This window comes from Alkalispirochaeta americana (genome assembly GCF_900156105.1).
Classification (GTDB): Bacteria; Spirochaetota; Spirochaetia; order DSM-27196; family Alkalispirochaetaceae; genus Alkalispirochaeta; species Alkalispirochaeta americana.
The window spans coordinates 57672-106424 of sequence record NZ_FTMS01000015.1 but is presented as its reverse complement, the minus strand read 5'-3'; the positions used below and the strand labels follow the sequence as shown (position 1 = coordinate 106424).

At 56.5% G+C, this 48753-nt stretch carries 43 protein-coding genes, 1 tRNA gene and 1 riboswitch (1 of these 45 cut by a window edge); of the genes, 27 read left to right on the top strand and 17 right to left on the bottom strand.

Annotation, left to right across the window (positions count from 1 at the left end):
* Positions 1 to 216: 216 nt before the first annotated feature.
* The 4 genes from BW950_RS11690 to BW950_RS11675 form a co-directional block, all read right to left on the bottom strand.
* Positions 217 to 1068 carry a carbohydrate ABC transporter permease gene (locus BW950_RS11690; protein ID WP_076489482.1) on the bottom strand — a complete coding sequence of 284 codons (852 nt, stop codon included), beginning with the start codon at positions 1066 to 1068 and terminating at the stop codon, positions 217 to 219.
* A gap of 9 nt (positions 1069 to 1077) precedes the next feature.
* Complete coding sequence (locus tag BW950_RS11685) at positions 1078 to 1965, bottom strand: carbohydrate ABC transporter permease (protein WP_076489481.1); 888 nt, start codon at positions 1963 to 1965, stop codon at positions 1078 to 1080.
* Between the two features lie 74 nt (positions 1966 to 2039).
* The gene (locus BW950_RS11680; RefSeq protein ID WP_076489480.1) at positions 2040 to 3347 is read right to left on the bottom strand and encodes an ABC transporter substrate-binding protein; all 1308 of its coding nucleotides are present in this window, start codon (positions 3345 to 3347) and stop codon (positions 2040 to 2042) included.
* A gap of 53 nt (positions 3348 to 3400) precedes the next feature.
* On the bottom strand, positions 3401 to 4591 hold the full coding sequence (locus BW950_RS11675) for an ROK family transcriptional regulator (protein ID WP_143559229.1): 1191 nt from the start codon (positions 4589 to 4591) through the stop codon (positions 3401 to 3403).
* A 122-nt stretch (positions 4592 to 4713) separates the two neighbouring features.
* Between BW950_RS11675 and BW950_RS11670 the strand changes: the two genes are divergently transcribed.
* From BW950_RS11670 to BW950_RS11655, 4 genes are all read left to right on the top strand, one after another.
* A complete protein-coding gene (locus BW950_RS11670; RefSeq protein ID WP_076489478.1) occupies positions 4714 to 7332 on the top strand; it encodes a beta-mannosidase in 2619 nt (872 codons plus the stop codon).
* A 46-nt stretch (positions 7333 to 7378) separates the two neighbouring features.
* Positions 7379 to 8728 carry a GH1 family beta-glucosidase gene (locus BW950_RS11665; RefSeq protein ID WP_076489477.1) on the top strand — a complete coding sequence of 450 codons (1350 nt, stop codon included), beginning with the start codon at positions 7379 to 7381 and terminating at the stop codon, positions 8726 to 8728.
* Positions 8728 to 10290, top strand: coding sequence for a beta-N-acetylhexosaminidase (locus tag BW950_RS11660; RefSeq protein WP_076489476.1), 1563 nt, complete (start codon positions 8728 to 8730; stop codon positions 10288 to 10290). The genes BW950_RS11665 and BW950_RS11660 overlap by 1 nt, the downstream gene beginning before the upstream one ends.
* 84 nt (positions 10291 to 10374) lie before the next feature.
* Complete coding sequence (locus tag BW950_RS11655) at positions 10375 to 11532, top strand: helix-turn-helix transcriptional regulator (protein ID WP_076489475.1); 1158 nt, start codon at positions 10375 to 10377, stop codon at positions 11530 to 11532.
* Between the two features lie 52 nt (positions 11533 to 11584).
* Here BW950_RS11655 and BW950_RS15150 read toward each other — a convergent pair whose 3' ends face one another.
* Positions 11585 to 12061: a hypothetical protein gene (locus tag BW950_RS15150; RefSeq protein WP_159438793.1), complete on the bottom strand. Its 477-nt coding sequence runs from the start codon at positions 12059 to 12061 to the stop codon at positions 11585 to 11587.
* A 55-nt stretch (positions 12062 to 12116) separates the two neighbouring features.
* Here BW950_RS15150 and BW950_RS11645 point away from each other — a divergent pair, with 55 nt between their 5' ends.
* Positions 12117 to 12671 carry a cyclic nucleotide-binding domain-containing protein gene (locus BW950_RS11645; protein ID WP_076489473.1) on the top strand — a complete coding sequence of 185 codons (555 nt, stop codon included), beginning with the start codon at positions 12117 to 12119 and terminating at the stop codon, positions 12669 to 12671.
* On the opposite strand, the gene BW950_RS11640 is transcribed toward BW950_RS11645, so the two are convergent.
* Together BW950_RS11640 and BW950_RS15145 are read right to left on the bottom strand one after the other, a co-directional pair.
* Positions 12628 to 13875, bottom strand: coding sequence for an MFS transporter (locus BW950_RS11640; protein ID WP_076489472.1), 1248 nt, complete (start codon positions 13873 to 13875; stop codon positions 12628 to 12630). The genes BW950_RS11645 and BW950_RS11640 overlap by 44 nt on opposite strands.
* Positions 13876 to 13957: 82 nt before the next feature.
* The gene (locus BW950_RS15145) at positions 13958 to 14512 is read right to left on the bottom strand and encodes a hypothetical protein (RefSeq protein ID WP_159438792.1); all 555 of its coding nucleotides are present in this window, start codon (positions 14510 to 14512) and stop codon (positions 13958 to 13960) included.
* A gap of 294 nt (positions 14513 to 14806) precedes the next feature.
* Between BW950_RS15145 and BW950_RS11630 the strand changes: the two genes are divergently transcribed.
* Together BW950_RS11630 and BW950_RS11625 are read left to right on the top strand one after the other, a co-directional pair.
* The gene (locus BW950_RS11630) at positions 14807 to 15895 is read left to right on the top strand and encodes an OmpA family protein (RefSeq protein ID WP_234969102.1); all 1089 of its coding nucleotides are present in this window, start codon (positions 14807 to 14809) and stop codon (positions 15893 to 15895) included.
* Entirely contained in the window at positions 15892 to 16542 is a 651-nt protein-coding gene (locus tag BW950_RS11625; protein ID WP_076489469.1) for a vWA domain-containing protein, read from the top strand. The genes BW950_RS11630 and BW950_RS11625 overlap by 4 nt, the downstream gene beginning before the upstream one ends.
* 31 nt (positions 16543 to 16573) lie before the next feature.
* Here the strand turns inward: BW950_RS11625 and BW950_RS15395 are convergent, their stop codons facing one another.
* Positions 16574 to 18484: a methyl-accepting chemotaxis protein gene (locus BW950_RS15395; protein ID WP_076489468.1), complete on the bottom strand. Its 1911-nt coding sequence runs from the start codon at positions 18482 to 18484 to the stop codon at positions 16574 to 16576.
* A 279-nt stretch (positions 18485 to 18763) separates the two neighbouring features.
* Here BW950_RS15395 and BW950_RS11615 point away from each other — a divergent pair, with 279 nt between their 5' ends.
* Both BW950_RS11615 and BW950_RS11610 read left to right on the top strand, forming a co-directional pair.
* Entirely contained in the window at positions 18764 to 19144 is a 381-nt protein-coding gene (locus tag BW950_RS11615; RefSeq protein ID WP_076489467.1) for a plastocyanin/azurin family copper-binding protein, read from the top strand.
* Between the two features lie 116 nt (positions 19145 to 19260).
* Positions 19261 to 19602: an ArsR/SmtB family transcription factor gene (locus tag BW950_RS11610; protein ID WP_076489466.1), complete on the top strand. Its 342-nt coding sequence runs from the start codon at positions 19261 to 19263 to the stop codon at positions 19600 to 19602.
* A 19-nt stretch (positions 19603 to 19621) separates the two neighbouring features.
* Here the strand turns inward: BW950_RS11610 and BW950_RS11605 are convergent, their stop codons facing one another.
* Positions 19622 to 20125 carry a GNAT family N-acetyltransferase gene (locus tag BW950_RS11605; RefSeq protein ID WP_076489465.1) on the bottom strand — a complete coding sequence of 168 codons (504 nt, stop codon included), beginning with the start codon at positions 20123 to 20125 and terminating at the stop codon, positions 19622 to 19624.
* A gap of 154 nt (positions 20126 to 20279) precedes the next feature.
* On the opposite strand from BW950_RS11605, the gene BW950_RS11600 reads away from it, so the two are divergent.
* The 3 genes from BW950_RS11600 to BW950_RS11590 are packed head-to-tail and all read left to right on the top strand — an operon-like array spanning position 20280 to position 23793.
* Positions 20280 to 21881 (top strand): sensor histidine kinase, encoded by a 1602-nt coding sequence (locus BW950_RS11600; protein WP_076489464.1) that lies wholly within the window; start codon positions 20280 to 20282, stop codon positions 21879 to 21881.
* A 19-nt stretch (positions 21882 to 21900) separates the two neighbouring features.
* Positions 21901 to 22347, top strand: a complete 447-nt coding sequence (locus BW950_RS11595) for a response regulator (protein ID WP_076489463.1) — start codon at positions 21901 to 21903, stop codon at positions 22345 to 22347.
* Between the two features lie 33 nt (positions 22348 to 22380).
* The gene (locus BW950_RS11590; protein WP_076489462.1) at positions 22381 to 23793 is read left to right on the top strand and encodes a PAS domain S-box protein; all 1413 of its coding nucleotides are present in this window, start codon (positions 22381 to 22383) and stop codon (positions 23791 to 23793) included.
* A gap of 49 nt (positions 23794 to 23842) precedes the next feature.
* Here the strand turns inward: BW950_RS11590 and BW950_RS11585 are convergent, their stop codons facing one another.
* Positions 23843 to 24247, bottom strand: coding sequence for a pyridoxamine 5'-phosphate oxidase family protein (locus BW950_RS11585; protein ID WP_076489461.1), 405 nt, complete (start codon positions 24245 to 24247; stop codon positions 23843 to 23845).
* 217 nt (positions 24248 to 24464) lie between these two features.
* On the opposite strand from BW950_RS11585, the gene BW950_RS11580 reads away from it, so the two are divergent.
* Both BW950_RS11580 and BW950_RS11575 read left to right on the top strand, forming a co-directional pair.
* Positions 24465 to 25805, top strand: coding sequence for a FlgO family outer membrane protein (locus BW950_RS11580; protein ID WP_143559227.1), 1341 nt, complete (start codon positions 24465 to 24467; stop codon positions 25803 to 25805).
* A gap of 78 nt (positions 25806 to 25883) precedes the next feature.
* The gene (locus tag BW950_RS11575; RefSeq protein ID WP_143559226.1) at positions 25884 to 26384 is read left to right on the top strand and encodes a hypothetical protein; all 501 of its coding nucleotides are present in this window, start codon (positions 25884 to 25886) and stop codon (positions 26382 to 26384) included.
* A 73-nt stretch (positions 26385 to 26457) separates the two neighbouring features.
* Here the strand turns inward: BW950_RS11575 and BW950_RS15390 are convergent, their stop codons facing one another.
* Together BW950_RS15390 and BW950_RS11570 are read right to left on the bottom strand one after the other, a co-directional pair.
* On the bottom strand, positions 26458 to 26595 hold the full coding sequence (locus BW950_RS15390) for a hypothetical protein (RefSeq protein WP_234969101.1): 138 nt from the start codon (positions 26593 to 26595) through the stop codon (positions 26458 to 26460).
* Positions 26596 to 26679: 84 nt separating this feature from the next.
* On the bottom strand, positions 26680 to 27657 hold the full coding sequence (locus BW950_RS11570) for a chromate transporter (protein ID WP_234969100.1): 978 nt from the start codon (positions 27655 to 27657) through the stop codon (positions 26680 to 26682).
* Positions 27658 to 27891: 234 nt separating this feature from the next.
* A riboswitch (Fluoride riboswitch) is annotated at positions 27892 to 27954 on the top strand.
* Between the two features lie 117 nt (positions 27955 to 28071).
* Here BW950_RS11570 and BW950_RS11565 point away from each other — a divergent pair.
* Positions 28072 to 29667, top strand: a complete 1596-nt coding sequence (locus BW950_RS11565; RefSeq protein WP_159438791.1) for a cation:proton antiporter — start codon at positions 28072 to 28074, stop codon at positions 29665 to 29667.
* A gap of 96 nt (positions 29668 to 29763) precedes the next feature.
* Here the strand turns inward: BW950_RS11565 and BW950_RS11560 are convergent.
* From BW950_RS11560 to BW950_RS11545, 4 genes are all read right to left on the bottom strand, one after another.
* Positions 29764 to 29837: transfer RNA gene (locus BW950_RS11560), tRNA-Pro, on the bottom strand.
* A 110-nt stretch (positions 29838 to 29947) separates the two neighbouring features.
* Positions 29948 to 30343, bottom strand: a complete 396-nt coding sequence (locus BW950_RS11555; protein ID WP_076489458.1) for a DUF1667 domain-containing protein — start codon at positions 30341 to 30343, stop codon at positions 29948 to 29950.
* A gap of 28 nt (positions 30344 to 30371) precedes the next feature.
* Entirely contained in the window at positions 30372 to 31658 is a 1287-nt protein-coding gene (locus tag BW950_RS11550; protein ID WP_076489457.1) for an NAD(P)/FAD-dependent oxidoreductase, read from the bottom strand.
* Entirely contained in the window at positions 31658 to 33133 is a 1476-nt protein-coding gene (locus tag BW950_RS11545; protein WP_094336543.1) for an NAD(P)/FAD-dependent oxidoreductase, read from the bottom strand. The genes BW950_RS11550 and BW950_RS11545 overlap by 1 nt, the downstream gene beginning before the upstream one ends.
* A gap of 514 nt (positions 33134 to 33647) precedes the next feature.
* On the opposite strand from BW950_RS11545, the gene glpK reads away from it, so the two are divergent.
* The 12 genes from glpK to BW950_RS11485 all read left to right on the top strand — a co-directional run bounded on the left by glpK (position 33648) and on the right by BW950_RS11485 (position 48398).
* Positions 33648 to 35147: a glycerol kinase GlpK gene (glpK, locus tag BW950_RS11540; RefSeq protein WP_076489455.1), complete on the top strand. Its 1500-nt coding sequence runs from the start codon at positions 33648 to 33650 to the stop codon at positions 35145 to 35147.
* Between the two features lie 204 nt (positions 35148 to 35351).
* A complete protein-coding gene (gene trhA, locus BW950_RS11535) occupies positions 35352 to 36029 on the top strand; it encodes a PAQR family membrane homeostasis protein TrhA (RefSeq protein ID WP_076489454.1) in 678 nt (225 codons plus the stop codon).
* A gap of 72 nt (positions 36030 to 36101) precedes the next feature.
* Positions 36102 to 37209 (top strand): peptide chain release factor 2 gene (gene prfB / locus BW950_RS11530; RefSeq protein WP_143559224.1). Its coding sequence is split into 2 segments (ribosomal slippage): positions 36102 to 36161 and positions 36163 to 37209, totalling 1107 coding nucleotides; the frame shifts between segments, so codons are not numbered across the junction.
* Entirely contained in the window at positions 37154 to 38755 is a 1602-nt protein-coding gene (locus tag BW950_RS11525; RefSeq protein WP_143559223.1) for a DUF8525 domain-containing protein, read from the top strand. The genes prfB and BW950_RS11525 overlap by 56 nt, the downstream gene beginning before the upstream one ends.
* 94 nt (positions 38756 to 38849) lie before the next feature.
* A complete protein-coding gene (gene ftsY, locus BW950_RS11520) occupies positions 38850 to 39725 on the top strand; it encodes a signal recognition particle-docking protein FtsY (RefSeq protein ID WP_076489451.1) in 876 nt (291 codons plus the stop codon).
* Entirely contained in the window at positions 39700 to 40662 is a 963-nt protein-coding gene (locus BW950_RS11515) for a hypothetical protein (protein WP_159438790.1), read from the top strand. Before ftsY ends, BW950_RS11515 begins: the two co-directional genes overlap by 26 nt.
* Positions 40663 to 40669: 7 nt before the next feature.
* Entirely contained in the window at positions 40670 to 41929 is a 1260-nt protein-coding gene (locus BW950_RS11510) for an ABC transporter permease (protein ID WP_159438789.1), read from the top strand.
* Between the two features lie 120 nt (positions 41930 to 42049).
* Entirely contained in the window at positions 42050 to 42760 is a 711-nt protein-coding gene (locus BW950_RS11505) for an ABC transporter ATP-binding protein (RefSeq protein WP_076489448.1), read from the top strand.
* Positions 42742 to 44073 carry an FtsX-like permease family protein gene (locus tag BW950_RS11500; RefSeq protein ID WP_076489447.1) on the top strand — a complete coding sequence of 444 codons (1332 nt, stop codon included), beginning with the start codon at positions 42742 to 42744 and terminating at the stop codon, positions 44071 to 44073. Before BW950_RS11505 ends, BW950_RS11500 begins: the two co-directional genes overlap by 19 nt.
* 126 nt (positions 44074 to 44199) lie before the next feature.
* Positions 44200 to 44709 (top strand): UvrB/UvrC motif-containing protein, encoded by a 510-nt coding sequence (locus BW950_RS11495; RefSeq protein WP_083943965.1) that lies wholly within the window; start codon positions 44200 to 44202, stop codon positions 44707 to 44709.
* Positions 44696 to 45760: a hypothetical protein gene (locus tag BW950_RS11490; RefSeq protein WP_159438788.1), complete on the top strand. Its 1065-nt coding sequence runs from the start codon at positions 44696 to 44698 to the stop codon at positions 45758 to 45760. The genes BW950_RS11495 and BW950_RS11490 overlap by 14 nt, the downstream gene beginning before the upstream one ends.
* Positions 45761 to 45764: 4 nt before the next feature.
* Positions 45765 to 48398, top strand: a complete 2634-nt coding sequence (locus BW950_RS11485; protein ID WP_234969099.1) for an ATP-dependent Clp protease ATP-binding subunit — start codon at positions 45765 to 45767, stop codon at positions 48396 to 48398.
* Here BW950_RS11485 and radC read toward each other — a convergent pair.
* A protein-coding gene (radC, locus tag BW950_RS11480; protein ID WP_234969098.1) for a RadC family protein crosses the window boundary here: on the bottom strand, positions 48395 to 48753 show its 3' portion. It continues 292 nt past the right edge of the window; the window shows 359 of its 651 coding nt (coding positions 293–651); its start codon lies beyond the right edge, outside the window; it ends in the stop codon at positions 48395 to 48397. The genes BW950_RS11485 and radC overlap by 4 nt on opposite strands.

Here is a 48753-nt window from a genome sequence, read left to right as displayed (position 1 = left end):
GGCGAGTGGTATTCCTGAACCCATCACAGGAAACCAGGCGCCTGATCCATCAAAGAGCGGCGTAATTCAGGTGACTTCTTTGTTGACAAACACCGCAGACAGGCCAATCACGCCAGACACGTCTGCCAGGCCAGACATGCCAGGCCAGACATGCCAGGCCGGCGCAACACACCGGAGAGACCTTCTCCCCGGTGTGTCACCCCCTCGAAGAGAGGCCTATTCCTTGACCGCTCCTGCTGCAAAACCTCTTTTCAGATGTTCGTGAAAGAAGATATAAAAAACGATCATAGGGATTGTTGCTATCACCAGAGCTGCAAAGAGCAACCCGTAGTCACGGGACATCCCCCCGGCAAAGGCGTTGACCCCCACGGGCAGACTTCGCAGGGATTGTCGGCTCGTGAGAACAAAGACAAAGACAAACTCGTTCCAGTTTGCCAAAAACGCAAAAATCGTCATGGTGGCCACCACTGGAGCAGAAATGGGGCGGATAACGTGCCAGAAAATCTGCAGATAGGACGCCCCGTCGATGCGGGCAGACTCTTCCACGGCCCCCGGAATGCCCCGGATATAGGAAGTCGCCAGATAGATCATAAAGGGCAGCCCAAATCCCACGTAGGGCAACAGCACTCCCAGTCGTGTATCGGCGATTCCCATGCGCGTTTCCATTACAAAGAGAGGAACCAGAACGGAGTGCGCCGTGACCAGTAATCCCATGATAAAGAAGGTATAGATAAGCGATGAGATCCGGTACTGAAATTTGGCAAGCCCGTATCCGGCTGAAAGAGCCAGGATCACTGTTATCGTTGTCGCGGTGACGGCGTAGAAGACGCTGTTTGCGATCAGTATTCCCAGTCGGCCTCGTTCCCAGGCCACGGTATAGTTTGCGGTGTGAATGCTTCGGGGGAGCGCAAAGATATTCCGTACAATTTCAGGGTGCGGTTTCAGGGAGCTGTAAAAAAGCCATACCAGGGGCGCCACCGTAAGGATCGTGAAGGCCACCATGAAAATGTAGGAGAAAACCCTCCAGGCGACCAGATCTTTCTGTCGTGTCAAGGATGTGCTGCTCATGGGTGCTCCTTATTCGTACTTCCGTTCGAATCTGCGAGAGATCGTCATGAGGACAGAAATCATTCCAAGACTCAGAAAGACGATCATTATTGATATGGCGCTGCCGTAGCCGTAGTTGTAATAACGGAAGGTATTAAAATACATGTAGATTGCTATTACCTCGGTGTAATGGGCCGGACCGCCACCCGTCATGGCAAAGACGAGGTCGAAACTCTTCAGGCTTCCGGCGATTGCAAAAACGGCGGTGGTAAAGACGATATTCGTCATTTGAGGCAGAATCACTCGGAATAATATCTGGTGTTCCTTGGCACCGTCCATTACGGAGGCCTCGATCACATCGGGAGATATCTTGTTCAAATTTGCCAGAAAAATGACCATATATATTCCTGTGTAATACCAAAGAATGACACCTAAAATGGGAACAATGGCAAAGTCCCGATTCTCAAAGATGGAAAAGACGTACCGCGGGTTATCTTGCACAATGCGGACTAACTGGGTAACCACACCGGCGGGGGAAAAAATCTGATTCCACAACTTTGCAACGACGATCGCCGAAACGGTGATCGGAAGAAAAATCATGGTCTCAAAAAACTGATGTCCCCCTACTATTTTGCGATAGACAATATAGGCGAGAATAAAACCAAAGGGGATTTGCCCGAAAACGGAGACCACCACGATCAGGAGGTTGTTCCTCAATCCTATGCGGAACACCGGGTCCACCATCATGCGGGTATAGTTCCCCAGGCCGATCCATTCGGGAGTTCCAAAACCGCTCCAGCGGGTGAAACTGAGAGAAAAACTGAAGATGATCGGGAAAAGGATCACCGTGGCGTAAATTAAGACCGCTGGTCCCACCAGAATAGCATAGCTCCAGCGTTTTTCTGTCTTGCTTGTCATCTAATAAGATCTCCCTGTGAAAATCCTGCCCGCCGGCTCGAAGCCTGCGGGCAGGAAAGTGTCAGCCTGTTGGATCAGCGCCGGCTCGAATCGTTAGCGGCTACCCAGTTCTCGTAGCGCCGGGCCGCCTCTTCGGGAGAAATTGCACCGAACATCATTTCCTGAAGGGCTGGTTGAAGAATTGACATTCCTTCAGCGTCCATAATGGAGTCAATCACATAGCCCCCGGGAGTAACGGCGAGAAAATCGGCCAGTTTTCGTGTCATCAGAGGGGCGTTGTCGTCGAGAATGCCCACGACAGCGGGAACCCATCCCTGCTCTGCCTTAATCCGGGATCCTTCGGGTCCGGCAAAGAAGTAGATCCAGGTCCAGGCAGCATCAGCCTTCTCACCGGAGAGATTGGCATTCATGCCGTGACCCGTTCCCGGGACGATCGATGTGGCTCCGGGCGCTCCCTGCTCGTTGGAGAGTCGGGGGAATACATTGTAGGACGTTGTTTTCTGCTGCTCTGGTGTGAGTTCCGTGGCCAGGTTTCTTGTGCGCCATCCTCCGTCAATGAAGTAGACAGCCCGGTCGTTCACAAAGTCGGTCATGGCCTGACCGTATTCCGCCTGGTTAAGGCCCGGTGAGAACATTTCCTCCTGGAACAGACGCTGTATAACTTCCAGAGCCCGTACAAACTGGGAATCTGTGAAGGCTGCTCCCCGGCCGGCCGCAGCACGTTCAAGCCACGCTCTTCCGCCGGTCCGCTCAACCAGAGTGCTCAGGAGGGTGCTCTGCATCTGCCAACCACCACCGTTATCCATGGCGATGGGAGTGTACCCCGCAGCACGAATCACCTCACCCTGGGCGATCAGCTCTTCCAGGGTCTCCGGAAAGGAAAGGCCCAGTTCCTCCAGAAGGCGGTCGTTGGTGTACATCACGTGAGTGGTGGTAATCTGCTCGGGCAGTTCCCAGATCTCTCCGTTCGGTCCCTGGGGAACCAGGGCCGCCGGAGCAAACTGGTCGCGTACCGGTTCGATCCAGGGACGCAAATCCTTGATCAGGCCGGATCCGGTGACGTGGCCGGTGCGTTTGTCGGGCCAGAGAAACATCACGTCCGGCAGTTGTCGGGCAACGGCCATAGCCTGAAGCTTGTTATGAAAGGCTTCGTCGAAGAGATAATCAAACTCGAGTCTGATCTCGGGGTGTTTTTCCTGAAAGGCCCGGACCACGGCATGGAAGTTCTCTGTCTCCGTGTTATCGGCCAGGTCAAGATAATGGAAAATCTCGAGTTTTACGGTTCCGTCGTCTTCCTTTTCCTGCCCTCCGCCGGCAAAGACCACTCCCGCCGAGACCGTTACAGCCAGGGCTGCAACCATCAATCGTCTGAAAAAAATCATCTGAAACCTCCCTAGGGGACCTTTCATGGTCCCGATTTTGCCCCGAGGGGCTTTTATCGTTCTCCGAGGCCAAGAATGGCCTCGGTAAACTTGCTTAGTACCTCTGCACGGCCGTGACGGTTGCGGATATCTCCCAAGGGAAAGATCTGGTCCGAAAAGATTCTGTCCAGGATCATACCGGCCGCTCCGTAGACCACGGCGTTCTCCCCAAAGGAGGAAAAAGAGATCTGACACTGCACCGGGGTGTCATAGGGCCAGTTTCGCTGGATCTCTTCATGAAGAATGGGGTCCAGCTCCTGCTGGTATTTCAGGACATCGCCGCCCACAAAGAGATTATCCAGATTCATCACATTGACGATCACCGCCACGTTTCGGGCCAACTCGCGGAAAAAACGTTCCCGCAGGGCCGGGTCCTCTGTTACCTGGGCCGCCTCCTGGTTTGTGAGGGAAAACTGGCCCGATCCCTGGTGATCCCAAAAAGCGCTGCGAAACTCTCCGGTGGTAAAATTTGCTCCGGGATAGAGGGTGCCGTTGATAACGACACCGATTCCGACACCGATCCCTCCGTAATCCAGTAGCGCTTGATCGTCGGACCTCATCTGAACAAAAACGTAGAGAAAGTCGTGCATGCCGGTGGTTCGATGAAAGGCAAGCTCTCCCCAGGCGCAGGCGTTGGCATCGTTCTCGGCTATCACCGGAATCTCGCAACGATCGGATATTTCGTGCTGGAAATCGTAGGATTCCAGATTCAGGGGGATGGAACCGGCAATTACATTCTTTATGGAGTTTACGAGGCCACCCATGGCGACACCCACGCCCATGATCTGAGGGCGGTACTCCCCGGTGTCGGCCAGAAGGCTTTCGATGATCTCCAGAAGATATTCCGAGAAAGACTCCTTCCTGCGACATCGTTCCACCGTCCAGTTCTTGAGCACCTGGCCGTGGAGATCGCACAGGGCAGCGCGAAAAAAACCGGGCTGGAGTTCCATTCCCAGAACTGCTCCGAAATTCGGGTTTATCTGCAACAGGACAGGTTTTCGTCCCCCCTGGCGGGAGGCCTCTCCCTGGGCTACCTCTACAAGGAGGCCCTGATCCAGAAGCTCGTTCACCACCAGAGAAACGGTGGATTTATCCAGCCCCAGAAGGGCTGCTGCCTGAATCCGGCTTATCCTGGGGGTTCTCCAGATTGCCCGCAGGATGTGAGCCCGGTTCATGATTCGATTTCGCTTGCTTGCTGATGCCACCTGTGCTACACTCCATTTGGTTGGTTTTAAAACCAACTTCAGTGTTCCATGGTACCAGGGTTATGTCAAGGAAAATTTGTGTGGCGAGAGAAATTGAGCACTCTTTGTGAAGGAGTAGAGATATGATCGATCTTTCCGGGCTTTGGCAACTGCGCGATCTTTCAGGAGAGCACCGGCTTTCCATGAATGTTCCCGGTGATGTTTATACCGCCCTTCTGGACGAAGGGATAATTTCTGACCCCTATTGGGCTCAAAACGAGCTGGATCTGCAATGGCCAGGCAGAGAAGACTGGGTGTTGGAGCGGGAATTCTCCCTGGAACGGTATGAGCCGGGGGAGAGATGGATTTTTTTCGCTGACTCCGTGGACACCGCCGCCGAGATGTATCTGAACGGGGAACTTCTCTGGAGCGGATCGAACATGTTTGTCCCCCTGCGGGTCGAGGCCGGGGATCTTCTCCGGCAAGGTGTAAACCGGATACGGCTGGTCCTGAAAAGTCCTGAAGAGGAGTCCCGTCGCCGGGCAGAGATTCTTCCCTATACAGTCCCCCATACGGCGTATCCCGTGCAATCGCCGCATCGGAATCTTCTTCGCAAAGTCCAGTGTCACAGCGGCTGGGACTGGGGGCCTTGTTTGATGACCTCGGGTGTCTATGGCTCGATCGGGATTTCCCGTGAACCCGAGTGGTCGCTCTGTGCTGCCTGGGGGATACCTCTCAAGGAATCGGGTGATCGCTGGCGACTAAAGGTTTTCATTGAGGGCGATTATCAGGATATTCCCGGAGAGGAGATGTTCGGGCGGATTCCTGCCGTAAAGGCTCGACTTCTGGATCAGGAAGGAGTGGTAGTGGCCGAGACCGATCAGGTCAGGAAGGCCTCTCAAAGAGAGGAGGGAAGGTGCGCCAGTTCGGCCTCTGGCCTTCATCCTCGCCGGACTCGTCTGGAGGTAGACCTGGTTGTGGACGATCCCCGACTTTGGTGGCCCTCGGGATACGGCGACCAGCCATTGTACCGGTTGCAGCTGGATACCGAGGGGGGCTATCGGGAACTGACCACGGCCTTTCGCACCATAGAAGTGGTAAACAAGCCGGATCAGTGGGGGGTAAGTTTTTTCTTTCGCGTGAACGGCCGGGATATCTGGGCAAAAGGGGCAAACTGGATTCCCCTGGATGCTCTTCCGGCCCGGCAGAGCTACAAACGATATCGCCAGCTCCTGGAGGATGCCCGGGCTGCTCACATGAACATGATTCGTCTTTGGGGTGGAGGACAGTACGAGCAGGATTGTTTTTATGATCTCTGCGACGAACTGGGAATCCTGGTATGGCAGGATTTCATGTTTTCCTGTTCTCTCTATCCGTCCGAAGAGTGGTTTCTTGAAGAGGTGCGCCAGGAGGTGTCGGCCCAGGTCAGGAGACTCGCCAGTCATCCCTCGATCGCCCTGTGGTGCGGAAATAACGAGAACGTGGGCGCCCTGGGATGGTTTCCTGAATCCCGTGAAAACCGGGAACGCTATGTGATCGATTATGACCGGCTCAATACGGGGGTGATCGCCAAAGTGGTCCGCAGTCTTGATGAGAGCCGTATCTTCTGGCCCAGTTCGCCCGCTGCCGGGGAGGGAAACTTCTCTGACAACTGGCACGATGACAGCTGCGGAGACATGCACTATTGGAGCGTCTGGCACGAAGGGGCTCCCTTCAGCGCCTACTACAAGGTGGTGCCACGGTTCTGCTCGGAGTTCGGCTTTCAGTCTTTTCCTTCTCTATCGGGAATCGCCCGGTTTGCCCCGCCCGATCAGTGGAACCCCACAGCGCCCGATCTGGAACATCACCAGAGAAGTCCCAGGGGAAATGCCGTTGTTTCCGAGACGATGACACGTTATTTTCGGGTTCCCTTCGATTTTCAGGATTTTATCTATCTGAGTCAGGTGCAACAGGCCTGGGCGATCAAAAACGCCGTCTCCTTCTGGCGAAGCCGTCGTCCCCAGTCCATGGGGGCGCTCTTCTGGCAGCTGAATGACCTGTGGCCCGTTGTCTCCTGGTCCAGTATTGAATACGACGGACGGTGGAAGATGCTCCATCATGAGGCGCGGCGGTTCTTTGCACCCTCCACCCTGATCTGCCAGGTTCATCAGGACGCGGCCGAGGTCTGGTGTGCCAACGATGATTCCATCCCTCTGGAAGGAAAAGTGCTGATGCGGTTTTTGGACTGGCAGGGCCATACCCTTCGGGAGGAGATGCGGACAGTCCAGGTACCCCCCGATTCTGTTGCCGAGGTTGCCCGATACGACGTGAAGGATATGGGGTTCGCTCCTCACCAGGGTTTCCTGGTTGCCCAGTGGGAAGGATCTCAACGGGTGGAGCGGGACTGGACCTTCCTGACGGAACCGAAACGGTGCGAGCTTCTCCCTCCGGTACTGGAGGTGCGGTCGCAGGTGGCTCCGCCATCGGGGGAAGGGTCCGGCTTCGTCTGGGAGCTTTCATGTGATGCCGCTCCAGCTTTCTGGGTCTTTCCTGATTTTGGAGATACACCCTGGCGGGCCGGAGATGCCGGATTTCTTCTTCTTCCCGGGGAAACTCGATCGTTCAGGGTAACCTTTCCCGAGGAAGAGTCATTTCGGAGGGCTTCGGGGGAGCACAATCTTGAGGACCCGACCCGGCTGGTCCGGGTTCGGCATCTGGCATCGGCCTGTCACGGTCGACCCGATTCGGCCCAGGTAAAAGCAGAGACATCTCAAGGCCGGTAGATCACAACCGGACTGGTTCTCATAAATAAGATGAAGGAAGGGTACAATGGCTAGACGACATTTTCCATCGGATTTTCTTTGGGGAGTTGCTGCGGCAAGCTATCAGGTTGAGGGTGCGGCCCGGGAGGATGGCCGGGGGCAAAGTATCTGGGATACCTTCTCCCGTACTCCCGGCGCAGTGCTTCACGGTCACACCGGAGATGTCTCGGTTGATCAATACCATCGCTACCACGAAGATGCCGGGCTTATGAAGGACCTGGGCGTCGGATCCTACCGGTTCTCTCTGGCCTGGCCCCGAATCCAACCGCTGGGCAGAGGAGATTTCAACTCCCGAGGGTTTGATTATTATAAAAGGCTGTGCGATGCCTTGCACCAGCGGGGGATCGCCGCTGCTGCAACGCTCTATCATTGGGATCTTCCCCAACCCCTGGAGGATGCCGGAGGGTGGCCGCATCGCGATACGGCGTATCGCTTCGCCGAATACGCGCAGGCCTGCTTTACCGAACTTGGCAGCCATGTCGATCTCTGGATTACCCTGAACGAACCCTGGTGCAGCGCTGTCCTGGGGTATCATGAGGGCGTTCACGCGCCAGGCCGAAAAGACCTCTCCGCAGCCTGGGCTGCTTCTCACCATCTGCTTCTGGGGCACGGTCTGGCTCTCCAGGCGTACCGGGAGCAGAGCAATCTTTCGGAGAATCCCATCGGTATAACCCTGAACATTGATACTCCCCGGCCTGCCACGCAGGATCCCCAGGATGTTCTTGCTGCTGATCGGGCCATGGACCTCAGGACCCGGATGTACTTTGATCCCCTCTTTGGGCGGGGGTATCCAGAACGGCATTTTGAGGCGTATCCCGGAGAGACGCCCCCGGAGGTGAAGGATGGCGATATGGATCTCATCGCCGGAAAGCTGGATTTTCTGGGATTGAACTACTATTTCGAACCTGTCATGGCTTTTGATCCCGAGCATCCCGAAGGATTCCGTATTGCTCCTGGCTATCACGAGACCACCGCGATGGGTTGGCCCATTACCCCTCGGGGATTATATCGGCAACTTGCGTGGGTTGCCCGGGAAACCCGGGGAGAGTGCCCGCTCTATATCACCGAAAACGGCTGCGCCATGGATGATTCTCTCAGTGATGATGGCCTTCGTTGCAAGGACCCCCGACGTGTTCAGTATTTGCGCGACCACTTCTCGGCGGCCCTGGACGCTCTGGAGGAAGGGGTCGATCTGCGGGGCTACTTTGTCTGGAGCCTGATCGACAATTTCGAGTGGGCCCTGGGCTACACCAAACGGTTTGGTATTATCTATGCCGATTACATCAACCAGCGGAGAGTCCCGAAGGATAGTTACTACTACCTTCGGGAAGTGATCAGCGGCTCGGAGGAACTGTGATGAACAGGCCGATATGGGATGATCTTCTCCCGGAGCCTCAGCGGGTTGATAGTGCGAGCCAGGGTGTGTCCGAGGGGTTTCTCCTTCCTCCGGTGTTGCGCCTCTGGTGCAGCGACGAGACGGGCCGGGCTACTGCTCTGGCGGCGATGGAATCGGTAGAGCGTCTGCGGACCAAATCCGATATTCCCTGGGATCTGTGTCAGGACCAGTCCCGGGCCCACGTGGTGGTCCTTTCGGGGACGGACTGTACCAGCGCACACTCCGGGGGATATCTCCTGAAAGTGGACGCCAGGGGGATCACAATTACCGGACAGGACAGGTCCGGAATCGCGGCGGGGCTTGCCACTCTCTTTCAGGCGCTCCTGCACTGCCGGTATCGATTTCGGGAAGGGGCGGAGTTCCGGCTTCCCCCGGTGGTGATCGAGGACTGGCCTGCACACGCCTGGCGTGGTTTCATGTTCGATCTGGCTCGCCACTTCTTCCCCATGGAGTCGCTCTATCGCTTTCTGGACCTTCTCTGGTTGCTCCGGTTCAGTCGGTTTCAGTTGCATCTCACCGACGATCAGGGTTGGCGTGTGCCCCTGGAGGGGTATCCCAAACTTCTCGAGCTCGGGGCCTGGCGTGATGATGGAACCAGCGATGAGAAGCGGTATGGAGGGTTTTATTCCCGACAGGAGCTTCGGGAACTGGACACAGCAGCCTCACTTCGGGGAATCACGGTGGTTCCCGAGATTGATCTGCCCGGCCATGCCTCGGCGGCGATTACGGCCTATCCCGAGCTGGGGTGTTCCGGTGTTGCTCCGGGGGTAGAGACGAGGTGGGGCATTTTTGAGTCTGTCCTCTGTCCTGCCAAAGCAGAAACGGGACGATTTATCGAGACTGTTTTTGGCGAGATGAGCGACCTCTTCCAGGGACCGTATGTGCATGTTGGAGGTGATGAGGTGATGACCAGGGCGTGGCACGACTGTCCTGGTTGCCGTGCCGAGGCATCCCGGCGGGGGATTGAGGTGGACGATCTCTACCAGGTGCTGGTTCGATCGATGACCGAGAGGGTTCTGGCCGCAGGCAAACGCCCCCTGGTCTGGGACGAGGCGTCTCGCCTGGATCTGCCCCGGGAGACTATCGTGGTGAACTGGCGGGAGCCGGAGTTTGCCCAGGCTGCCCTGGAACGGGGATACCAGATCGTCCTGGCGCCTCAGACAAGGCGAGTCTATCTTGACCACAGTCACCTGGATTCTCCCCTGGAAGCGGGGCGGCTTGGCACTGCCACGGTACAGGAAAGTGCCTCCTTTGAACCCTTCTCCTATCTGGGTGTGGCGAACTCCTGCTCCAGCCAGAAAATTCTGGGGGGACAAGCTCAGCTTTGGACCGAGGGTATCCCCTCGCATCGCCAGGCCGAGTATATGGCGGTGGTCAGGCTGGCGGCGACGAGTCAGGGGCTCTGGAGAGGTGTTCCCGGGACGACCCGCTGGGATGAAGATTTCCAGAAGCGTCTCGAAGCGGTGAGGCAGCTTCTCTTCTCCTGCGGCGTCAACGTCTACCCAGGCCCCTTCTCGGGGTAGCTCTGGCTGGGGCGCTGAGGCTGGGGTGGCCGGTCGGGACAAAGGCCCTTACGGGGGAGCCCTGATTCGCGTATACTGGGAGCGATGCCGCTTCTTGTCGTGGTTGCTCTCATGGGCGCTTTTCAGGGATTGTTACTGCTTCTTCTGGTGGGGGTCCGCTACCGAAGCAGAGAAAACCTCCCCTTCGGGATATTCCTTTTGGGGTTTTCCCTGCGCCTGGGGACCATTCCGGCCTGGACACCTGCAACTCTTCTGGAACACCCCTGGGTTTTTGCGATAGTTGGTCCCGTGCCACTTCTCTACGGGTTTCTTGTCTGGTGGTACGTGCGCGAGCTGATTCTTCCTGAGGGGGAGGGCGTGCCCGGACGCTGGTGGCTTCATGGGTTGCCCTGGTTTCTGGAGACCCTCCTCCTCACGGGATTCCTTGTTTCTCTGTCCCCTGGCGAGTACCAGGAGTTTGTTGCCAGGCTTTTTTCGCCCCAGGTGCCTCTTTGGATGCCCCTGCGGCATGCGGGAAAGATTCTTCTGGGGGGGGTCTACGGAATCCTTTCGGTGCGACTTGTCTTTTTTCAGACTGGCCGTGACAGAGCGTCCAGCGAGAAAATGTCTCCGGTCATGAGACGGAGAATCGTCTGGGCTCGTTGCGTCGTGGTGGCCCCGATCCTCTCGATGGGAGCCTTCCTGATCACGGCCTTTGTGTTTCCAGGAGAATCAAGTGCAGGACAAAATCTGGCTTCTCCCTTTATTATTCCCGCCGCAGTAATGATGGGTTCTGTCTATGGGTTTTCACTCTTTCTTTTGATCGCTCCCGATGTTCTTTCTTTGACTGGGGCCAAAGAAAGAACCGGACGGGCGCCACGTGACGGGGCCTGTCCCGACCAGGATGATGCGAGGGAGATCGGGGAAAAACTTCGGGAGGTGCTGGAGCAGGGGATATACCGGGATACGTCTCTTACTCTGGACAGGCTTGCCCGGTGCCTGAATGTGCAACCCAGGATTTTGTCTGCGGTCATTCATGAGAGGTACTCCGAAAACTACACGCAACTCATCCATCGGTATCGTCTGAACGAGTTTATTGCCCGAGTCCAGGAGGGTGGCCTCCAGGGGCGCACCATTCTCTCTCTGGCTATCGAATCGGGGTTTCCCTCAAAGAGTACTTTCAACCGGGTCTTCAAAGAGCGTTTTGGTACATCTCCCTCGGTTTATCTTTCGGAAAGTGAGCGTCACCGCACGGGACTGTAGAGACGGGAAAAACCGGGACGGTGTGGCCGTGTTTTCATACCAGTTCTGGTGGTTAGGGAGTTTCAGGGAGGCGCAGACGAAGTCCCGGGGGAAGTTTCTGGTTCCGGTAGGTGAAAAGCGTCTGAAGATTCACCATCTCTCCCCGGTAGCGGATAAAGGTATTCTCCCAATCCAGAGGTGAACCCAACAGATACAGCTGGTATCGCCGGGCATGCTCTCTGCCAGGAGGGGCCGGGTCTTCTCCAGCGTAACGCGCTTCCACTTCCAGGGGATCTTCAAGATAGATGATTTCCCGCTCTTTGCCGGGCAGGGCCAGAATCAGGAGTTGACTTCGACGAATCATCCAGATTGCCTGGACTGCATCGCGGCTGTTCAGGGTGAATGGGTCGGGGGCAGGATGGATCGCTATGCGACCCGAAGCGTGCGGGCCGGACAGGGGTATGATCAGGCCGAGCACTACCAGGGTTGTTGCAGCAAACCGGGAAAGAAGGGGGCTCCTCATTGGATTCAGTGATCGGTTTTTTTTCACAAAAATCAAGTTTTCTTGGAAACCTCCTTCTCTGTGGTTTATACTTGAGCCTGATATGAAAGAAATACGCGTAAAAAAAGATACTCTCTTGCCCCAGCTGAAAAAGGCTCGCCTCTTCCGGCACCTTCCCGATGAGGCAATAGAAAAATTGATAGAGTGCTCCCGCTTTGTGGAATACGATCCACAGGAGATTCTGATCCGTGAGCACGCCGTGGAGCAGGATGTCTATGTGATTCTCTCCGGTGCCTGTTCGGTTATGGTTCATCAGGAGGGAGGTGACGCCTACGTAGCTACCCTTGGGGCGGGGCAGGTCGTGGGGGAGGCTGCTATTTTCTCCAACATGCCCCGCATCGCCACTGTACTGGCTCAGGATACGGTGCGACTTATGTGCTTTGAACGCACGGCCTTTCTGAAGGTCCTCCAGGATGATCCCCGTTCCGGCATGAAGGTTCTCTTCATGATCGTTCATAATCTGATGATGAAACTTCGCGAGGTCAATCTGGAGCTGGCCTTTGAACGCCGCGACGACGGCGGGCAAGCCGAGGTGGACCAGCTGATCGAGTCGCTTATTCCTGCTGCCGGCGCGGTTGGATTGACGCCACAGCAATAGCTGCCATGGCCACCAGAAAGATCAGCAACAGAAAAGCCGGGCGATAGGTTCCCAGCAGATCAAAGATCCCTCCTGCCACGGTTGGTCCCAGGGATCCCGCCAGGGTTCCCGCAAAGACCGTGGTGCCATAGAGCTGACCGTGGGATCGCGTGCCGAAGAGCTCTGCAATCAGGGGAGAGACGCAGGTGAAGAGCCCTCCGTGGCCGAACCCGTAGATCAAGGCAAAAAGATAAAGCCTGGGAGCTGTGGAGGTAAACTGAAGAAACACGAAAGCTGTGGCCAGGACGGCGTAGCAATACAATAGCGCCCGTTTCCCACCCAGTCGGTCGATGATTGTTCCCATAACGAGGCGCCCGGCGATGCTGATAGCCCCGATAACAGAAAGTATTCCCGCTGCCAGGGTTCTCTCGATCCCCATGTCGATGGCGTACGGTACTATGTGAACAATAATTACGGGGGTGCAGAAGAACACCGCTGCTTGTGCAATACAGACTCTCCGGAACTGGGGGTTTTTCATGAGCGCCGGGATTCCTTCGATGGGAGCAGGCTCATGGAGGGTGCTGTGGGTGTTTTGGTTCTGGAGCAACCTATCCCCATGGGGAACACCGGAATCCTCAGGGGAGCGGTGCAGAAGGCGCGATGCACAGAACACCAGCGGACCCGTTACTGCGGCGATCCAAAGGTAGGCGGTGCGCCACCCGAAGGTTGTAATCAGGATTGCCACGGCGGCCGGGCCGATTACCTGGCCAACTCCGGTCCCGGTTTTCACGATGGCTGACATGATTCCCCGGCGCCGCTCGAACCACCGGGAGACGGTGGAAAGGGTGACCACATCATGGCTGCCAAAGGCCAGGCCAATGCAAATGGGGTAGACCACGAGTAATTGCCAGGGAGCCGTGACCCGTGACATGAGGACAAATCCCAGGGAAATTGCGACGCTGGCAAGCGCGAGGATGCGGCGAGGCCCGATCTTGTCGGTGAGCCCGCCGAAGATCATCGCGCATATTCCCATCATGAGAGAAGCCAGAGATGACCCGGCGGAGATAACTGCCCGGGACCAGCCCAGATCGCTTTGGAGCGCTTCCAGGAAGAGGCCGTAGGTAAAGATTGCCCCTACGATGGTTCCCTGAACGACAAAACTGGCGGCAACAATCCGGTAGCCCTGGTAAGGCCTGGTGCCCCGAGAGAGTATTTTAGTTGACATGCCGGGGCAGTATAACGAAAAGGATCGGCGATGCGTAGATGCCTCGCAGGGGGAAGAATTGCCTTCAGGTAATGTCGGTGTTCTAGCGACGCAGACCGACAAGGACAGGTATGGCGAACCCTCCCTGGGCGAATATCCACAGCCGTGGAGCAATAAAAACAGAGGAAGACCCGGGATCGTCATCGATACGCAGGGACAGCTCAAGTCCCAGCTCCAGGAATCTGTCAAGATACCATTCATCTTTCAGGCGATCATCTTCGGTATCGACGGGCTGTGCGATGTGGTGCAGAAGATTTCCCGCAGCAAGATGAGGGCGAAGGATGTGCTGAAATCGCGGGATCGGAACGGTTGCCTCCAAGCCTATCGATCCATGCAGACTGCTTATCCAGTTTCCCTCGGTTGCCTGCAACGACGAGTGTTGACGGTATCCCGTTTCTGCCCGCCATCCTGCCCAGGTCCGGCGGGAGAAGGGTCTGGTTATTCCCAGGACGCCGCCAAAGGCATAGGTGGAAATTTCTGCATAACCTTCCTGGTGAAACGAGAGGAGTCCCGCCAGATAGCGTGTATCCCCTTCGTTCGCCTGCAGGTTCAGGGCCGAGCAAAAGAGGATCATCCCGGTGAGTATCTTTCGTAGCACCTGATCTCCTGTAGGTTTTTTTATTACAGAATTATTATACCAAGAATCATGCAGAAAGATGTGAGAAATCCCAAAGAGGTGGAAATTTCATAGCTGTGAATTCTATAGTTGATTGTGCTTTTTTTGTCGCCTGTTGCCCTGTTTCTCCTGATTTTTCACTTCGCGCCCTGTTTTGTCGGAGGGGCTTGGGCTCAGAGTCTCTTTTTGGTCGATTCTCCTTCTCCCGTGATGGCCGGGAGAAAGACCGGCAGCCTTCTCCAAACCTCTTCAATCGAAACCGGTGAGATTCCTCTGGTGGCCAACAGAACCCAGTTTGCTTATGGGCTGGCAGACAGCCTGGAGTTTATGGCACGGGTTGTGGCTGTGAACTACCGGGATGATGACTTTTATCTGGGCACCATAGCTGCTCTGGAAGGACGGGTCACGGGTCAACGTCCAGAGAAGCCGGAAGTGATGGCTTATGGAGGATTCATTTATCACAGGGATGATCTGCGGTGGAAACCCTATCAGGGAAACGTGCCCAATGTGGCCAGTGTGATCTCTCCTTACGGTGATCCGGGGTGGGACCTCTACTGCGGTGTCAGCGGCCAGCAGAACCTCTCTGTGTTCCACCAGGAGCGGCTTGTTATGGGAACAATTTCCTACGCGCGCACCCTTGGGCGGGACCATTTTCCTGACACCGAGGGATACAAAAACCGGATCTTTCTGAACGTCGCGCCGGTGCTGTGGCATCGGTCCTTTGGGCAGGGGCGTGTTACCTGGGTTGTTCAGAATCGGGCAACTCTCTGGATGGAGCGTGGGTATATGGTCGAAGTTCTTCCCCAGGTGGTAATAGATGCTCCTGGCAATGGGGTGGCGTTTCACGCCGGACTGGGACTTCCTGCTGTGGGAGGCGGCGTCTACCGCTTTCTGGCGGGTTTTCGTGTGAAGGTCCCTCCCGTGAGAGTATCGCAGGAGCAGGCCTTTATCACCGTGACGGATCTTTTTTTTCCGCCAAATCAGGCGGTGTTGCTGGGGCCGGAAAACGAACGGTCCGGGGAAAACAGGAAGATCCTGCGCCGGCTCTACCGGGATCTTCGGCAGTACCCGGGTTACACCGTGCTGATAGAGGGGCACACCAGTTTTGTTCACTGGGATGATCCCCTCCGAGGTCCTCTGGAACAGCAACAGGTCTTGCTTCCCCTTTCCCAGGCACGGGCTGATGCGGTACGGGATGCTCTCGTGGATTTGGGAATTGATCGGGCCAGAATGCAGACGGTTGGAAAAGGGGCACAGGAACCTGTGGTGCCTTTCGGGGACTCCCGGGAGCAATGGAAGAACAGAAGGGTGGAACTCATTCTGTCTCCTCCTGACGGTTCTCACTCCGAAGGGAGGTCTCAATGAGGTGTCCTGTGGGAATGGTCCTGGTGACGGCTCTCCTCTCGGGAATGTTTTTTCCGGGGTGCGAGGTTGCCCGGTATCCTTTTTATGTTGAAACCCGACGGTTGAATGTGGCCTTTGTGATAGACCGCAGCGGAAGCATGGGACAAGGACCTGATAGCCGAATGGAGAATGCGAAGAGTGCGGCCGTTGAACTGGTAGGAGGTCTGGATTCTCAGGATATCCTCGCTGTGGTTACGTTTGATAATGACGCAACGGTGGTAGCCGAGGCCCGCAGGATTTCTTCCGGGCGTCGGGACGAGGTGATTGAAAGGATTAGCACAATAACGGCCGGCGGTGGAACAACCGTTTCTGCGGGGCTCGTGGCGGGATATTCCGAGTTGAGCCGAAATCGCTCTCCCGGATTCTGGAACATCCTCATTCTGCTCTGTGACGGTGATGTGGATTCGGCCATTTCGGAGCCGCTGGTTCGCGATGCCTACGCTCGGGGTGTGCGAACATCCACGATTGGCCTGGCTGTTAGTGATTCGCAGATGGGCGATCTTGATCGCCTGGCGGAGCTGGGCAGGGGCGTCTCCCTCTTTGTTGCTGGCAACGAAGAGGTATCGGAGGTGATCAGGGAAGCCATTGATGAACTGCTCTCGCCGTGAGGCGAGAGCAGAAGCAGGGGGCTGTCTGTCGTTATTTTGGAGGTTCCAGCATTGCGGCCGGGGGCTTCTTTGTGCCGGCGACCCGAAAGAAGGCCACCGTTTCGGTGATTCGCTGGGCCTGGAGGGCCAGTTCTTTTGCTGTTGTTGCTATTGCACTGGATTGCTCGGATATCTTTTCGCTGGTGGCGTTGAACTCCTCGGAAATCGCCGCATTGTTCTGGATCACCGAATCGAGCTGGTTGATCGCCTGACTGATCTGCTGCACCCCCGTATCCTGCTCGCGGGTGGCTGCGCTTATCTCCTGAATAAGCTCGGCCGTTTTCTGGATCTCCGGTACCATGGTGTCCAGGGTTGATCCCGCTTTCTGCGCTACGGCAACGCTATTTTTGGAAAGCTCCGATATCTCGCTGGCTGCGGCACGGCTGTGTTCGGCCAGCTTGCCCACCTCGCTGGCCACAACGGCGAATCCCTTGCCATGAACTCCCGCTCGTGCGGCTTCTATGCTCGCGTTGAGGGAGAGCAGGTTTGTCTGGCGCGCTATGTCCTCGATGATCGTTATCTTCTCGGTGATCTGTTGCATGGCCTCCACAGTCTGTCGAACTGCAGCGGCCCCTTCCTGGGTGGTCTGGGCTCCCTTCACGGCAATGCTCTCGGTGCTCATTGCATTATCGGCGTTCTGGCGGATGTTGGCGCTCATCTCCTCTACGCTGGCTGAAACCTCTTCGGCGCTGGCTGCCTGCTCGGTAGCCCCCGAAGAGAGCTGCTGACTGGATTTTGAGACCTCCTGGATTCCCAGAGAGACCTGTTCTGCGCCCTCGGCCTGTTCACTTGAGCTGGAGGCAACCAGCGCAGAGGATTCCTGGATATCGGAGACAACGCTGATCAGCTTTGTTATGGTCTGGTTCAGGGAGCGGGCAAGGATTCCGATCTCATCACCCCGCCGGGTGGCCCCTTCGTCCACGGTGATGTCCAGATTTCCCGAAGCCAGTTCTTCGGCGATCTGGTTCATTGCCAGAATGGGTTTTGTGAAGTTCACTGCCAGGAGGTAAACCGCACCGGCTCCTGCCAGGAGAACCACCAGGGCAACAAGGAAGAGGTTTCGTAAAAACTGGTAGAGCACACCGTAGATGTCTGACAGCGGCCCCTGGGATACAACGATCCATCCTGTTCCCTCCGACCGGTGAGCTGCGGCGTAGGTGCCGGTGCGACGATCGATATTAAAACTGAACGAGGCGTTTCGCAGTTCTCTCAGCATGGGCTGCCGTTGGGTCCGTTCGAAATAGTTTGCTGTGAGGATATCCTCTTCCTGATCGGCTGTGATATACAATCCTTCGCCATCCAGCAGGAAGGAGCGGCTGTTTTGGGTGATTCGAAGATTCCGGACGATTTCTTCCACGGTGGTGAGAAGCACGTCCAGGCCGATCACTCCCAGCATCTCTCCCCGGCCCTCTTCGATGCGGCCGGCCACGCTCACCACCAGACTGTCGGTGATCATGTCCAGGTACGGTTCGGTAAGGATCGGTTCAGACTGTTTCAGGGCGTTGACAAACCAGGCTCGTGTGTACTGGTCGTAATCATCGGGGGGAACCCAGCCTCCGCTCTCTATCCAGATTCCTCCCTGATAGAAGGGCTCTATATCGCAGAAATACATGGCCGAGAGGTCGGGGTTGTCATCGACGCCAGCAATGAGGGATGGCAGAAGCTCGTCAATCTCGTTTATGCGGTGGCGTGCTTCGTTTCGGACAGATTTAATTGTCTGGGCGTTCACGGCGTGCCAGGCGTCCACCCGGGCTGTGGCCGCATCCATCTTGGCCTGGGTTTCTACGGCGAGTTGCTGGTTGAGCTGGCGGGAGTAATTGATATAAACCGCCGTAGTGACGGCAACAATTACCAGGGTAAGCAAACCAACCATCATCAGGGCCAGCTTCATTTTGATGGACATCTTCAAGACGGACCTCCTTGCCCAGGGGGGCGGTGTTCCGGCGCGGGCCGGTGAGAACTTCCTGTAAAAAGTTTTGTGCTTTGCCGGAGCGTTGTCAAATGATTGAGGAAAACTTTATTTGTTGGGGGAAAGATCTGCGCCCTGGCGGGGCAGGGCGCAGAGGCGGAATAATCTGATGAGGATCGTCGGGAGTCTGCACAGATGGGGATGGTGACCGGCAGCCATCGGTCTGTAAATAAATTGTTGACGGAAAAGCTAATTAATAGATACCTTCAACCCATGAAAAGAGCAATATATACGGGAATCGTAGTGTCAGGGTTGCTGGTCCTCATGGGAAATCCCCTTTTTGCACGAACCCTGGATCTGACCGATCAGAGCGGGGTGAAAGAGATCGAGATATCCAGCCGGGGCATGGCCTATGATGTGGCGGAGATCCGGGTGAACCGGGGGGATCGGGTTCGGGTAACTTACCGGAACGGTGGCGGTCGCCACGACTGGAGGGTGGACGAGTTTGAAGGCGCTGCTACACGGATGCTGAGCGCAGGTCGTTCCGAGACGGTAGAGTTTGTTGCCGATCAGGCGGGAACCTTTGTGTTCTATTGCTCGGTTCCCGGCCATCGCCAGGCGGGAATGTACGGGCGTCTGGTTGTGAAAGACTAGAAAGACTCCGGGTTTTAGGGACCTGAAATCATGTGACCGGTGATACACGGGAAAACCGCAGGCATGCGTGCGCGCAATTGACCGCTTGTGCTTTATTGGCTATCTTTGCATGTATTATGGAAAGATCGGATCTTTTGCGTGCCGAGGTGCGGGCTGGTGTCCTCAAGGCAATGGCCCACCCAACCCGTATATACATTGTAGATCTGATTCACCGCACGGGACAGCATTGTGTTCAGGATCTTTCGCTTCAGGTAGGAGTTGATGCGTCTACAATTTCCCGACATCTTTCTCTTTTGAAGCATGCCGGGATCCTTACGGACAGGAAAGAAGGTACGACCGTCTATTACTCTCTGGGATGTGATTGTATCGGCGAGTTCATGACGGGTCTGGAAAAGGTGGTTCTGGCAAAGCAAGCCCGTGAAAACCGCCTTCTTGAATCTCTTCTGGATAGAGGCTAGTCCGCGTTTTTCTGTGTCGCTAGACGTCCCCGAAGGCCTCATGATAGTTGATCGTGCCCCGGTGGTCATGGAGGTAGTTGGGGATCAGCTCCTTGATCATGAACACCTCTTCAGGAACCGGATATTCCGACCTGATTCCAAACCGCACAGAGGGCAGGAAGCCAAATCGGGGATAGTATGCAGGGTGTCCCAGGACTGTTACCGCTCCAACGCCCCGATTCGCGCACTCCTCCAGTCCGCGTACTACCAGGGCCGACCCGACGCCCCCACGCTGATGCCCCGGCATAACTGCCATAGGCGCAAGGCCCATCAGCTTGAGATTCTGCAGGGAGTTCAGGGTAACGGGGGAGAAAAAAATATGCCCCACAACCAGGGCTCCTTCCACTGCTACCATCGAGATGATGGGACGAACCTGGCTACGCAGGGTGTCTACCAGCTCAGCCTCTGCCGGTGAACCGAAGGCTGCCTCGTGGATGGCTCTGACCGCTATGATGTCTTCTTCCGTTTCCTCGCGAATGATCATGAGAGATGTGATCCTCCTTCTCCGCATTATACTACGTTTGGGACAGCATCAAGAGAAGGCAATCAGGAATAGTTGAATAGTGATGGAAAACTTGTTTGGCCATCTGCAGTGAACTACAATTAAATTCCGGGGGGGGGGCAGGAGAGGACGTGCGATGGAATCGCAAAAAAAAGATGTGCTCCTTGTGGAGGACCGGGTTGCGGTTGTACAGCAACTGGGGGAATCGCTGGAGTGCGGCGGCTATGGGGTGCAGCATCAGAACACGCTCTCAGGTGCCGTGCAGACTGTGCGTGAGCAAGGGGACTGCATCGGCGCGGTATTGGTGGGCCTTGGCTTAGTCTCTGCTGCGGAATCAACCCATCTACAGGAACTTCAGAATTGCAGTGCCGGGCCAGTTCTTTTTGTCTACGATCCCGGGCAATCCGGGGCTATCAGAAGAACCTGGGCTATCACGCCTGGAGGGTATATCCCCCACGATGCACCAGGTGCTGTGCTGGACGCTTCAATCGGTGCGGCTGAGGATCATTTCAAAACTGCCCGGACTCGCGAATCTGCGGAAAGAGATCTCCGCGAGAGTGAGCGTCGGCTGGCCTTGTTGATGGCGAACTTGCCCGGAATTGCCTACCGTTGCCGGAATGATCGGTACTGGACCATGGAATTTCTCAGCGAAGGGTGCCTGGGTCTGACGGGCTACGCGGCAGAGGATCTGCTGGATAATCGGGTTTGCTCCTACAACGATGTGATTCATCCGGACTATCGTGATTTTATCCAGGCAGCATGGGAACGGGCTCTGGCGGATCGAACCCGCCTGGTTACGGAGTATCCGATCACAACAAAAGAAGGCCTGCCCAAATGGGTCTGGGAGCAGGGGTGCGGTATCTACGCTGACAACGGTGAGGTTATCGCCCTGGAAGGATTTATAACTGACATTACCGATCGCAAAGTTGCCGAAGAGGTAATTCGTACCAGCGAGAGAAATCTTGAGGCGAAGAACAGGGAGCTGGAGCAACTGGTGTACGTGGCCTCCCATGATCTCCGTTCGCCCCTGGTGAACGTAGACGGCTTCAGCCGGGAGCTGGAGTATTCCTTGCAGGAGCTGGGGTCGATCCTCGACGGGGAAATTCAGCCGGACGAAGGCGCTGTCGCCACCTTGCGAAGAGAGCTTGCCGAAATGGCCATCTCGATCCAGCGCATACGAACCAGTACAGTTCAGATGGATCGATTATTAAAAGGGCTGTTGAAGCTCTCCCGTTTGGGCCGTGCAGCACTTCAGATAGATCCGGTTGATATGAACACATTGATGAAGGAACTGGCTTCTTCCTTCTCTTTCCGTCTTGGAGAACTGGGCGCCTGTTTCCGTGTGGAAGACCTTCCTCCGTGTCTCGGTGACGCCACGCAATTAGCGCAGATCTTCTCGAATCTGATCGATAATGCCTTGAAGTATCTTGACCCGGAACGGTCGGGAGACGTCTCGGTGAGCGGTTGCCTGGAGCACGGCCGGTCGATATACCGGGTGAGGGATAACGGGATCGGGATTTCCGAAAACCACCAGGAGAAAGTGTTCGAGTTATTTCACAGGCTCGATCCTCGTGATAGCCAAGGAGAGGGGATCGGCTTAACCGCTGTGCGACAGATTCTGTTCCGTCTGGACGGGAAGATTTCCGTTGAATCTGTTCCCGGTGTCGGAAGCACCTTCATTGTCTCTCTTCCTGCCTGCGGGATGCCTGGGGGGAGGATTCCCTATGAGATTGAGTGAAACAAGCGGAGGACCAGTCATGAAACATGAAGTGGTGATACTTATCGCCGAGGATGATGAAGGCCATGCTGACCTGATCAGGAAAAATCTTGCCCGGGCGGGAATCGTGAACCGCATCATCCACTTTGTCGATGGTCAGGAGATCATTGATTTTCTCTTTTCCCGGGGTGATGGCCCCCGAAGAATATCGGGAGAGGCCTACGTGTTGCTCCTGGATATTCGAATGCCGAAACTCGATGGCGCGGAGGTGCTGGAGCGTATCAAGGCCGACCAGGAGTTGCGGAAGATTCCGGTGATGATGATCACTACGACCGATGACCCTCGGGAGGTTGAACGTTGTCACGACCTGGGGTGTAGCAGTTATATTACCAAACCTGTGGAATACGAAGGATTTGTCCATGCAATTCGTCAGTTGGGGTTGTTTCTCTCGGTGGTGCAGATTCCCCAGATTAACGGGATGGGGTAATGAGGGCGCAGGGTAATGGAGGGTAGGCCGGAAATGCAGCAAAAAAGACCTGAGAACACCCTCCTGGTCGTTGAGGATGATCATGGGCTCCGCGAATTGATCATCAGGGTTCTCGAGAAGGCCGGGTATCTCGCTGAGGGTGTTTCCTCGGGCAGGGAAGCGCTGGAGCGAATTGCTTCCTCCTCACCCGTTGCGGTCCTGCTTGATCAGAGTCTCCCCGATATGACTGGCAAGGAGGTGATTATCGCTCTCCTCGAGAGAGACATCGTTGTGCCCTTTATTGTAATGACCGGCCAGGGTGATGAACGGTTCGCCGTGGAGATGATGAAGCTGGGGGCTGCGGACTACCTGATAAAGTATATCGATTTCCTTGATTCTCTTCCTCTGGCGGTGGGCCGTTTGTTCAAGGTGATAGAGAACAAGCGGGCTGTCGAGGCAGCGGAGGCTCGACTGAAGGAGAGCGAAGAGAGGTTCCGGTTTCTTGTGAACCATTCCGGCGATCTTATCTGGGTATTGCAGTTAAACGGCATCGTCTCCTATGTATCCCCCTCGTGGAAGAATGTTGTGGGCGGCGACCCCGGCTCTATAGCCGGAAAAGAGTTTTTGTCCTTCATCCATCCCGATGACCAAGCTCTTTTTCACGAATATACCGAGAAGGTTCTGGCTGCCCGCAAAACCATGGGTGGTCCGAAATACCGATCTCTCCACCACGACGGAACGTGGCGTTGGCACGAGGGGCGGATCACCCCTGTCTGTGCCGACGATGGCTCGGTTCTCTATTTTGTGGGGGTTTCGAGGGATATAACTGAACAACGAAGGGCGGAGGAAGAGGTCCAGAGACAGCTGAACGAGAAAGAGTTGCTTTTGAAAGAGGTTCATCATCGGGTAAAGAACAATATTGCCACGATTGAGCATCTCCTGTTGCTCCAGGCAGGCCTTTGTGTTCACCCTGAGGCGCAAGGAGCGTTGCAAGAAGCGGTCTCACGGGTCGAGAGCATGCATATTCTCTACCAGAAACTGCTCCTCACCGATGACCACCAGAGCGTGTCCGTTAAAGAGTATGTGGAGAGTCTCCTTGAATCACTGGTCGATGTATTTAAAACTGACAAGCTCATTACGATCGAGAAAGACATTGCCGATTTCAGGATGCCACCAGAGCGGGTGGTTTCTTTTGGCATAATAATTAACGAGTTGGTAACAAACGTCTTCAAATACGCCTTTCAGGGCAGACCGGGCGGGTTCGTTCGCGTGACAGTCCGCGATGGTGAGGGGGGCGCCTGCCTGGTTATTGCCGATGATGGAATCGGGTTCGCCGGGGAGAGCGATGGAGGTGATCAAGGGGGATTCGGGCTTTCTCTTGTCAGGATGCTGGCAAAACAGCTGGGGGCAACCATCTCAATGCGTAGCGATGGAGGGACCACAGTCACTGTGGACTGCGGCCCCTGACAGAACATCGTGGTCCCATCAGCGTGGAGCCGAGGGGTGCCCCGAATCACTACTCGACCTCGTGGTACTCTCCAAAGGAGTGTTCTTTCCAGCGAACCCGGCTTGGGGTCACTTCCACAAGGACCAGGTTTGGATCGTACTCATCCTTGAAAAGTCCCTTTGCACCGGGGTGGAGACGCAGGAGCTCCCGTTTTTTTTCAGGCCCGCTTGAGACATCGACAGAACCTGTAACCCGGAGGTGATTCTTCTGCTGATCCACCCAGCAGAGCTCAACCTGGGCGTTCTGCTCGAACTCTTTCATTTTCCCGCTGATAACAAAGGTGGAGCACCAGAATTTGAAATCATCGGTGATAACGAACTTCATGGGACGCACCCGGGGCTGCCCATCCACTGAGGTGGCCATCTGGCAGTAGCCAGCGCTTTGAACGATCTCTCGTACTTTATCTCGTGACATGGTACCATATTACACCGAGGAAGCTGATAAGAAAACCGAAGGGGAGATTATTATGGATGCGTCGGAATATTCAGGAATGGTGGGATCTCCTTTCCGTCTTTGTGTGTGGTCTCTTTGTGTCGCCGGTTTGCTCTTTGCCGGGTGCAGTAGTGTTCCCCCGGCAGATGAGGTTAGAGAACCTTCGGCGGAGCACCCTTCGATATCGGGGGTCTTGGCGGTGAGCTACTTCACTGATCTGAACACCCGGGAAGATGATCCGCCCTTGTCCGGTCCCGATTGGCGCTCCCGGTCAATTACAGATTTTCTGATCTCCCAGATTTCCCGGTTGGATCACATAACCGTTACCTCGCGTAGCGTGGTGCGGGAGGTGTTGCAAGAGCAGGAGTTTGCACTTCTCTCGGGTCTCACAGAAGAGACGACACAATTAGGCCGGTTTCTGGAGGCTGATTACCTCCTTTCGGGTGACTACTCGCTATACCAGGGCATCATGACGGTGAACGCGCGCCTTCTTAACGTGGAGACGGCCGAGATTGTTCGGGCCTTTCGCGTTGTTGGTCCCGAGACATCGATCCATCAGTTGCAGGAACGGCTTTTCTATGAGTTTACAAGCTTCGCCGGAATACCTCTGCGAAGAGAAAACCTGGCAGCACCGGATTACGACCCTGACACATCGTCTATTCGACGTTTCTACCGGGCGGAAGCGATGTTCGAGGAAGGTGAGAACGCAGACGCACGAAAGGAGCTTGAGGCGCTTCTGGCAGAAAATCCGCTTTTTACTCCAGCCAGGCAGCTGATCCAGGATCGTGCGGCGACCCCTTCGGGCTCGTCTGCTTCCGGTCTGGTGGTGGATGGACTGGCCAGTGTTGAGGCGGCAGACGAAGAACTGCGAAGGCAACTCTATTTCAGAAACCTCTCTCGAAGCTTTGCCCTCTACGCGGTTGCCCAGGCCTATCGGGTGGAGGTCAAGGATGTGAAGATCGAATCCCGGGACGCCGAGCTGTTTGAAGTTCAAGTAGAGGGAGAGGTTGTCCTTCGTGAAGATTTCCGGCCGGTCCTCGAAGATTTTCTGGAAGTAAACCCCTATCTGACCCCCGAAAGCAGGGCTTCCTATGAACGATTTATCAGGAGAGGTGGTTTTAGCCAAGGCATGCCCGAGCTCTTCCATCTGCAGTTCCAGGAACCGTTTCTCCTCCCCGAGGAAAGCTACCATGGGTTTGTGCGTATCACCCTGAAGGATGCCTCGGGGGAGGTGCTGTGGCGTGTGGATTCAAACCACGTGGAGGGATCTTTTCCGATCTATTCTCCTCGCTTGGGGGAGCAGAATTTTTCCCGGTGGGATCCTTCTTCCTGGTTTCACATTTCTTCTTCTTCCGGTTCTGCAGCACTGGGAAGGCGGCGCAGTTTCGCGACGCTTGGGGGGAGCTTGAAAGCTCCACATTTTTCAGGAATATGGCTGGGCCAGGCGCATTTCTCCATCTCCATGATGATTCCCCGGCAGGAGGTCAGTGCCCTGGCCACGGTTACAGGCGAGCCGCATTTCGGACGAATCTACCGGTGATCTCGATTGTGTCTTTGCGCCCCTGCTCCAGGGGGCGTTATCTTGACATCCCCCTGGAGTGCTCATAGAGTTTGTGTTATGAAACACAAACGATTATGCATGTACGGGTGTCTTCTGGCTGTCTGGTTCGGTACGGTGCTGATGCCTCTTCACAGTGAAGGAAGACCGACCTTTTATGTTCACTACGGTCATACTCCCGTATATCTTACCGATTCCGACCATGGAGACGTCTATGGCAATTCTTTTGAGTTTGGAGTCTTTATCGACGAGAACACCCAGATAGGTGTTTACAACGAACAGGTAAGCATCGAGAACGCTGCAGATATATCTATCCAGGGACTTTCTGCCGAGTACCGGGTTCTCCGGGTTGGAGGTCTTGCGACGTCTACAGGAATCATGCTGGGTAGCGGTGACAGCGGGAACGTGGCCGATATTTTTGGGCGGTTCACTTTGCTTGCTTCGGAGCATGCAAATATCAATGCCCGAATCGCCTACCGTACTGCTCCCGAAGAGGGCGCTGCCGCAGCAGACAATCTGAACGGGATTGGTTTGACCATAGGATTCGGAATCAACTTCTAGTCTGCGATTTAGTCTGCTGACTCTGACTGGCGAGGGATAGTTTGCGTTTTTCCTGGACGTTGCTGTCCCCGAATTACACCAGTATCCCCGCGATCAATGCCATTACGACGATCAGGGGAGCGGGAATCTTCCTGCTGGCCAGGAGTAAAACTGTGAGCACCGTGGCGATTGCCTCGGGAGCTCCAACGACTGAGGCCTGTGCCAGGATCACCGCCGCGATCGCGATGAGCCCCCCGGCGACAGCGCCGATCCCGCCCAGGGCAATCCTGATAGCGGGAACCTGCTTCAGCTTTTCTCAGACGGGATACACGAAGTAGATTAACAGGAGCCCTGGAAGAAATATGCCGACACCACCGGCGATCGCTCCTGCAATTTGGTACAGGGCGGTGCTGTCGCGTGCGGCCATGCCACCGGCGTAAGCGGCAAAACTGAACATTGGTCCCGGCAGGCCCTGAACCAGTCCGTAACCGGTAAGAAACTCTTGGTTAGTCATGTAGTCGCGAATCTGCACAAGTTCGCTGTGCATGACCGGGACTACTACCTGGCCTCCACCGAATACCAGGTATCCGTACCGGTAGAAACTCTCGGCAAGCTGGATAAGGCGCTCCTGGAAGACTGCGGTTGCGATGAGACCTCCCAGGCCGAGAAGGAAAAAAGCCGCAAGATAGTGCCATGGCGGGTTCAGGGAAACCCTTTTCCAGATCTCTTTCTCCCGGGAGTGGCTGATCGTCACGGCACCGCCTGCCACGAGGACCAGGGGAAAGATCCAGGGCGAACGAATGAAGTAGGTGAGGATCATGCTTGTCGCCATCAGAGTGCCTGTGGTGCGGTCAACCACAACTTTCCTGCCGATGCGGTACGCCGCCAGAATGATAAATCCCACTGCCATCGGCCCGATGAAACGCAAAATTTCAAAAGAAATCTCGCGAGCTTCCAGAAACTGATAGAGAAAAGAGAGGGTTGTCATCACTGCCAGCACAGGAAGTGCCCACAGGAGCATGGTCAGAAACGCGAGAAGAGGGCCTCCCGTTTTATAGCCGATCGTGACAATTGTCTGTGTGCTGGTTGGTCCTGGAAGGATACTGCAGAGTGCGATCAGTTCAAGCAGGTCCTGTTCGGTGAGGTAGTTTCGTTTCACCACCAACTGGTCCAGAAAGACGCTCATGTGTGCTTCGGGGCCACCGTAGGCGCCGAGGGAGCAGATCAGTACGTCCCGGAGGAACGCCGGCCATTTTGCACCAGGGGTATGTGTTTCGAGAGTATCTCTACTCACGGTAGGCCGCCTTATTTTGAACTGGATGCGCAGGATAGTTTTTCTCATTCACGATGACTTTCCGCGATGAGTAACATCTAAAAAGAGGAGTCAAATGTCAACATCAAGGCTTTGTCGACTTGATGGGGACGGTTGAAGTGGCTGGTACGAAGTGAGTATCTGACTGCCTTTGAACCTGCTTGATCTGTTGACCGGAAGAATCGAACCCGCTATATTCTCGCTGCCAGTGAACAATTGGCGCCTGGCGATGGGGCTCGCCACATAACCGCCTCTCCGGCTGACAGTCCCTGTACAACACGACCTGTAGCGTCGCCAGCTCAATCTCATTCTGCCTGGACTGTGGCCGACGTCTGTCCTGCCAGGCGTGGTATGGGCCGGGTAAAGCGACGCGAATATTTTAGCGCCGGAGGTATAATGATGGTTCAGGGTATTCTTCTCGTTCTCTCAGTGGGATTTATTGCTGGAGAGATTGCTGGACGTATGGGGCTTCCCAAGCTGATCGGGATGCTTCTGGCGGGAATCCTTGTTGGTCCGGATATGATCAACATAATGCCGCCGCAAATGCTGGAGCTATCGGCCCAAATTCGCACCCTTGCACTTCTGGTGGTGCTCACCAAGGCCGGGCTTGGCCTTGACCGCGAGAAAATCCTCCAGGAGGGATCTGTTGCGATCCGGCTGGGTTTCCTGCCGGCTGTGATCGAGGCCGCTGTGGTGGCTGTGGCGACACGTTACATCATGGGATGGGACTGGTACACCTCATGGTTGCTTGGGTGGGTGATCTGTGCGGCGTCGCCGGCGGTGATCGTGCCAATGATGCTCCGTCTTAAGGCAAAGGGGTGGGGCGTAGACAAGGGTATACCTGACCTCATTCTTGCAGGAGGAACTGCAAGCGATGCTACGGCAGTGACGATGTTCGGGATTTTCCTTGCCTGGTTGGTTGAGGGTGTGGATTTGTCCGCTGCCGGTTCGGGACTTGCTATCCGGTTGCTTGATATTCCGATTCAAATCGGCCTGGGCTTGCTTATGGGATACCTGGCAGGCCGAATGGTTGTCTTTCTGCTGTCTCGACGTCATCTGGCGGAGAGTATCGTTCATGATCTTATTGTGTTGCTCTCGGTAGGTCTTGGTCTGATAATTGCCGATACCTACATCCCCTACTCGTCTTTCCTTGCGGTGATGGTCATGGGATTTGTGGTTCTGGAATCAGACCCGGTTCTGGCACGGCGACTGCGAAACGAGGTCGGTAAGGTCTGGATAATAGGGGAAATTTTCCTCTTTGTTCTGATTGGTTCTGTGGTTAATATCAGCGTTATCGGTGAAGCGGGAGGACGGGGAGTGGTAATTGTTCTCGTCGGCCTTCTTGTTGGTCGATGGGCGGGGATCTTTGCTTCCACGGTGTTCTCCCGTATTACGATCAAGGAACGGTTTTTCATGGTCGTTGGTGATATGGCCAAAGCGACGGTGCAGGCCGCCATTGGAGGGATACCACTGGCAATGGGCGTGGATGGGGGTGAATACATTCTTGCAATCGCGGTTCTGTCCATCCTGATCACCGCGCCCTTGGGTGCCTTTGGTACGGCCTGCCTGGCGCCGCGAATGCTGGTAAAGGGGGATCCGGATCCTACGAAGGTAACAGTTCATGAAAAGCACCGGTTTCTTGTCGCCTACGATGGATCTCCGGCTTCGTCGGCAGCGCTTATCCGGGCTGCACGCACGGCACGACAATTAGATGCGGATCTTGTTCTTCTTCATGTGCGGTTTGATGAGTCTCCTCCCCTCACTCGGGATCAGCTTGTGGAAGCGTTGGGAGCCGCCCGCGATATTGCGTCAGAGATTGTGATTGCTCGGGGGAATCCGGCGGACGTGATAATCGAGACCGCTGAGTCTCGCGGAGTGGACTATATTTACATGGGAAAACGAACCATCCGTACCAGTGAAAGGCTTCTCCTTGGAGACGTCACACAGCACGTTACCGGAATTGCAGGGATTCCTGTAATCCTGGTGGAATAGGTGAACCAGGGCTGCGGGAACGATGACGATTCAGCATCCTTCCCGCAGGAGAGCACAAAAAAAGCCGTGAGTGGAATACACTCACGGCTTTTTTATTCGGGCTGGGCGGATTTGAACCGCCGACCCCTTGTCCCCCAGACAAGTACGCTAAACCCCTGCGCTACAGCCCGTTTCAATACGCTCGGAACTTACCACGGAGGCAGGACTCGTGTCAACGGGTCTCCGCCCCTGTGGAGGAGCCCCTGATCGACCTTTGCGGGGGATCGATCAGGGCAGGATTCTACTCGACGCGGGTGACCTCGCCGCTTGCGACCAGGCGGATGCCCTTGCCCCGCCAGTCATCGATCAGTACATCCCCTACATGGACAGGGGCCTCTACCTCGATTTTGCGTGTATCCTTTGCAAGCTCCAGGAGCAATCCCTTGGGCATCGGCTCCGGCGTCCAGACGGGTACCATGGGGCGGTTCCCGTTTTTCACCTTAATACTTGTGGGCAGAACCCGGCGAGGATCCTGAATCTCCTGCTTCACATAGTCCACGCCCAGCTTGCACTTGTTGCCGCTCATATTGAGGATCTCGTCATCCGGTCCGAGCATGGTCTGGACCTCGCAACCCCGGGGACACCGGAGGCAGATATCAGTACGAGTCCGGTAGTTGCCTTGCAGTTCTTCACTCATCGTTTGTTTTCTCCCTCTTCCCTGTGACTCACGAGATGGATGCTACCAGTTCGGTGGCATCGGTGCTCAGGAGCTTCTCGAAGTCCTTCGCCTTCAGCTTATGGACGATCATCTCCGCCGGGCGGGCATACTGCTCCCGGAAAGAGACCACCGTTTCATCACCAGCGGTAAGTTCAACCTTGACCATTCGCTCCATGAGCGAGTTAGGCCGCATCGTCAGGAGAACCTCGTGCTCCTGATTCTGCTCCAGGAAGACTTCCTGGGGAATGATACTTCCGATGTTGGCGCCGGGTTTCAGGCGGATTGTCCGGTGCTCTTTTATATCCCGACGGGCGGCAGATTCGGCGTATTTTGCGGCGCTCTGTCCGGCAACCTCTCCGGCCTTGCTTACGTAGTCAGCCAGGTCGTAGATGGCTGTAACGTTTCCTGCGGCGTAGATGCCAGGTACATTTGTTGCCATATCGGAATCCACGATGGGCCCGTTTGTTCTGGGATCCATCTGGACTCCGGCCTTGCGGGAGAGTTCGTTCTCGGGAATGAGACCTACCGAGAGCAGGAGGGTGTCACACTTGATGAACTCTTCAGTGCCGGGAACGGCCTGAAGGTTCTCGTCCACTTTAACCGTCTCAATTCCCTCTACCCGCTTGTCCCCGTAGATCTTGTTGACCGTAGTGCTCAGGTGAAGGGGGATGCCGTAGTCCTGGAGGCACTGGACGTAGTTCCGTCGCAGACCTGTCAGGTAGGGCAGGAGTTCCAGAACAGCGTGGACCTTGGCGCCTTCAATGGACATGCGCCGGGCCATGATCATCCCGATGTCTCCACTTCCCAGGATCACCACCTCGTTTCCTGGCATATATCCCTCGATGTTCACCAGGCGCTGTACCGTTCCTGCAGTAAATATGCCGGCGGACCGGGTTCCGGGAAGGCGGATCTGCGCCCGGGTCCGTTCACGGCATCCCATGGCCAGGACGATCGCCTTGGCTTTGTAATGGAGGTAGCCGTCGGTGCTGTTCATGGCGTAGACCTGGTGATCTGCTGTGAGATCTACCACGATCGTGTCCAGAAGAATGTCCACGGGAAGCTTTCGCAATTCCACCTCGTACCGGTAGGCGTACTCCGGTCCGGGCAGGTCGTTGCCAAAGTTGACCGCTCCAAAGCCGTTATGGATACACTGGGGGAGAATTCCTCCCAGGCTATCGTTCCGCTCGATAAGCAGAACCTTTCCCTTGCAGGCCTCGTAGGCCTTGATCGCGGCGGACATTCCCGCAGGGCCGCCGCCGATGACAATGACGTCGTAGGTTGTGTTTGGCTGCATCAGATTACTTCCTCTTTTGTCTGGCGGTACAGGAACACCGAACCCGGTCCCTTCTTGGTGATCTCTGTCATGGACACATTGAGTTCCCGTGCAAGGATCTCCATCGTCCGGGGATAGTCAAAGCTACCCTGGCAACGGCCCGTGCCCAGCCAGGTGCGGCGCTTGATAGCGTCGTAGGATGTGGCAGGGATGGGCGAATGGATCGCATCGATGATCTCGCCCTCTGTTACCTCTTCGCAACGGCAGACAATGCGGCCGTAGGCGGGGTTCTTCGCGACCAGGGCGGCCCGCTCTGCGTGGGAGAGATCCCGAAAACGGGGAATGCGGCTCCGCCTGGCTTGCCAGTCTGCTTTCTCTTCCAGCTTGAGACCGGCATCCCGCAGAAGCTCCGCCACGTATTCGGCGATAGCCGGCGAAGAGACGTAGCCGGGAGATTCAATGCCTGCCAGATTTACCAACCCCTCTACGGTGGAAGAAACTTCAATCAGGAAGTCCTTGTTTTTGCCGTCGGGGGCGTGGTTTCCCGTGGCTCGCAGCCCTGCGAAAGTGGCAATCACATCCCGGGGGGAGACTGCCGGTACCAGACGGTGGGCGCCGGAGAGGATGGAGTTCATTCCCTCTTTGGTGACCGACCGATCTTCCTTGTCCTCAATGGGGTCCGAGTTGGGGCCCACCATGGCGTTCCCGTGAGTTGTTGTTGTAACCAGAATGCCCTTGCCCTTCTCGCTGGGCATGGGAAAGAGGACGCTGCTGATGGTGAAGGCCGAATCGTCAAAAACAAAGTATTCACCCCGGCGGGCGGTGATCTCGAACTCCGGGTGATCTCCCACCATGTGCATGAGTTCATCGCTGTGAACGCCGGCAGAGTTGATGAACCATTGTGCTTCAATTGTGCCTTTGGTGGTCTCGATTCCCGTGAGCGTACCGTTTTCTACGATCATGCCGCGTACTTCAGCGTCGAAGATAAAGGTGACCCCGTTGATCGCGGCGTTTTCGGCGGCACCTAACACACCCTGAAAGGGGTCAACCACACCGGCGGTGGGTGTGGAAAGTGCACCCGTAACGTCGGGGGTAAGGTGAGGCTCCATCTCCAGAACTTGCTCTCTGCCAAGAATCTCGAGACCTTTTACCCCGTTTTCTTTACCCCGCTCGTAGAGAGGCCGCAACCCTGCCTGCTCTTCGGGGCCCACAGCAACGATCAGGGCTCCTGTCTTGTCCAGGGGGATATCCAGCTCGGGGGCAATCTGATGCCAGAGCTCGTTGCCCCGGACGTTGAGCAGAGCCTTCAGCGAGCCCGGAGCCGGATCGTGCCCGGAGTGGATAATTGCGCTGTTGGCCGTGCTCTGGCCCATTCCTACGTCCGAATCCCGCTCGACCACGGCCACGGACAACTTGTAGCGGGACAGTTCTCGTGCGATCATGCACCCCACGATCCCTGCTCCGACGATAACAACATCGTACTTTTGCTGGCTCACCTCATTCACCTCATATTCCTGTAATGGGAGTGTAACTTCTTGCAAACAGAGTAGACCCGGTCTGAACGTCTGTCAAGAAAAAAGTTACAATGGTTCACAATATGAGAGAAGATAAAACGGTTTATGTGCCGAAGGTGCAACAGAAGAGGATGTCGGAGGTTTTTGGAAGGGTGCACATTTGAAAAAGTTTTGGTTGACGGCTGTCCGGAGTGGGTGTAGCATCACTGTAGGTCGGGTTACAAACGTCAAAAAAAGATGTAACACCGTAACAAGGATATTTTCGTAGTGGAGTTTTTTTTATTTGTCGGTCCTTTACCGACATTTGATTTTCTGCTTCGAGTATCTTTGCTTCTACGGGTTGTCTTGGACGATATTAATAGTAATCCATCAAAAATTATGGGTTTATCGCCGCAGTCGGTGATAAACGGCGGAGGCTTGCCTGGAAAAGTTTTCGTCGTGGATATGTGTTGTTGAGTAGTAAGTTCCAGGGAGAAACAAAAACGGAGGTTTTTTTATGGCAGCAAAGTATGTGATGGCGTTCGACGCCGGGACGACCAGTAGTCGTGCGATCCTGTTCGATCACGGCGGCGACATCGTGGCTGTTGCTCAGCAAGAGTTCCCCCAGATCTATCCCAAGCCGGGCTGGGTTGAGCACGATCCGATGGACATCTGGGCAACCCAGAGTGGTGTCGCCCGTCAGGTGATCGAGAAGGCTGGAGCAAAGCCCGATGAAGTTTCCGCGATTGGTATCACCAACCAGCGAGAGACCACCATCGTCTGGGAGAAGAGCACTGGCAAGCCCGTCATGAACGGTATCGTCTGGCAGGATCGCCGTACCGCCGGTATCTGTGACGAAATGAAGAAGAAGGGCCTGGAGTCCTACGTCAAGGAAAACACCGGTCTGGTTATTGACGCATATTTCTCCGGAACCAAAGTGAAGTGGATTCTCGACAACGTTCCGGGAGCCCGTGCAAAAGCAGATGCTGGCGAACTCCTCATGGGAACCGTTGACAGCTGGCTGATCTGGAAGCTCACTGGAGGAAAGGTTCACGTTACCGACTATTCCAACGCATCCCGAACGATGCTTTTCAACATCAAAGACCTCAAGTGGGACGAAAAGATGATGAAGGAGCTGGGCGTGCCCGCTTCCATGCTTCCCGAAGTTCGCCCCTCCAGCGAGATCTATGGACACACCGACGAAAAAACCTTCGGTGGAGCAAAGATTCCTGTAGCCGCAGCGATCGGTGACCAGCAGGGTGCCCTCTTTGGACAGGCCTGTTTCGAAGTTGGTATGGCCAAGAACACCTATGGAACCGGTTCCTTTGTTCTTCTGAATACCGGAACAAAGCGGGTTCCCTCCAACACCGGTCTTCTGACCACCATCGCTTGGGGTCTGGACGGCAAGGTTGAGTACGCTCTGGAAGGCGCGATCTTCGTGACCGGTGCTGCTGTACAGTGGTTGCGGGACGAACTCAAGATCGTTGCTGATGCGGCTGACACAAACTACTTCGCCTCCAAGGTGAATGACACCAATGGTGTATACATGGTACCCGCCTTTGTCGGTCTTGGTGCTCCCTACTGGGATCAGTACGCTCGGGCCGCAATTGTGGGACTTACCCGTGGGGCAAACCGCGATCACATCGTGCGCGCCACCCTGGAATCCATCGCCTATCAGACCCGCGACGTTATCGATTGCATGGAGAAAGACTCCGGTATCGAGAACAAGGAGCTCAAGGTTGACGGTGGTGCTTCCATGAACAACTTCCTGATGCAGTTCCAGGCGGACATCATCGGTGTTCCCGTTCTTCGGCCGAAGATTGTTGAGACCACTGCTCGTGGTTCTGCGTTCCTCGCCGGTCTCGCTTCGGGATTCTGGAAGAACAAGGGTGATCTGGCAACAGCTTTTGTGCTGGACCGGAAGTTTGATCCCTCCATCGACAAGGCCGAACGCGACAAGCTCTACAAGGGCTGGCAGAAGGCTGTTACCAAGGCAATGGACTGGGAAGATCATTGATCTGATCAGGTTTTGCAAAAAAAGGGGGAGCCGTCCTGCGTTTACGCAGGACGGCTTTTTTGCGTCCCCTCCCATGCAGCCGCTTTGCCGGGGCGGCTTGTGGGGTTCCCTGCCAGGGAATCCTGTCAGGAGAGACTATTGCTGTGTCAAATCCCCGACGGGCCGTTCATTGACCAAAACCCCGATATATCGAATGATCCAGCTATGAGTAGATACACTTCCTTTTATCAGTGGTTTTTGAACCACATAACGCTTCATGATCACGACGACGAGAAAGAGGAGCTTCTGAACGGCTTGACTCATCTTCTGGGAGGCGGCTTGAGCCTGGTAGCGCTCTCGGCAATTCTCATCAAGGTGGCGACGGGAGACAACCCCTCTCTGCTGGCAGCAGGGCTCGTCTTCGGGCTGTCCATGATTCTGCTCTACTTTTCCAGCGGAATGTATCACCTGGTTTCCGGGCCCGTGGTCAAGCGGGTGATGCGGATCATGGATCATACCACCATCTATGTTCTTATCGCCGGAACCTATACCCCGATTATGGTGTATCTGGGGACTTCCGAAGCGAGGGTTGTCCTGTTTACCGTTTGGGGGCTCGCTGCAGCGGGTTTCTTTTTCACGATTTTCTTCTGGGGGCGCTATGGGTTTCTCCATGTCCTCTTCTACCTTGGCATGGGCTGGATCATTCTGCTGGTCTGGGAGACCCTTCGTGAAGCTGTTCCTCCGGGGCTTGTGCACTGGGCAATTGCCGGAGGTATTACCTACTCAGCGGGGACAATCGTCTATGGCCTCAAGATGATTCCGTTTTACCATGCTATTTGGCATCTCTTTGTTATGGGCGGGAGCGCCTGTTTTTTCATCGGGATTTATCAGAACATCCTGTGACCAACGCTCCTGCGGTGACAGGAACCGCCGGAGCGTGTTACCTTTGCGAATCATTTTAGGAGGATCACCACCATGCTACAAGATATGAGACAACCCCTGGAGACCCTGAAGCAGAACGTCCGCTCCACCTGGAGGTATCTTTGACCCCGATGCAGTGCGAGCCCAGATAGCAGAAAAAGAACTTGTCACGGGTGATCCCGATTTCTGGAATGACCGGGAGAGAGCCGAACGGACCATGACCGAGATCAAGCGTCTGCGGCAGATGATCGAACCCTGGGAAGAACTGATTGCTGAGGTTGAGGACACCGAGGCGCTCCTGGAGCTGGCCATGGAAGAGGGCGATGACTCCCAGGAGGAGGAGATTCGCCAGGCTCTGAAAGATCAACAGCGGCGGTACGATTCACTCCAGCTCAAACAACTCCTGAGCGATGACGCCGATGCGGCGGGTGCTTTTCTCACGATACACAGCGGGGCCGGGGGAACCGAGGCCTGCGACTGGGTAAGCATGCTCTACCGGATGTACCGGCGGTGGATTGATGATCACTCCATGCAGGTGGAGGTGGTGGATTTGCTCGAGGCCGAGGGAGGCATCAAATCGGTGACTCTGGAGGTGAAGGGCGACTACGCCTTTGGATACCTGAAGGCCGAAGCAGGTGTCCATCGCCTGGTTCGCATCTCCCCCTACGATTCCAGCGGCCGTCGGCACACATCCTTTGCCTCGGTCTATGTTTCGCCGGTGATCGACGACACCATTGACGTGGATCTGAAGATGGAGGATGTGCGGGTCGATACCTACCGTGCCAGTGGTGCCGGAGGACAGCATGTAAATAAAACAGACTCGGCTGTCCGCATGACCCATAACCCTACAGGAATTGTTGTGCAATGCCAGAACGAGCGAAGTCAGCATAAAAACCGGGCCATGGCAACGACGATGCTCAAAAGCCGCCTCTATGAGTATTACCGGCAACAGCAGGAGGCGGAGCAGGCCGCCAAGGCGATAGAGAAAAAAGATATTTCCTGGGGGAATCAGATCAGGTCCTACGTTTTCCAGCCCTATACCATGGTGAAGGATCTTCGGACCTCGGTAGAGACGGGGAACGTTCAGGCCGTTATGGATGGTGATCTTGATCAGTTTATCGAGGCATTCCTCAAGTTTCAGGCCGGTCAGGCCCTGGATTAATCCCGAGGGAGCCTTCTCCCCGGGGCTTCTTTTTGTCCTGGCTCTCCTGCTCTTGTGGCTGGGGGGGTACGGGACGGAGCTCCGCGCTTCAGGGCGGGGAGAAAATGACCAGGTGTTGCGCCGGGAGCTTGCGAACCGGCTCCTGCCGGAGGATCTGGCTTGGACCTTTGCTGTGGGGGCTGTCGAGATTCCCCGGGGGGCGGAGATGGACCGGACCGTTCTTGGATCGTACCTGCGGGTGATCCAGGAGGCGATCGGCGATGCCCCGGAACGGCATCTTTCCAGGGAAGAACGTCTTCGCTGGGCCGAAGATCGGCTGCGAAAAGAGGAACACCGGCTCGTGCAGTCTTTGGAGGAGCGGCGACATCGTCTGGATCGGCAACGCCTGGAGTCGGGGGCGCAGGCGGGGAGATTTGAACCGTACGAGAATGATTCTCGTTACGCAGATCTCCAGAAAGAATTGAAGACGGTGCGAGGTATCGATCCTGAAGAAGTCCTTCCCCCGAGGCGCGTCCCCTTGCAGATGAGTCAGGTCTCCCCCCGGTACAGTCAGGCCCTGCGCAGCCCCGGGGTTTTGGCAGAAGAGATGAAGACTGATATTGTTTTTATCGTGGGTCTGGATATTCTGGGGGATGATCCTGAGGAAACGCTGATTTTGACGGTGAGGGCCTTTCACAAGGTGGAAAACCGGGAGCGGCAGGTCCTGCGGGTGGTTGGCCGGGGACGAGAGATCGCCGGAATGCTGGAACGGTCTTCGGCAGAGCTGGTTCGCGAGGTAACGGGGGTGTCCCTGGCCTCTCTTGAGGTACGGGTCCAGGATTCCCTTGGGGAGACTGATCAGCAGGGTGTTCCCGAGGACGCCCGGATCAAGATAAACGGAAGTCTGGCTGGCGCGGGTATCGCCCGGGAGCGTTTTCTCTTGCCGGGGCCCTACTCGGTTTCGGTGCTGGCCGCCGATGGTCGCCGGGCCGAGGCTGCCCTGGTCCTTGAGAAGGGAGAGTTCCGCTCTCTGGTGGTGGAGCTTCCTCCGGTTCAACCCCGGATTTTCCGGATCGAGACTGACCCTCCGGGGGCTCAAGTCTACGAGGGGGCTCTCTGGCGCGGGGTTACCCCTCTGGACATAGCCCTTCCCGGGGTGAAAAGGGAGTTTTTGTTGCGCCGGAATGGTTATTACGATAGCCGTCTTCAGGTCTCTCCCGAGGGCGATCGCCTGTACAGACGGGAGCTGACGCCCATCGATCGTGACTGGGCCGGAGCGGTCACGGACTCGAGAGACAGTTTTTATCGCTCCTTTGGAGCGTTCGCGCTCTCCTTGAGTGTGCCTATCATTCTAAACGGCCTGTACGATGACCTGGGAGGGCTTTTCCCCGGAGGGGTCGCCCGGTCCGATCTCTCCCGAAGCGAACAACAACACTATCAGGATCGATCCGATGCAATTCTTGCGGGGTATTATGTGAGTGTCGGCTTGAGTGTTACCCTCTTTGGGAATATGCTATGGAGACTCAGCCGGTATATTCGGGTCTCTCAGGAGTACCACGACCGATAGACTCCGAGGTGACACAGCCCGGGGAGATGTCTCTGGATCCCTCCCACGCGGGGACCGGGAAAAAAACAAGAGGAAACGGAACAGGTTGCGCAGAATGGCAGGAAAAAAACGATTTGGGGCTCGCCTGCGGGAGCTTTTCTCTCTGGGAGGGAAGGAAGAAGACGACTTCTACGAGGAGTTGGAAGATCTCCTGATCGAGGCGGATCTGGGGGCGTCTGTAACGGTGGAACTGGTTGACCAGTTGCGGGTGTCCCGGCGATCCCGGGATCGAGAGGGAATTCTTCAGGGGCTGAGGGAACTGCTTCTTGAAGGGCTTGCACCGGCAGAGCTTGATCTGGATCCACAGCGCCTGAACGTGGTCCTCTTCCTGGGGGTCAACGGTGTGGGGAAAACAACCAACCTGGCCAAGTTTGCCCACTGGTATCAGCGCGAATGGCCGCAGACAGGGATGCTTCTGGCTGCGGGAGATACTTTCAGGGCTGCTGCAGTGGAGCAACTCTCTCTTCACGCAGAGCGTCTGGGTGTGAGAATCGTCCGCCAGGGTACCGGTTCTGATGCGGGAGCGGTGATTCACGACGCAATCACCAGCGCCCAGTCCCGGGGGGAGCGGCTGGTTTTGGCCGATACGGCGGGACGGATGCACAATCGGGCCGATCTGGTGCGGGAGCTTGAAAAAATCCACGGTATTATCCGAAAACTCACCGGTGACGAGGCGGTGTACCGAAAAGTTCTGGTGATAGATGGAACAACCGGGCAGAACGCTCTCCGCCAGGCCGAGCTTTTCCACGAGGCTGTGGGGGTTGACGCGGTTCTCCTCTCCAAGTATGACTCGGCGGCCCGGGGCGGGGTTCTGGTTCCCCTCCAGCGCTCGTTGGGATTACGCTGTGGCTGGGTGGGCACCGGTGAGACCTATCAGGATTTGCATCGTTTCTCTCCTGATGCCTATGTGGACGACCTTCTGGCGCCCTGAACCATGCCGTTCCGGGGCCGGCCCTTCCTGTGGTGTGGTCCTGGGGATGGTGGTCTTCCTGGGGATCTTTGGCCTGGGGTATCCGGCCAGCACCGGGGCCGGAGAGCCCCGGTGGTTTTATTCGAACTCCGACGGTGAGCAGCTTCGGCCCCTTGATACGGAGGATTTTGACGTTCTCCCTCCGGGAGAGGGATGGTCCTTGAAGGTGAGCCTCCCCGAGGCGACCTCTGGCGGGCTTGAGCGGCGCCTCGTGTACTACCAGGGAGAGATGGTTCGGGAAGAGCTTCTGCGATACCGGCCAGGGGGGACTTTGCGGGAAGTGCGGCGCTGCGACAACGCCGGGGCGTGCGTCTCGATCCGCTTTGCAGCGCCCGACGCGCCGGGGTTCGAATCGATCCGGGGTGCCCTGGGGGTTCGTGAGATCGCCTATGACGGTCATGGTTTGCCGCTCCATATGCGACGGGAGGTGCCAGGAGAGCTTCGTGAGGATACCTGGTACACCTACGAGGAGGGGCGTCTGGTGGCATCCCGTCAGGTCCGGGGGGATCAGGAAATTCTCCGCCGCTATCAGGATGGTCATCTTGTGAGGGAGGAAACCCGGAGCGAGGGACGCCGGGTGCGGCTTGTGCAGATAGAGTTGAACCATCTGGGTTCCGTGGCCCAGCGCATAACCGAGACGCGCCGCGAGGTGGAGCGAGAGCAGTTTTACCCGCTCCGCCCTGGCGAAGTGGTGCGGGAACTCTGGCGTGGAGATGATCTGGTGGAGCAGGAAGAGCTCATGGGTGAGGGGGAGCGCCGGATTACCCGCTTTCGTCAGGGAGAGAAGCTCTTCCGTTCATGGTTCTCCAATGATACCTTGATCAAGCGAGAAATATTTCTGGATGGCTCGGTGGTCCGCACCGAGAGACCTTCGGTGGAAGATGCGGGTGAGGAGTAGAATGGCCATGAAGGGACTCGGCTGGATTGTGTTTGTCTCGCGACGCCTCCTGGTGGCCCGACGATCCCGCGGTGGCGGGGCCGGACTTTTCTCCATCTTGGGTATTGCCGCAGGGGTCACCACCCTGGTGGCGGTTCTGGCGGTGATGAACGGCTTCCAGATGGGAATGATAGAGAACATTCTTGAGGTGAACTCGTCTCATCTGCGGCTGTATACGCCCTACTCGGCAGATTCCCCTGATCGGGCCGAAGAGGTGGCCGATCTCCTTCGCCCCTTGCGGGGGGTCCGCTCCGTGACGGTCTCGGCGGAGTTGCAAACTCTGGTGCGCGGCTATTGGGCCGAGCCTCGGGGGGCGGTGATTCGGGCGGTTCCTCCCGACTGGCTCCAGCAGGATCCCGGAGCGGCGGATCAACTGAAAATAGTTGAGGGAGATTTCGACCTCCGATCCCGGGGAGGCGTTGTTGTCGGTCAGCAACTGGCGCGAAGTCTGGGCGTTCGCCTGGGGGACACGCTGGCGGTGACTCATATTCCCGGGGGCGGACTTCGGCCTGCTGAAGAGGCCCTGGAGATACGGGGCATCTTCCGGACGGGGTACCTTGATTATGATCTGGGGTGGGCCTTTGTCTCTCTGGCCACAGCCGCAGAGGATCTGAAAGCTCGGGAAGAGCTGGTTTTAGGGGTCAAACTGGATAACCGCTACGGCGATCAGGCAGCAGCGGAGTTGATCTCCCGCAAAGTGGGTCCGGGCTATCCTCTTGTGTCGTGGCGTGTTTTCAATCGGGGCATCTTTGGGGCCCTGCGTGCAGAAAAGGGAATGATGACTCTTTTGATCAGTTTGATCTTCCTGGTTGTTTCGGGCAATATCTACCAGCTCCTGAGGCGAAGCATCCTGGAGCGTAGCGAGGATATCGCAATTCTTCGTGCGCTGGGTGCTCCGGATCGGAGTGTCCGTTCGGTTTTCATTCTGGAAGGGTGGATGATCGGCGTGGTGGGTTCTGCCCTGGGACTTTTGGGCGGTCTCTTCCTGGCGCTGAACGTGAACGAGATATTTGCAGCTCTTGAAACGCTTTCCGGCTTCTTCCTGCAGCGGGGGGCCCGTATCTTTTCTCCTTCCCATTTCTATATTCAGGAGGTGCCGGTGCGGATCTTTCCGGAAGAGCTCTTCCTGGTTTGTCTGGGGGCCACGGGGGTTTCGGTGTTCTCGGCGATGATGGCCGTGCGGGCTGTGGCGGAATATCGGCCCATGGAGCTCCTGCGATCCCGCTAGGGAAGATCTCTGGCAGGGGGCGGAAAGTGAACTGCAACCTGATGGACGCGAGAAAAGAGCTGGTGAAAGCCGATATGGCAGAACGCAGGGCAGGATTCAGGGCTGGATGAAGGAGGCGTGATGAAGGAAAAACCCCTCTCGGGAGAGCCTTCCCGGGGTGTGGCAGTTGCGGTACAGGGTGTTCAAAAAAGTTTCCCCAACGGAGAAGAACGCCTGGAGGTTCTCCGGGATGTCTCGTTCTCCGTCTTGCCAGGTGAGGTTGTGGCGGTTACCGGGGAGAGTGGATGCGGCAAGAGTACCCTCCTGAGCCTTATGGCGGGGCTGGATCTTCCGGATCGGGGAGAGATCCTTGTGGGGTCGCACCGGGTAGAAGAGCTTGATGAAGATGCCCTGACCCAGTACCGGGCCCGGACGGTGGGGCTGGTCTTTCAGTTTCACTACCTTCTCAAGGATTTCTCGGTTCTCGAGAACGTGATGCTTCCGGCGCTTATGCAGAATCGCCGCCGGGAAGAGGCATCGCAGCGGGCCAGGGAACTTCTCGGTCAGGTGGGGCTCCAGGATCGCCTTCATCATCTTCCTCCACAGCTTTCCGGAGGAGAGCGGCAGCGGGTTGCCGCCGCCCGGGCCTTGATCAACGATCCCGAGGTGGTTCTGGCCGATGAACCCACGGGGAATCTGGATGATGCCAACTCCCAGCGTCTGGAGGAGGTTCTTTTCGGGCTGGTCTCGGAATACGGCAAGACTCTGATTATTGTCACCCACGATATGTGTCTGGCTCGACGGACGATGCGGTCCTTTCATTTGGAGCAGGGATGCCTCGTTTCGGACTGATCCTGGTGGCTTTTCGCTTTCTCTCGGGCGCTCCCGGCGCTCGCCGGGGGCAGGGCCGGCTGATCGGAGCTGTTCTTGCCGTGGCGATCAGCCTGGTTCCGCTGGTAGTGGTCCAGCACGTGGCGGACGGGATGATTCGGGGAATCGTGGAGCGCTTTATCGAGACGGGCAGTTATCATATTCAGGCCCTGCCTCAGAAGGAACTGTCCGAGGACGAATGGCATCGGTTTTCCCGGCAGGTGCGCGAGCTTCCGGGAGTGCAATCCACCCTGATAGAGCATCAGGGATTCGGGCTGATCTATTCCGACGAAGGCCGGAGCGGGGTAACGCTTCGGGCAGTTCCCCAGGCGTTCTGGGACGATGATCCGGGGGTGCGGGCCTTTCTGGAGGTTCAGGCCGGGAGTTTTGATCTGAAACAGGATCAGGGGATTGTTCTGGGCGTTGATGTGGCAAATCGTCTCGGCGTTTCCCCCGGGGAGGAGGTTCGTCTCCTGACGGTGCGCCCTCTGGGTGAGGGGCGCATGCTCCCCCGGGTGAGCCGGTTTCTGGTCACGGGGGTGGTATCCACGGGATATCGCGATCTTGATCGGCTCTGGGTTTTCATTGATGCTGATCGGGGGCGGCGGGTTATTCCTCCCGAATCGGTCAACACGATTCTGGGAATAAAGGTGGATCATCCCTTCGCACTGAACAATCCCCTCTTTCAGCGTGGCCCCGAGGGCCTTCTGGCGGGGAGTGAGCGGACAGAGATGAAGGCCACCTGGGAAGCTCTGCGAGAGCTTCTGGGTAACCAATGGGCAACCTACACCTGGTACTGGCTGGAAGAGGGGCGCTATATTTCATTCCTTACAAGCCGGAACTTGCTTGCCTTTGTGATGGCCCTGATTGTCGCCGTGGCTGCTGTTAATATTTCTTCGGCGCTGATCCTTCTGGTGGTGGAAAAAGAAGAGGATATCGCCATTCTTCGGGCCACGGGGATGTCTGCTCGCCAGACGGGTGGCATTTTTCTCCTGTGCGGAGGTGTCATCGGGTTCGGTGGCGCGGTTCTGGGTGTGCTTCTGGGCACAGTTCTCTCGCTCCATCTGAATGAGGTTCTCCAGGCCTTCGAAAACATGGCAGGGTTCTTTGCGGGAAGAGAGGTAGATCTCTTCAGTGCCGATTTTTATCTTGAACAGATACCGGTGGAGCTTTCTTTTCCAGCTCTCTTCTTCTCGATCTTTCTGGCTCTCCTCTTCGCTTTGTGTGCGGCTGTGTTGCCGGCACGTCGGGCCGCTTCGCTTTTGCCCGATCGGGTTCTGCGAAATCATGGCTGAGGCGGGGTCCGGGTGCGCTGCCCTGGTGGTGTGGGGCAGGCGGCGTGCTGCAGACGGCCGGGAGTTTCGCCGGAATGATCGGGTGGATGATTGGTTAATGACAACCACCGTGGTAGACTTACGTCGATGAAACGACGGGATCGACGGTATACCCTGATACGAATGAAGGGGGCCGCGCGACAACAGCGCGACCTGTCGCTTCAGGAAGCGCAGGAATTGGGTGTGGCGGGTCTTCAGGAGGGCTGCCCCTCGGTGGCGTATCTTTTCGAGGGAGTTTTTGCCTGGCATCGCTGTGGTCCCCGGACCAGCCAGGCTTGTCCGCGTTGCGGAACCACCTTGCGGGACGTTGTCCTCCGCCACCGGGTGGGGTGTTCCGAATGTTACGCTCTTTTTGACCAGGCGATTGATCGCATTCTTCGGCTCCACCGGGAAGATGCGTCCCACCAGGGACGGTTGCCGCAACGGCTCGCCCGCTACCGCCGGATCTTTGTGGAGCGGGAGCGTGTGCTCCACCGCCTCTCTCTGGCAGTGGAGCAGGAGGATTTCGAGTCGGCTGCGCTCCTCAGGGACCAGCTCCAGGAGCTCTCCCTGGATGCTCCGGCTGCCTCTGACATATCTGACCATGCTGATTCATAGGGCAGTTCCATCTCCTCAAGGGTGGTTTTCTCACGCCGGGCCGGACAGCGATGTGGTGGTGGCCACCATAGTGGAGCTGGGACGAAACCTGGCGGATATTCCGTTCAACGAGGGTGCTGGAGAGGCCGAACGCCGGGAAGTGCGACGGCGGGTTGAACAGGCAGGAACGGCCCTTCCCGAGGAGTATTACGTAATTGACGGCCCCCGTCTGATCCCTGAAGTCCGCCGTTTTTTCTCGGTCCGGGGAATCCTGGCCGGGGAAGAAGAGACCTCCTTCTCTATCGTCTCCCCGGGCGAAGAAGAGATGATTCGCCTCGGAGGCGAAGATCACGTGACCATCCAGGGAACGTCGGGGGGGTGGGCTCCGGAGATGGCCCAGGAGAAAGCCTCTCTCCTTGATCGGCTTCTGGAAGAGCATCTCTCCTACGCAGTATCACTCCGGTTGGGCTATCTCTCGCCGCACCTTCACCGGGTTGGAACGGGCCTCACCGCCGGGGCGGTCCTGTTTCTGCCCGCTCTTCAGCAGGGGGCCCAGGGGTTGCCACGACAGGGCAAGGGGATTCCCCCGAAAGGGAGTTCGCGGGTTTTGATCCATCCCCTGCCAGGGGAGGATGGTATCCATCCTTCGCTGTATCGACTTGCCTGCCCGGCTTCTTTTGGTGAGTCCGAGGATGAAACGGCGGCAGAACTTGCTACCCTGGTAGAGCGGTTAGTATATTATGAGCGGAAGGCTAGGGATTTGCTCCTCCAGGATCACCGGCACGAGCTGGAGGATGCGGTTCACCGGGCGTTGGGAGTGCTCTCTTTCGCTCGGGTTTTGCCTCGCCATGAGGCTATGGAACAGATTGGTCTGGTCCGCCTGGGAGCTGCCTGTGGTTTGATCGACGGCGTGGCCTGCCCAGAGGTCACGAATCTTTTTTTTGCCGCTTGTGATAGTTCAGTGGTGGTGTTCTCGGAAAAAAAGGACGAGAATACCCGTGAGAGCCTTGACGCGCGACGGGCCATGCTGATCAGAGAGATGCTGAGAGCCGCAACGGCGCAACAGGAGTAGGAAGATGTTTAAAGGATTGACACAACGAGCCCAGCGGGTTTTGCAGATACTTGCCCAGGATGAGGCGAAGCGGTTTCATTCGGAGCAACTCTTGCCCGAGCATATCATGCTGGCGATCCTCAAAGAAGGGGGAGGGCTCGGCTACAAAGCCCTTGAGAAGGTGATGATCGATCCTGCCAAGATGCAGATCGAGTTGGAGAACTCCATTCCCAAGAAACGCGGGGGGTTTACCCTGGGGGATGTCCCTCCCTCGTCGCGGGGGCGCAAGGTTCTGGAGGATTCAGCTGAGGAAGCCCGAAATCTGGGCCACGAGTATATCGGTACCGAGCATCTCCTTCTTGCCTGCTGTCGCGAGCACGAGAGCAAGACCTCCTTCTTTCTGGATCAGTTTGGTGTGACCGTGGATATGCTCCGTGAGGTCATTGTTGATTTGAGCGGCGGCGAATCCCGGGGAAGTTCTCCTGCGGGAGCAGCCGCGGGTTCCGGATCAGGCAGTGCTCAGGGAAGCACCGGAGGCGCGGGGCGGCGCAGGGTTTCTACCGCCCAGGCGGGAAAGAAGGCGACCCCGACTCTGGATGAGTTTGCCCGTGATCTCACCTCTCTGGCTCGGGATAACCGCCTGGATCCGGTGGTGGGGCGAAAGCGTGAAATCGAGCGGGTCATTCAGATTCTGGCCCGACGAACCAAGAACAATCCCGTTCTCATTGGAGAGCCGGGGGTGGGAAAAACCGCCATCGTGGAGGGCCTTGCCCAGGAAATCGTCAATGGGACGGCTCCCGAGGTGTTGATGGGCAAGCGGGTTCTCACGCTGGATCTGGCGAGCCTCATAGCGGGCACCAAATATCGGGGTGAGTTTGAAGAGCGGCTGAAGCGGGTCATGAAGGAGATCACCAACAGCGGTAACGTCATCCTCTTCATAGACGAGCTTCATACCATCATCGGAGCCGGTGGGGCCGAAGGCGCGATCGATGCCAGCAATATGCTTAAACCAGCCCTTTCGCGGGGAGAGATGCAGTGCATCGGCGCGACTACCCTGAATGAATACAAGAAATACATCGAGAAAGACGCAGCCCTGGAGCGGCGGTTCCAGTCAGTCATCGTTCCGGAACCCTCGGTGGAAGAAACGATCGAGATCCTCCGGGGGATCAAGGAACGCTATGAGGAGCATCATAACGTTTCGTATACGCCGGGAGCCCTGGAGGTTGCCTCGGTTATGTCCAGACGCTACATAGCAGATCGCTTTCTGCCCGACAAGGCGATCGATCTGATCGATGAAGCGGGAAGCCGGAAACGGATATCCAACAGTGTCCGACCTACGGAGATCGCCGAGCTGGAACGGCACATTGAACAACTGAACAGCGAGAAGATCGCCCTGGTCAACAGCCAGAACTATGAGCGGGCTGCTGCTGTCCGGGACGAGGTGCGCCAACTCAAAGATCGGGTGGAGCAACTCAGGAGCCACTGGCGGGTGACGCTGCGGAGCGAGCAGAGCGTTGTCGATGCAGAAGACATTAATTACGTCCTCAGCGAGATTACCGGCATCCCTCTGGTCCGGATTGCCCAGAGCGAAAGCGAGCGCCTTCTTGATATAGAGAAGGATCTCCACCGGAGTGTGATCGGACAGGATGAGGCTATTCAGGGGATCGCTTCAGCGATTCGGCGGTCCCGGACGGGGCTGAGTGCCCCCGAGCGGCCCATGGGGTCTTTCATCTTTCTGGGGCCCACGGGGGTTGGAAAAAGCCTGCTGGCCAAATCGCTGGCGGAGTTTCTCTTTGGGACGTCCGACGCCCTCATCAGGATAGATATGTCTGATTACATGGAGAAGCACAATGTCTCCCGCCTTGTGGGAGCACCCCCGGGATATGTCGGCTACGAAGAAGGAGGCGTTCTCACCGAGAAAATCCGCAGGAAGCCCTACAGCGTCGTGCTTCTGGACGAGATCGAAAAAGCCCATCCCGATGTGTTTAACCTGCTCCTGCAGATTCTGGAAGAGGGAGAGCTCCAGGATAATCTGGGCCACAAGGTAAGCTTCAGAAACACCGTTCTCATTATGACGTCCAACGCCGGAGCTCGTGAGATAACCAGGGATGCCTCGGTGGGGTTCCGCTCCAACGAGGGGCTTCTGGAGTACCGGGAGATCCGCGCATCGGCGATGAATGAGCTTCGCAAGCAGTTCCGTCCGGAGTTCATAAACCGGGTTGACGAGATTGTGGTGTTTCATAGTCTCTCGGATCCGCAGGTTCGTTCAATCCTGGAAATTCTTCTGGGAGATATGCAGACACGTCTGGCCGAGCGGGATATCACCCTGGAGGTGACTCGCTCCGCCAGAGATCTGCTGATCGAGCGCGGCTACGATGTGAAATACGGAGCGCGCCCCCTGCGCCGTACCATCCAGCGGGAGATCGAGGATCCCCTGGCGATGGATCTCCTGCGCCGTCGCTTCGGCGAGGGAGATCATATCCTGGTAGGTGTGCGCAACGGAGCCTTTACCTTCCGGAGGAAGGCAAAGAAGCGCACCGGTTCTTCAGAAAAGCCTGAGAACTCTGGAAGCCCTGAAGCCTCCGAGGTCTCTGCCCCGGCGGCAGAGAAGGAGTCTCCCCAGGGAATATCCCTGGGTGATTCATCCCGCGGGGACTAAAGTTCGTCATTCTCCCGGAAACTGTAGTAGCCCTGGGAGGAGAAGACGATATGATCCAGAAGGCGGATCCCCAAAATGTCACCCGCTTCGGTGAGGGTTCGGGTGACTGCCCGGTCCTCGGCACTGGGATCGGTGTTTCCGCTGGGGTGGTTGTGGGCCACAATAATCGCAGCAGCCCGATCCTGGAGCGCATCGGCAAAAACCTCCCTGGGGTGTACCAGGGTTCGGTTCACCAACCCCACCGAGACGATTCGTACCGCGTTGACTTCGTGAGCTCCGTTCAGGGAGATCGCAAGAAAGTGTTCCTGTCTCCGATCGGCGTAGTGCTGAAGAAGCGGTACCGCGTCGGAGGGGT

Excerpts from the sequence above, each read along its gene's own strand:
- BW950_RS11610 (WP_076489466.1), top strand. The coding sequence starts at position 19,261 with ATGGAAAGATCGGATCTTTTGCGTGCCGAGGTGCGGGCTGGTGTCCTC.
- BW950_RS11490 (WP_159438788.1), top strand. The coding sequence starts at position 44,696 with ATGCTGATTCATAGGGCAGTTCCATCTCCTCAAGGGTGGTTTTCTCAC.
- BW950_RS11495 (WP_083943965.1), top strand. The coding sequence starts at position 44,200 with ATGAAACGACGGGATCGACGGTATACCCTGATACGAATGAAGGGGGCC.
- glpK (WP_076489455.1), top strand. The coding sequence starts at position 33,648 with ATGGCAGCAAAGTATGTGATGGCGTTCGACGCCGGGACGACCAGTAGT.
- BW950_RS11595 (WP_076489463.1), top strand. The coding sequence starts at position 21,901 with ATGAAACATGAAGTGGTGATACTTATCGCCGAGGATGATGAAGGCCAT.
- BW950_RS11625 (WP_076489469.1), top strand. The coding sequence starts at position 15,892 with ATGAGGTGTCCTGTGGGAATGGTCCTGGTGACGGCTCTCCTCTCGGGA.
- BW950_RS11660 (WP_076489476.1), top strand. The coding sequence starts at position 8,728 with ATGAACAGGCCGATATGGGATGATCTTCTCCCGGAGCCTCAGCGGGTT.
- BW950_RS11645 (WP_076489473.1), top strand. The coding sequence starts at position 12,117 with ATGAAAGAAATACGCGTAAAAAAAGATACTCTCTTGCCCCAGCTGAAA.
- BW950_RS11555 (WP_076489458.1), bottom strand. The coding sequence starts at position 30,343 with ATGAGTGAAGAACTGCAAGGCAACTACCGGACTCGTACTGATATCTGC.
- BW950_RS11670 (WP_076489478.1), top strand. The coding sequence starts at position 4,714 with ATGATCGATCTTTCCGGGCTTTGGCAACTGCGCGATCTTTCAGGAGAG.
- BW950_RS11690 (WP_076489482.1), bottom strand. The coding sequence starts at position 1,068 with ATGAGCAGCACATCCTTGACACGACAGAAAGATCTGGTCGCCTGGAGG.
- BW950_RS11680 (WP_076489480.1), bottom strand. The coding sequence starts at position 3,347 with ATGATTTTTTTCAGACGATTGATGGTTGCAGCCCTGGCTGTAACGGTC.
- BW950_RS11615 (WP_076489467.1), top strand. The coding sequence starts at position 18,764 with ATGAAAAGAGCAATATATACGGGAATCGTAGTGTCAGGGTTGCTGGTC.
- BW950_RS11685 (WP_076489481.1), bottom strand. The coding sequence starts at position 1,965 with ATGACAAGCAAGACAGAAAAACGCTGGAGCTATGCTATTCTGGTGGGA.
- BW950_RS11575 (WP_143559226.1), top strand. The coding sequence starts at position 25,884 with ATGAAACACAAACGATTATGCATGTACGGGTGTCTTCTGGCTGTCTGG.
- BW950_RS11550 (WP_076489457.1), bottom strand. The coding sequence starts at position 31,658 with ATGCAGCCAAACACAACCTACGACGTCATTGTCATCGGCGGCGGCCCT.
- BW950_RS11665 (WP_076489477.1), top strand. The coding sequence starts at position 7,379 with ATGGCTAGACGACATTTTCCATCGGATTTTCTTTGGGGAGTTGCTGCG.
- BW950_RS11515 (WP_159438790.1), top strand. The coding sequence starts at position 39,700 with ATGTGGACGACCTTCTGGCGCCCTGAACCATGCCGTTCCGGGGCCGGC.
- trhA (WP_076489454.1), top strand. The coding sequence starts at position 35,352 with ATGAGTAGATACACTTCCTTTTATCAGTGGTTTTTGAACCACATAACG.
- BW950_RS11655 (WP_076489475.1), top strand. The coding sequence starts at position 10,375 with ATGCCGCTTCTTGTCGTGGTTGCTCTCATGGGCGCTTTTCAGGGATTG.
- BW950_RS11510 (WP_159438789.1), top strand. The coding sequence starts at position 40,670 with ATGAAGGGACTCGGCTGGATTGTGTTTGTCTCGCGACGCCTCCTGGTG.
- BW950_RS11590 (WP_076489462.1), top strand. The coding sequence starts at position 22,381 with ATGCAGCAAAAAAGACCTGAGAACACCCTCCTGGTCGTTGAGGATGAT.
- BW950_RS11600 (WP_076489464.1), top strand. The coding sequence starts at position 20,280 with ATGGAATCGCAAAAAAAAGATGTGCTCCTTGTGGAGGACCGGGTTGCG.
- BW950_RS11640 (WP_076489472.1), bottom strand. The coding sequence starts at position 13,875 with ATGTCAACTAAAATACTCTCTCGGGGCACCAGGCCTTACCAGGGCTAC.
- BW950_RS15395 (WP_076489468.1), bottom strand. The coding sequence starts at position 18,484 with ATGTCCATCAAAATGAAGCTGGCCCTGATGATGGTTGGTTTGCTTACC.
- BW950_RS11605 (WP_076489465.1), bottom strand. The coding sequence starts at position 20,125 with ATGATCATTCGCGAGGAAACGGAAGAAGACATCATAGCGGTCAGAGCC.
- BW950_RS11500 (WP_076489447.1), top strand. The coding sequence starts at position 42,742 with ATGCCTCGTTTCGGACTGATCCTGGTGGCTTTTCGCTTTCTCTCGGGC.
- BW950_RS11585 (WP_076489461.1), bottom strand. The coding sequence starts at position 24,247 with ATGTCACGAGATAAAGTACGAGAGATCGTTCAAAGCGCTGGCTACTGC.
- BW950_RS11505 (WP_076489448.1), top strand. The coding sequence starts at position 42,050 with ATGAAGGAAAAACCCCTCTCGGGAGAGCCTTCCCGGGGTGTGGCAGTT.
- ftsY (WP_076489451.1), top strand. The coding sequence starts at position 38,850 with ATGGCAGGAAAAAAACGATTTGGGGCTCGCCTGCGGGAGCTTTTCTCT.
- BW950_RS11565 (WP_159438791.1), top strand. The coding sequence starts at position 28,072 with ATGATGGTTCAGGGTATTCTTCTCGTTCTCTCAGTGGGATTTATTGCT.
- BW950_RS11485 (WP_234969099.1), top strand. The coding sequence starts at position 45,765 with ATGTTTAAAGGATTGACACAACGAGCCCAGCGGGTTTTGCAGATACTT.